The organism is uncultured Streptococcus sp. (genome assembly GCF_963536705.1).
In the GTDB taxonomy this organism is placed as follows: Bacteria; Bacillota; Bacilli; order Lactobacillales; family Streptococcaceae; genus Streptococcus.
The window spans coordinates 172,804-214,115 of sequence record NZ_CAUTAP010000002.1 but is presented as its reverse complement, the minus strand read 5'-3'; the positions used below and the strand labels follow the sequence as shown (position 1 = coordinate 214,115).

At 44.3% G+C, this 41,312-nt stretch carries 49 protein-coding genes and 1 tRNA gene (1 of these 50 running past the window's edge); 5 read left to right on the top strand and 45 right to left on the bottom strand.

Annotated elements, in window-relative coordinates; all coding sequences use genetic code 11:
• From RWX26_RS02390 to RWX26_RS02300, 19 genes are all read right to left on the bottom strand, one after another.
• Window positions 1-508 (bottom strand): C69 family dipeptidase (locus RWX26_RS02390; protein WP_314578812.1); only part of this gene is annotated, 508 nt, incomplete at its 3' end.
• A 124-nt stretch (window positions 509-632) separates the two neighbouring features.
• Window positions 633-1,454, bottom strand: coding sequence for a PrsW family glutamic-type intramembrane protease (locus RWX26_RS02385; protein WP_314578810.1), 822 nt, complete (start codon window positions 1,452-1,454; stop codon window positions 633-635).
• The gene (locus RWX26_RS02380) at window positions 1,447-3,111 is read right to left on the bottom strand and encodes a C69 family dipeptidase (protein ID WP_314578807.1); all 1,665 of its coding nucleotides are present in this window, start codon (window positions 3,109-3,111) and stop codon (window positions 1,447-1,449) included. The genes RWX26_RS02385 and RWX26_RS02380 overlap by 8 nt, the downstream gene beginning before the upstream one ends.
• Window positions 3,112-3,513: 402 nt before the next feature.
• Window positions 3,514-5,529: a M13-type metalloendopeptidase gene (locus tag RWX26_RS02375; protein ID WP_002894885.1), complete on the bottom strand. Its 2,016-nt coding sequence runs from the start codon at window positions 5,527-5,529 to the stop codon at window positions 3,514-3,516.
• A gap of 477 nt (window positions 5,530-6,006) precedes the next feature.
• The gene (gene tehB / locus RWX26_RS02370; RefSeq protein ID WP_032914096.1) at window positions 6,007-6,870 is read right to left on the bottom strand and encodes an SAM-dependent methyltransferase TehB; all 864 of its coding nucleotides are present in this window, start codon (window positions 6,868-6,870) and stop codon (window positions 6,007-6,009) included.
• A 194-nt stretch (window positions 6,871-7,064) separates the two neighbouring features.
• Window positions 7,065-7,532 carry an SsrA-binding protein SmpB gene (gene smpB / locus RWX26_RS02365; RefSeq protein ID WP_002894882.1) on the bottom strand — a complete coding sequence of 156 codons (468 nt, stop codon included), beginning with the start codon at window positions 7,530-7,532 and terminating at the stop codon, window positions 7,065-7,067.
• Window positions 7,495-9,843 carry a ribonuclease R gene (rnr, locus tag RWX26_RS02360; protein ID WP_314578802.1) on the bottom strand — a complete coding sequence of 783 codons (2,349 nt, stop codon included), beginning with the start codon at window positions 9,841-9,843 and terminating at the stop codon, window positions 7,495-7,497. The genes smpB and rnr overlap by 38 nt, the downstream gene beginning before the upstream one ends.
• Before the next feature lie 89 nt (window positions 9,844-9,932).
• Window positions 9,933-10,166, bottom strand: a complete 234-nt coding sequence (secG, locus tag RWX26_RS02355; RefSeq protein ID WP_002894878.1) for a preprotein translocase subunit SecG — start codon at window positions 10,164-10,166, stop codon at window positions 9,933-9,935.
• Between the two features lie 42 nt (window positions 10,167-10,208).
• Window positions 10,209-10,358, bottom strand: coding sequence for a 50S ribosomal protein L33 (gene rpmG / locus RWX26_RS02350; RefSeq protein WP_072074309.1), 150 nt, complete (start codon window positions 10,356-10,358; stop codon window positions 10,209-10,211).
• Window positions 10,358-11,560: a multidrug efflux MFS transporter gene (locus tag RWX26_RS02345; protein WP_314578832.1), complete on the bottom strand. Its 1,203-nt coding sequence runs from the start codon at window positions 11,558-11,560 to the stop codon at window positions 10,358-10,360. The genes rpmG and RWX26_RS02345 overlap by 1 nt, the downstream gene beginning before the upstream one ends.
• A gap of 3 nt (window positions 11,561-11,563) precedes the next feature.
• Entirely contained in the window at window positions 11,564-12,160 is a 597-nt protein-coding gene (coaE, locus tag RWX26_RS02340; protein WP_268701796.1) for a dephospho-CoA kinase, read from the bottom strand.
• Window positions 12,161-12,165: 5 nt separating this feature from the next.
• Complete coding sequence (gene mutM / locus RWX26_RS02335) at window positions 12,166-12,990, bottom strand: DNA-formamidopyrimidine glycosylase (protein WP_314578795.1); 825 nt, start codon at window positions 12,988-12,990, stop codon at window positions 12,166-12,168.
• A gap of 27 nt (window positions 12,991-13,017) precedes the next feature.
• Entirely contained in the window at window positions 13,018-13,488 is a 471-nt protein-coding gene (locus RWX26_RS02330; RefSeq protein ID WP_314578794.1) for an NUDIX domain-containing protein, read from the bottom strand.
• A 1-nt stretch (window position 13,489) separates the two neighbouring features.
• Complete coding sequence (locus tag RWX26_RS02325) at window positions 13,490-14,272, bottom strand: alpha/beta fold hydrolase (protein ID WP_314578792.1); 783 nt, start codon at window positions 14,270-14,272, stop codon at window positions 13,490-13,492.
• Window positions 14,273-14,296: 24 nt separating this feature from the next.
• The gene (gene era / locus RWX26_RS02320; RefSeq protein ID WP_061411024.1) at window positions 14,297-15,196 is read right to left on the bottom strand and encodes a GTPase Era; all 900 of its coding nucleotides are present in this window, start codon (window positions 15,194-15,196) and stop codon (window positions 14,297-14,299) included.
• A gap of 66 nt (window positions 15,197-15,262) precedes the next feature.
• A complete protein-coding gene (locus RWX26_RS02315; RefSeq protein ID WP_002894866.1) occupies window positions 15,263-15,661 on the bottom strand; it encodes a diacylglycerol kinase family protein in 399 nt (132 codons plus the stop codon).
• Window positions 15,642-16,139: an rRNA maturation RNase YbeY gene (ybeY, locus tag RWX26_RS02310; protein ID WP_223337118.1), complete on the bottom strand. Its 498-nt coding sequence runs from the start codon at window positions 16,137-16,139 to the stop codon at window positions 15,642-15,644. Before ybeY ends, RWX26_RS02315 begins: the two co-directional genes overlap by 20 nt.
• A 328-nt stretch (window positions 16,140-16,467) precedes the next feature.
• Window positions 16,468-16,540, bottom strand: a tRNA-Thr gene (locus tag RWX26_RS02305).
• 48 nt (window positions 16,541-16,588) lie between these two features.
• Window positions 16,589-17,158, bottom strand: a complete 570-nt coding sequence (locus RWX26_RS02300) for a GNAT family N-acetyltransferase (protein ID WP_314578781.1) — start codon at window positions 17,156-17,158, stop codon at window positions 16,589-16,591.
• 130 nt (window positions 17,159-17,288) lie between these two features.
• Between RWX26_RS02300 and ald the strand changes: the two genes are divergently transcribed.
• Window positions 17,289-18,401 (top strand): alanine dehydrogenase, encoded by a 1,113-nt coding sequence (gene ald / locus RWX26_RS02295; RefSeq protein ID WP_314578780.1) that lies wholly within the window; start codon window positions 17,289-17,291, stop codon window positions 18,399-18,401.
• A gap of 94 nt (window positions 18,402-18,495) precedes the next feature.
• Here the strand turns inward: ald and RWX26_RS02290 are convergent, their stop codons facing one another.
• The 10 genes from RWX26_RS02290 to rplK form a co-directional block, all read right to left on the bottom strand.
• Window positions 18,496-19,053 (bottom strand): DUF6036 family nucleotidyltransferase, encoded by a 558-nt coding sequence (locus tag RWX26_RS02290; RefSeq protein WP_314578778.1) that lies wholly within the window; start codon window positions 19,051-19,053, stop codon window positions 18,496-18,498.
• Window positions 19,046-19,330: a hypothetical protein gene (locus RWX26_RS02285; protein ID WP_314578775.1), complete on the bottom strand. Its 285-nt coding sequence runs from the start codon at window positions 19,328-19,330 to the stop codon at window positions 19,046-19,048. Before RWX26_RS02285 ends, RWX26_RS02290 begins: the two co-directional genes overlap by 8 nt.
• 98 nt (window positions 19,331-19,428) lie before the next feature.
• Window positions 19,429-20,427 carry a PhoH family protein gene (locus RWX26_RS02280; protein ID WP_314578772.1) on the bottom strand — a complete coding sequence of 333 codons (999 nt, stop codon included), beginning with the start codon at window positions 20,425-20,427 and terminating at the stop codon, window positions 19,429-19,431.
• A gap of 89 nt (window positions 20,428-20,516) precedes the next feature.
• A complete protein-coding gene (locus tag RWX26_RS02275) occupies window positions 20,517-20,732 on the bottom strand; it encodes a YozE family protein (protein WP_314578769.1) in 216 nt (71 codons plus the stop codon).
• 68 nt (window positions 20,733-20,800) lie between these two features.
• Window positions 20,801-21,655, bottom strand: a complete 855-nt coding sequence (gene cvfB, locus RWX26_RS02270; RefSeq protein WP_314578767.1) for an RNA-binding virulence regulatory protein CvfB — start codon at window positions 21,653-21,655, stop codon at window positions 20,801-20,803.
• Window positions 21,656-21,759: 104 nt separating this feature from the next.
• On the bottom strand, window positions 21,760-22,317 hold the full coding sequence (gene frr / locus RWX26_RS02265; protein ID WP_314578764.1) for a ribosome recycling factor: 558 nt from the start codon (window positions 22,315-22,317) through the stop codon (window positions 21,760-21,762).
• 19 nt (window positions 22,318-22,336) lie between these two features.
• A complete protein-coding gene (gene pyrH, locus RWX26_RS02260; protein WP_314578762.1) occupies window positions 22,337-23,062 on the bottom strand; it encodes a UMP kinase in 726 nt (241 codons plus the stop codon).
• 188 nt (window positions 23,063-23,250) lie between these two features.
• The gene (locus RWX26_RS02255) at window positions 23,251-24,702 is read right to left on the bottom strand and encodes an amino acid permease (RefSeq protein WP_314578757.1); all 1,452 of its coding nucleotides are present in this window, start codon (window positions 24,700-24,702) and stop codon (window positions 23,251-23,253) included.
• 129 nt (window positions 24,703-24,831) lie between these two features.
• Complete coding sequence (rplA, locus tag RWX26_RS02250; protein WP_002894855.1) at window positions 24,832-25,521, bottom strand: 50S ribosomal protein L1; 690 nt, start codon at window positions 25,519-25,521, stop codon at window positions 24,832-24,834.
• Window positions 25,522-25,617: 96 nt separating this feature from the next.
• The gene (gene rplK / locus RWX26_RS02245; protein WP_001085808.1) at window positions 25,618-26,043 is read right to left on the bottom strand and encodes a 50S ribosomal protein L11; all 426 of its coding nucleotides are present in this window, start codon (window positions 26,041-26,043) and stop codon (window positions 25,618-25,620) included.
• 151 nt (window positions 26,044-26,194) lie between these two features.
• Here rplK and RWX26_RS02240 point away from each other — a divergent pair, with 151 nt between their 5' ends.
• Window positions 26,195-26,542 (top strand): DUF3397 domain-containing protein, encoded by a 348-nt coding sequence (locus tag RWX26_RS02240; protein ID WP_002897148.1) that lies wholly within the window; start codon window positions 26,195-26,197, stop codon window positions 26,540-26,542.
• A gap of 110 nt (window positions 26,543-26,652) precedes the next feature.
• On the opposite strand, the gene RWX26_RS02235 is transcribed toward RWX26_RS02240, so the two are convergent.
• From RWX26_RS02235 to RWX26_RS02225, 3 genes are all read right to left on the bottom strand, one after another.
• Window positions 26,653-27,039, bottom strand: coding sequence for a VOC family protein (locus RWX26_RS02235; RefSeq protein ID WP_125351183.1), 387 nt, complete (start codon window positions 27,037-27,039; stop codon window positions 26,653-26,655).
• A 109-nt stretch (window positions 27,040-27,148) separates the two neighbouring features.
• Window positions 27,149-29,449 (bottom strand): DNA translocase FtsK, encoded by a 2,301-nt coding sequence (locus RWX26_RS02230; protein WP_314578750.1) that lies wholly within the window; start codon window positions 29,447-29,449, stop codon window positions 27,149-27,151.
• A 131-nt stretch (window positions 29,450-29,580) separates the two neighbouring features.
• Window positions 29,581-29,763 (bottom strand): PspC domain-containing protein, encoded by a 183-nt coding sequence (locus RWX26_RS02225; protein ID WP_002897145.1) that lies wholly within the window; start codon window positions 29,761-29,763, stop codon window positions 29,581-29,583.
• A 223-nt stretch (window positions 29,764-29,986) separates the two neighbouring features.
• On the opposite strand from RWX26_RS02225, the gene RWX26_RS02220 reads away from it, so the two are divergent.
• From RWX26_RS02220 to RWX26_RS02210, 3 genes are read left to right on the top strand one after another with little or no spacing between them, the layout of a single operon-like run.
• Complete coding sequence (locus tag RWX26_RS02220; protein WP_314578829.1) at window positions 29,987-30,406, top strand: NUDIX domain-containing protein; 420 nt, start codon at window positions 29,987-29,989, stop codon at window positions 30,404-30,406.
• Between the two features lie 54 nt (window positions 30,407-30,460).
• Entirely contained in the window at window positions 30,461-31,279 is an 819-nt protein-coding gene (locus RWX26_RS02215) for a peptidylprolyl isomerase (protein WP_168955753.1), read from the top strand.
• Window positions 31,280-31,316: 37 nt separating this feature from the next.
• Window positions 31,317-31,553 carry a zinc-ribbon domain-containing protein gene (locus RWX26_RS02210; RefSeq protein WP_314578746.1) on the top strand — a complete coding sequence of 79 codons (237 nt, stop codon included), beginning with the start codon at window positions 31,317-31,319 and terminating at the stop codon, window positions 31,551-31,553.
• Window positions 31,554-31,606: 53 nt separating this feature from the next.
• Here RWX26_RS02210 and RWX26_RS02205 read toward each other — a convergent pair whose 3' ends face one another.
• The 13 genes from RWX26_RS02205 to RWX26_RS02145 all read right to left on the bottom strand — a co-directional run.
• Entirely contained in the window at window positions 31,607-33,148 is a 1,542-nt protein-coding gene (locus RWX26_RS02205) for an ABC-F family ATP-binding cassette domain-containing protein (protein WP_314578743.1), read from the bottom strand.
• Window positions 33,149-33,259: 111 nt separating this feature from the next.
• Entirely contained in the window at window positions 33,260-33,568 is a 309-nt protein-coding gene (locus RWX26_RS02200) for a DUF898 family protein (protein WP_002918611.1), read from the bottom strand.
• 13 nt (window positions 33,569-33,581) lie between these two features.
• Window positions 33,582-34,274, bottom strand: coding sequence for a 5'-methylthioadenosine/adenosylhomocysteine nucleosidase (locus RWX26_RS02195; RefSeq protein WP_268689056.1), 693 nt, complete (start codon window positions 34,272-34,274; stop codon window positions 33,582-33,584).
• A 76-nt stretch (window positions 34,275-34,350) separates the two neighbouring features.
• A complete protein-coding gene (macP, locus tag RWX26_RS02190) occupies window positions 34,351-34,767 on the bottom strand; it encodes a cell wall synthase accessory phosphoprotein MacP (RefSeq protein ID WP_268689057.1) in 417 nt (138 codons plus the stop codon).
• A 12-nt stretch (window positions 34,768-34,779) separates the two neighbouring features.
• Window positions 34,780-35,331 carry an NUDIX hydrolase gene (locus tag RWX26_RS02185; RefSeq protein ID WP_002894822.1) on the bottom strand — a complete coding sequence of 184 codons (552 nt, stop codon included), beginning with the start codon at window positions 35,329-35,331 and terminating at the stop codon, window positions 34,780-34,782.
• A gap of 8 nt (window positions 35,332-35,339) precedes the next feature.
• Window positions 35,340-36,719, bottom strand: a complete 1,380-nt coding sequence (gene glmU / locus RWX26_RS02180) for a bifunctional UDP-N-acetylglucosamine diphosphorylase/glucosamine-1-phosphate N-acetyltransferase GlmU (protein ID WP_314578737.1) — start codon at window positions 36,717-36,719, stop codon at window positions 35,340-35,342.
• Between the two features lie 127 nt (window positions 36,720-36,846).
• Entirely contained in the window at window positions 36,847-37,641 is a 795-nt protein-coding gene (locus RWX26_RS02175) for a hypothetical protein (protein ID WP_314578735.1), read from the bottom strand.
• Window positions 37,642-37,950: 309 nt separating this feature from the next.
• Window positions 37,951-38,649 (bottom strand): 3-oxoacyl-ACP reductase, encoded by a 699-nt coding sequence (locus RWX26_RS02170; protein WP_314578732.1) that lies wholly within the window; start codon window positions 38,647-38,649, stop codon window positions 37,951-37,953.
• Window positions 38,642-38,878, bottom strand: a complete 237-nt coding sequence (locus RWX26_RS02165; RefSeq protein WP_002899859.1) for a DUF2829 domain-containing protein — start codon at window positions 38,876-38,878, stop codon at window positions 38,642-38,644. Before RWX26_RS02165 ends, RWX26_RS02170 begins: the two co-directional genes overlap by 8 nt.
• Window positions 38,879-39,008: 130 nt before the next feature.
• Entirely contained in the window at window positions 39,009-39,467 is a 459-nt protein-coding gene (locus RWX26_RS02160) for a GNAT family N-acetyltransferase (protein ID WP_314578728.1), read from the bottom strand.
• Window positions 39,468-39,482: 15 nt separating this feature from the next.
• Complete coding sequence (locus tag RWX26_RS02155) at window positions 39,483-39,908, bottom strand: GNAT family N-acetyltransferase (protein ID WP_314578726.1); 426 nt, start codon at window positions 39,906-39,908, stop codon at window positions 39,483-39,485.
• Between the two features lie 63 nt (window positions 39,909-39,971).
• The gene (locus tag RWX26_RS02150; protein WP_314578725.1) at window positions 39,972-40,982 is read right to left on the bottom strand and encodes a S41 family peptidase; all 1,011 of its coding nucleotides are present in this window, start codon (window positions 40,980-40,982) and stop codon (window positions 39,972-39,974) included.
• Window positions 40,983-41,053: 71 nt separating this feature from the next.
• A protein-coding gene (locus RWX26_RS02145; RefSeq protein WP_314578723.1) for a hypothetical protein crosses the window boundary here: on the bottom strand, window positions 41,054-41,312 show its 3' portion. 11 nt of this gene lie beyond the right edge of the window; the window shows 259 of its 270 coding nt (coding positions 12-270); its start codon lies off the right edge, out of view — the gene reads right to left on this strand; the stop codon is at window positions 41,054-41,056.

The window sequence follows — 41,312 nt, the reverse complement described above, 5'->3', positions numbered from 1 at the left end:
TAAATTCCCAGATGACAAGTATGCAGTCTTTCCTAATACTTTCTTCTTGGGCAGTCTGAACATGAGGCAGAACGACAGTTGTCAGGATAGACTCAGCCAAGCCATTTGCTACATAAGGATCCACCTTTTGAATGGCATCATTGGCCTTTGCAGAAACAGTCGCAGAAATGGAAACACCGTACTCATTGAAGCCAACCTCGTCAAAAATACCTTGGGATGGGGTCACATCTGAGACCGAAGTATACTTGTAACTCTCTGCCGGCAGGGTCCATTCAAAGTTGTTGGTTTCATCGACCAGCTTGGCACCACTCGCATTGGTCTTTCTCGGATGAACCAGAAAGACCTTATTGTGATTGGGCTCCAAGTCCTCTGTCCGACCGTAAAGCGTTGTGCCGTCTGCCGTCAGGTCTTTCCCGACAATAAATCCTGTGCAGGCTTCGACCACTTGGAAAGGAAAGAGAAAAATGGTCGAAAGAGCTAACAAGGAACGAAACAATATTTTTTTCATAAAAATATCTCCTTTGTTTTTTTGTAAAAAATTACAAAATGAAATACTATATTCAGTATAGCCTTTTACTTCAGGTTTTGCAAGCGATTTCAAGCTCTTCTTTTATATATTCCCTGAAAATTATTTAAATTTCTAAATCTGTCTTTTTCTCCTTCAAAACAAGTCGGTAAACTTCTATAAAGGTAGCAACAAGAAAGGCAAATAAGAAACCAACAACGATGTTAATCCGATGCTCTGTTTCGAAGAAAGGAGAGTTCCAAATAAAGTGATTGGCAACTGTTGACACGACGCACCAGAGACCGAAGCGACGGTATTTCTTGTAAGTTGTTGAGAAGAGAAGATAAACCCCAACGGTCACCACTGCTGTATAGAGCGTATGTGAAGCCAATCCGCCAGCAATTCTTCCAACTGCTTCTAAGGAACCACTATTTTGTCCTCCGAAAGTCACTCTGGATACATATGCAATATCCTCTATGACTTGAAAGCCAAAGCCCGAACTTAGCCCAGCGATTAAGACTGACTGAATATCCTTGCGCCCCAAAATGTAGAGAGCGGCAAAGGCTGTCAGAGACTTGAAAAATTCCTCTGCAAAAGGAGCTGTCAGTGCATTGGTCCAAGCATTGAAAACAGCAGGATCCTTGATAAAGTTAGAGTTAATAATATCAATCAAGCTATTGCCCGCAAAACTGAGCCAGCCAGAGATAAAGGCACCTCCAAAGAGGGCTGTTCCTAGCACAATCGTCTCAACCGATAACTTCTTGGCAAGTTTTTTAATCAAGAAATAGAAAGGCAGGAAAAAGGCAGCTAAAACAGCTAAGTTCAGAACCAAGTCGCGGCCAGCTTCTAAGGTGACATCCTTCTCTGCCATGCTCCCAAGCTCAAACTGCAAACCGATACCAGCTAGGACTAAGTAGATATAGAGAGCAATTCTTCTTGTTTTATTCATGACTGTCTGCTCCTTTTCTATTTTTTCCTTTGACAAGATAAATCGCTACTCCAATGACAGTCAGCACAAAGATACCTCCTGCAATAGCAATATCGTAGTCAAAATCTTCCAGACGAATTGTCTCCTCTGTGTCAGAGTCCTCTAACTCCTCAATCTCTTCTAAAGCACTTGTACCGTATTCAGCCACAACCTTATCTTCAGCAATCTTCTGGATTTCCTTGAGGCGCTTAAAGACTGAATCCGCTCGCTCCATAGAATCTTTTGTCGCTTTCAGACTAGCTTGTTCTGGCTGTTCAGACAGACTAATCTGCTCGCTGTCATGAGCAGGCTGTTCCTCCATCCATTGGCTTTCCATACGCTCAATTTCACTGCGAATAGAGCCATCTTCAAATAGTTCTGGATATTTTGCAACCAAATCATTGATGCGGCTAACAGTCCAATACCAGGAATTCTCATTATAGGCTGTACTCATTTCTTGATAAGGCTGAGCAGTATTGCTGATATTACCATAGTAAGGAAGGTATGGCGCATTGCGCGGACTTCCCATAGCTAGCCAGAGAATCCCTCCTCCAGTAGAGGCAGGTAAATTCTCCTTGAGCTGGAAAATATGGGCCTCCATGACATTTGGATTGGAAATAGGATATTTATAAACCGGGTCTGCTTTGGTTTTATCTGGAATCCCTTTTCCGTCTAGCTCCATCTGATCTTGCGGTTTGAAGTCTGTTCCTTCCAAACGATTGCGCTGCAAGTTCATCGCATCACGCAGACTAAGCTTGTCGCTGGTTGAGTGCATGAGTTCAAAGTATTCATCATCATATTGCACATCTGCATTGGGATCCAGCGCCTTGATACCAGACCAAACCCGAGAGCGGTCAGCCTCTGCCAGCGGCGGATTATAAGATTGGGCTACATGGAAGCTGCCATTGATTTCCTTATAGGTGCCAGCATCCTGGGCTATTTTTTCCAGATCAGCTGATAAGATGGTGTTTTCAGTATCATTTTTATCTACACTGCCTAGGAAAAATGTATTGGGAAAAACAGCGTATTTGTCATCCGGAAACTTGATAGCAGCGTATTGGTGGCCAGAAAGGATTTCCATATACCATACACCCGTCTTGTCAGCAATCGTCACGATATTACCTTCGGCTGCACCTTTTTCCCTAACAATTTTAGCTAATAGCTCCACTCCTTCTTTGGCTGTTTTCACATGAGGTAGGACCACAGAAGTTAAAGCAGATTCAGCGATACCGTCCTTAACATAAGGATCTACTTTTTGAATATCATCATTGGCACTGGCTGAGACTGTCGCAGAGATAGAAACGCCTTCCTCATTAAAACCGGCCTCATCAAAAACGCCCTGCTCTGGTGTCACATCCGGTACCGCCGTATACTTGTAGCTAACAGCCGGCAAATCAAAGCTAAAGCCGTTGGTTTCATCTACAAATTTATCACCAGCCTTGTTATACTTGCGCTCCCGCACCACAAAATTCTTGTTGTGATTGGGCTCTAGGTCCTCTGTTCGACCATAGAGAGTCGAACCATCCGTCGTCAAATCCTTCCCGATAATAAAGCCGGTACAGGCTGAGACAGCCTGAAAAGGAAAGAGTGTAAGAAGCATCAAGGCTGAAATAGCCCAACTGAAAAATTTCTTTTTCATCAGTTTCTCCTTTGTATATTAATTGATAAAATATTTATCGCATATTTAGTATACTATTCTCTTACTACGGTTGCAAGCGTTTCCAAAACCTCTTCTGCTAGCTAAAATGAATAAATTCCCCTAGGAAAAAATTACTCTAGCTGTATACCTAGCAGCCCCTCCAAGCCTGTTGTATAAATTTCCATAGATGTATATCAAGCTGTATAAAAATTTTTTTGTAAAAGAAAAAAGCCAGATAAAATCTGACTTTAAAGACACGTGGCTGCGGAGGCACAACCCACAGCCGCGCAGGTGTCGCAGGAAAGAATGGAGAAGAGAAAAAGAACAAACTTCTCTCCTATTACCAAACTGGTTGTGCTTCATAGATTAGATTATTTTATCGTCTTCTCTAGACAAGCAATCTTACCATACGCTGACCCGCTTATCTGGAGCCAGATACATGGCATCACCTTCTTTGATTTCTGGATAGGTTTCATAGAAGGCCTCTACATTTTTGAGTTGCTGGTTGACCCGCAGCTCGGACGGAGCATGGACATCTACCTTCAGGAGAAGTTGGTTAAATTGCAGACTGGCCTTGCTTCTCCAGATATTGGCATAGTTTTCAAAGTAATTCTTCAAGTCTGCATCTGGATATTTCTTTTTCACAACTTCGAGAGTAGCTGAAAGCCCACCTGCATCGGCTACATTTTCTGTTACCGTAAGCTTGCCGTTGACCTTGCCGCCGTAGATTTCAATACCATCCCACTGCTTAGTAACAGCTTCAATTTTCTTGTCAAAAGCTTTCTTATCTGCTTCTGTCCACCAATTGTTCAAATTCCCCTCTTCATCAAAGTTTGCACCGTTTGAGTCAAAGGCGTGAGTAATCTCGTGACCAATAACCATACCGATACCGCCATAGTTCTTTTCCATCTCTTGCTTAACATCAAAGAATGGATTCTGCAGGATTGCGGCTGGAAAGTTGATACTGTTATTTTCCTGTGAGTAGTAAGCGTTGATATCATAGGAAGGCATCACCCACTCGTCCTTGTCTACTGGCTCAGAGAAGTGCTCAACATCATATTGATGTTTTGCTTGACTCAAAGCAATTGCATTCTCAAAGAAGGATTTTTTATCGTCTACTTTCAAGGCCTTAGTCGCTTCGCGAACTTTTTCAGGATAGCCGATATAGAGTTTCATAGTATCCAGCTTCTTGACTGCCTTCTGTTTGGTTTCTTCTGATAGCCATTCGTTTTTCAGCATACGTTCCCGATAGACTTCCTTGATATCCTTGACCATTTGGGTCACTTCTTGCTTGGCTTCCTCACCAAAATATTTGCGACCATAGTAAAGACTAAAGACATCTGAAAAAGTTCCTGTTGTCAGATTGTATGCTGCATCTTCTTTTGAAGTTGCTTCCTTAGTACCTTGCAAGGATTTTTGGTACTCTGCAAAAATCAGCCGATAGTCATCGGTTAGAAAACTAGATGCTGATGCTGCCTGCTTCACAAGCATCCAAGATTTGAGCTTGCCAAAGTTCTTGTCATTAACTACCTTGGCAAAATTTTCATAATACTTAGGGTTAGGTACATTGACATCACCAGATTCCTGGCCTAGATAGGCATTGATAATATCGTGAAACTTAAAGGTATCAGAGTAGGCATTGATGTCTTCTGCCGTCTTAGGATGGTGAAGATTTTTAATTTCCGAAGTTTCTTCATTGCTTTGGGCATATTTGGCCAGTTCTCCATCAAATTCTAAGGCTTCTTTGACAATCTTTTCGCTGTTTTTTTCACTGTAGCCCAGCTTTTGCATGGCTTCTTTGAATGCTTTTTCCAGCGGATCCATCATCCTTTTCTTAGCACCTTCATCTTCATAGTAGCTCTTATCCGGCAGCATAAGACTTGGACTGGACAGATTCACTTGTTTCTGATTGGTATTTTCTAGGTTAGAACTAATTTCAAGGGTAAACGGCAGTGCTAGACCACGCTTTTCCCAGTCAACAGCCTTACTGGCTAGGTCCTTCAAATCGGACAAGTCTTCAATTTCCTTGAGATAGGGCTTGAGAGGGGCTAGGCCATCCTTTTCCCGCTGCTTGAAGTCAGTCGCTTGCTGATAGTATTTGATAAACTCAGGCATGCCTTCAATCGTTGACTCTTCTTTACCAGAGACTAGATTTTTGACATCCGCCTTCATCTTATCCTTGACCTGCTCGTTCAGTTCATAAAACACACCGTTAGACGGCTGGTCGCTAGGGATCTCTGCCTTTTCCAGCCATTTCTTATTGATGGCCTGATAGTAATTGGTCCTCACTGTGGCATTCTTATCGATCGGTGTCTCCTGAGGGACAAAGGTCTTATAAGCCCAGTAGCCACCGGCAGCCAAGATTAGGCCGGTCACAGTCAACGTAGAAGTTAGAATAATTTTCGTTCTTTTCTTCATGAGTTCCTCCTTTTATCTTAAGTAAAATATAATTGACTTTTTTATTTTACTCATTTACTTTAACATATTCTTTTTTCCTCGTCAACAGAAAACTGAAGGTCTGGAAAAAATTGCCGCAAGAGGAGAGAATAAGGTCGTTCAGTCTGCTTTTAAAAGTGATCTGCTCTAGACTCACACTTAAAGAAAAACTAAAGTTTCTATCAGCTGTCCTGTTGCTTCCAGCTCTTTTCTCTCCTCCTTACACTTTCTAGTATAGCCTCCAAACTTCAGATATTTCTCAAGAAATTCTAAAATATTTCTAAAGTTTTTTACTAAAATAAAAAGACTGAGACAAAAATATCTCAGTCTAGCTTTATTATGTTCAAAAAATATTGTGGCTGAGACAATTTAAATTGCCTCCCAGACATTTTAAACCTGAACCTCAAAATAAGTGAGCAAAGCTAAATTTTAAAAAATCAACTTCTGTCCCACTGTCTTCTACTGAACCTTTTTAGCTAGCATAGTCGCAAAGCGCAGCTGAATTCGATTGCCATTTTCATCACGTCGGTGGAGGTGACCAGGATTTTCATTGTACTTAACCAGCTCCCAATCCTTGTAATACTCGGCAAGCTCGCCTTCCTTAAAAGTAAAAGGAAAGGGAACAGAGCATGGGAAGTCTTCTGTATCCATAGCACAGACGATGAGATTATAGCCGCCAAGCGCTGTGTGCTCTTGCATATTTCGGATAATATCTGGAATCCGCTCCGCCTGCAGGAACATAAGGACAACAGTGGAAACGATCAAATCATAAGTCTGGGTCAAACTAGCTGAGTTGATATCGTAGCTACCCACTGGCAGATCTAAATCCTCCTGCTCCACAATGCTCCGTAAGATCTCCAGTGCCAGCTCATTCTGATCTACAGCCGTCACTTCAAAGCCCTGCTTGGCTAGAAAGAGAGCATTGCGACCTTGACCACAGCCTAGGTCTAACGCCCGCCCTGGCCGGACTGTCTGCATAGCTTCCAAAACCTCTGAGTGCACTGGATTACTGCCGTATTTCTTTGGGAAATAATCCTCAGGCCGACAGTAAAACTCCAAATACCACTCTAGGTCATCAGTCAGGGCTTCAACCCGATGCCAAGCTTGGGGTTGGGCAAAAGGATTGTCCTGACCAGCCTCAAAGATGTGCTCAGCCAGCTCCTCACCCTCCTCTGACATCTCAACAAACTTAAGGCGTCCCTTGAGAACAGTGATTTTACCCCAAGTTCCCTCTTTGGTATTGTGCTTTCTCTTTACCGCCTCTGGCATGGTCTCAGCCGTCCACAGCGGCATGCGTTTATAAGCTAGCAATTCTTCTGTCATAAAAAATCCTTTCTCTAAAAGCAAAGCTACGAATAATCTAACTGTCTTTATCATACTCGAAAAGCACAGACTTTACAAGTGGAAAAGTGGTCAGAAGTTTTCTGTTTAGTAAATTTGACAATAAACAATTTAAGATAACTACTGTAGATGAGAATCACTAATATAAAACTAAAAAAGACCGGTCACCCGATCTTTCATCTTGTATTAAAGTTCTTCATTTGTCTTGCAATGTCGCGGTTTTGCTCGCGGCGTTTGATGGACTCGCGCTTGTCATAGTCGTGTTTCCCTTTGGCTAAGCCCAGTAGCAGCTTGGCATAGCCGTCCTTGAGATAGACCTTGAGCGGCACCAGCGTCATCCCAGTTCCCTTGGTCTCCTGCTCCAGCTTTTGGATCTGCTTCTTATGCAGCAGCAGCTTTCTGCGACGCTCAGGCTCTTGATTCCAGATATTGCCCTCTTCATAAGGCGCGATATGCACATTGCTGAGCCAGGCCTCACCGTTCTTGATCTGGGCAAAGCCATCTTTGAGATTGATACGGGCTGCGCGGACGCTTTTGATTTCCGTCCCCGTCAGCACCATGCCAGCCTCTATGGTGTCTACGATGGTGTAGTCGTGTCTGGCCTTTTTATTTTGCGCGACGACCTTTCCTTCTCCCTTTGCCATGCTTGGCTCCTTTCTTGACTAGTTCCTTGTAAAATGCCTTCTGGCTCTTACCTTTCTTGGACTTCTTATCTTTCTTATCTCTATAGCCTTTTTCTTTGGAAGGATGGCTGCGCTTGTCATCCTCACGGCGTCTCTTTCTGCCCGACTTACCTCTGCCAGTCTTACTGGTCTTTTCTACCAGGTCAAATTCACTGGGCAGGTATTCAAAGTCAATCTCTCCCGTAGCCTTATCCGCTCGAACCAGCTTGATGCGAATCTGCTGACCGACCTTGAAGATCACGCCGGACTTTTCTGCTTGTAGGGTCATCGTCCGCTCATTGTAGCTGTAAAACTCTGGCAGGTTGGTGACATGAATCAAGCCTTCGACCGTATTAGGCAACTCGACAAAGAGTCCAAACTTAACCACGCTTGAGACAACACCGTCAAACTCTTCCCCAACGAATTCTTCCATGTACTCAGCCTTCTTCATGGCTTCGACTTCACGCTCGGCCTCAATAGCCCGACGCTCCCGGCTGGAAGACTGACTGGCAATCTCTGGAATCACTTGCTCAAAATGCTCTGCTATTTCTTTAGACTTGCCATAATCCCGCACCATCCGATGAACCAGAAGGTCCGGATAGCGGCGAATCGGACTGGTGAAATGCGTATAAAACTCCGCTGCCAGACCGTAGTGGCCGTGATTGTGCTCGGAGTAGCGAGCCTGCTGCATGGAGCGCAGAAGCATCATGGATAGGACATCCTCATAAGGCTGGTCTTTGACCGCCTCCATAATATCCTGCAGAGCCTGCTGACTCATAGAGCTAGCCGTCCCGTATATCCGAATCCCAAAGCTAGAGGCGTAGTCGATAAACTTCTGCACCTTCTCCGCCTTTGGCTCCTCGTGGATCCGATAGATGAAGGGCAGATTTAACTTAGCAAAATGCTCAGCTACCGTCTCATTCGCCACCAGCATAAAGGATTCAATCATACGCTCAGCAATTCCCCGCTGACGCAGGACAATATCCACTGGCCGACCTTCCTTGTTGACCATGATTTTGGCTTCATTGGTGTCAAAGTTAAGCGCACCGCGTTTAAAGCGCATACTTTCCAGAATCTCATGCAGCTGGACCATACTGTCAATGCTAGGTACAATAGCCTTGAACTGCCCAGCTTTTTCCTGATTTCCAGCAATGATGTCGTTGACATCACTGTAGGTCATGCGAAAGGTCGTCTTGATGACAGTCTGGGTGATGGCATGCTTGACCACGCGCCCCTTAGCATCTATCTCCATGATAGCCGACTGGGTCAGCCGGTCCACATTTGGATTGAGGGAGCAGATTCCATTTGACAGGCGCTCCGGAAGCATAGGTACCACGCGGTCGGTCACATAGACAGAAGTCGCTCGATTGAGGGCTTCCTTGTCCAGCTCAGAGCCTTCTTTGACATAGTAGGACACATCTGCGATATGGACGCCTAGTTCAAAGTTGCCATTTTTCAGACGCTTGATATGGACAGCATCGTCCAAGTCTTTGGCATCCGCTCCATCGATGGTGAAGGTAATCTCTTCGCGCAGATCCAAACGTCCTGCCAAATCACTCTCTGTCGGTGCATCCGGAACTCGCTCGGCCTCTTCCAAGACCTTTTCTGGAAATTCGGAGACAATATCCATCGACTCCAGCACTTCTAATACATCAATACCTGGATCGTTGACATGACCGACCACATCGACCAGACTAGCCACAAAGAAATCGTGTTTCTTGGTCGGATATTTGTCAATAGCGACCTTGAGCACCTCTGTACCATCCAGAACCATAGCTGGTTTTTTGACATAAATAGGCTGGCTTATTTTCTGATTTTTCGAGCGGATATAACCCGCATACTTGGGCTTTTCCTCATCCAGAACCAGCTGACCAACCGCTGACGTCAGGCTGTGCTCCAAAATATCGATAATCTTAGCCTCAGCTGATGTTCCCTTGATACGGTCTGCCACCTTGGTAATGACTACTTCCACCGTATCACCATCAATGGCATGATTGACATCATTACGGCCGACAAAGAGGTCATCCTCTTCCTCATTCAAGGTAACAAAGCCAAATCCATTCTTGTGGGCATGAAAAACACCCTTGAGCGTCAGACGCTCCTGCTTTTTCTTCTCATAAAGCTCAATCCGCCCCTTGTCATCAAAATGAATCTGATGCTTTCTTTCCATCTGAGAAATGGTCTTGACCAAGCTACTAAAGTCCTTGGAAGATTCTTTCCCCAAAGCAGCCGCCAGCTCATCCACGCTGGCCTGCTGCCTTTCTTTTAAATATTCAATGATTTCTGATTTCATATTCCTCTTCTCTTGATGAGTTCTTTCTTCATCTCTTTTAAATCTCTTTAAAACTTAAAAAATAGGCCAAGACGAAGTCAGAGCCCATTTTATTTACTAGATAATACTGCTAATACCAATGCAATCAGTAGCCAGAAGAAAATCATGATTCCCGTCATACGCTGCATCACAGCTTCAAAACCGCGTGCCTTAGGACGTTCGAACAAGTCGTTGGCACTGGCATCAAAGACGTTGCTGGACTGATTTTTGGTTGGCTGCATAAAAATTGCAATGACAATAATAGCTGATAAAATGACTAAAATGGTTAATAATAGGTTGTACATAAATAAAAACTCCTTAAAATCCTATCTATTTTATCATAAAATCTACTTGGATTCAAGATGTAAAGTAACTTTTCTTTCCTTAGGACAATACTTTAAGACCTCAATTTTTTCCGGATGCGTTTTAGTATTTTTGCTGGTCAGATAGTTCTGACTGCCGCAGCTGGAACATTTTAAATTTATTTTAACGCGCACTAGATATCCTTCTTTTTAAATAAATTTCGAAAACTAAAGAGATTGGTCAGCATACTGACGGCAACTAGCCCTGCTGTTGCATAAAAGACTGAATGATAACCATAGGCTGCCGCAATGACCGATCCAGACATAGGACCGACCACCCCACCCAGATAAAAGAAAATCTGATTATAACTGAAAATCCTAGAGATTCCAAACTTGGGTGTTATCTTACTTAGCAGAGCATTGACACCTGGTATCAGCGCCCCTGTTCCTAGGCCAAATAAAAAGCGATAAAAGCCTAGCTGCATAGGGGAGCCAGCATTGGCACAGAGCAGATAAATCAGGATTGAATAGAACTGTGCCAGCACCAGAAGCCGGTGATTGCCTATACGGTCTCCTAACCGTCCCAGAATACTGGAGCTCATCATGCTGGAAAGTCCCATGCTAGAAACGATGAGACCCGAAACAAAGATCAGATTGTCCTTTTGCCCCAACTCTCTGACATAGAGGGAAAGGATGGGGCTGATGGATTGAGCTGCAAACTGGATAACAAAGCTGGTCAGAAAGAGATTCATCAGCATCTTAGGATACCTGAGTTGACGCAGCAATTCCCTATAGCCTACCTCTTCTTGTCGGGTCACTGGCACAAAATCCTCCCGAATCAAATAAAAGGTCATCAAGGCTGCCACTATAAAAAAGCCGCCAATCAGGAGAAAGACATTGCGGATACCGAACATCTCCGCAATCAGACCGCCAATAAACGGCCCCATAAGATTACCCGCAACGACACCGGTCGAGAGAGTTCCCAGAGCATAACCCGTTTTTTCCTTGGGAGCCTGACTGGCAATCAGAGCTGTGCTGTTGGGAACATAACCAGCAAAAACCCCATTTAGAAAGCGTAGGAGCAAGAGCCAGAAAATATTGGGCACAAAGGCAATACCGCCCATAGTGAAAACCATGGCAATAGCCGCACGTACCATCATAGGCTTGCGGCCATATCGATCAGCCAGACTTCCCCAAACAGGAGAGAGCAGGGCCGCTGAGATTGCCGAGAGAGAAATCCCTAGCCCAGCGTAATACTCCACCTCATGACCTCTGGCACCCAGCTGCTCCACAAAAAGTGGCATAAAAGGCGTCACCAGAGAAATGCTGGCACCTGTCAGGAAGTTCCCAAACCAAGCGACTTTCAGGTTATGTTTCCAATTTACTTGTGTCGTAATAAATCATCTTCTTTCTAATTTCTGCAAAGCATCACGAATCTGCTGTCGAGTTTCCTCAAGCGAGCCATTATTATCAATCAGCACATCCGCCCTCTTTCGTTTTTCTCGTAAAGATAGCTGAGCTGCTATGCGTTTCTCTGCTTCTTCCTGACTGAGAGCATTTCGAGTCATAAGACGACTGAGCTGAGTTTCCACCGTCACATCCACCAGCCAGATTTGGTCAAACCAGTCCTCATATTGTAGCTCAAACAGCAAGGGAAGATCCATAAAAAAGATGTCTTCCGTCTCTGCGAGCAAATCTCGCCGGCCAGTCAGTTCCTCGCGGATAATCTGATTTTGTATTTGACTGGATTGCTCCAAGAGTTGAGGATTCCCAAAAATCATAGCTCCCAGCTTAGGCCGGTCCAAGCGCCCATCTTCCTGTAAGATAGCTGAGCCAAAAGCGGATAAAAGAGCTTGATAAAGCCGTCCGTCAGGCTCCTGCAGCTCATGCACTACCTGATCCGCATCAATGACTTGGTAGCCCTGCTGCCTTAAAAACTCTGTCACAGTTGACTTACCCGAGGCAATGCCGCCAGTGATACCAATAATTCTTACCATGACAGCTACCTCGCTTTCTGGCAGTGAGGACAGAGATGTGTACCGCGTCCGCTCAGCTTAATTTTCTCAATCGGGCTGCCGCATCTAGCACAGGGGTGACCAGTCTTTCCATAAACCTGCAGAAAATCCTGCATCGTGCCATCTTCACCCAAAGCATTGCGATAGGTCCGAATGGTCGATCCCCTTTTCTCAATCCCAAGCTGCAAAACTTCTATAATCTGCTTACGCAGCCGCTTCACTTCAGCAGGCTTCAGACTAGCTGATGGCCTGGCCGGATGAATCCGTGCCCGCCAAAGGGCCTCATCTACATAGATATTGCCTAGACCAACGACCAAGGTCTGCTCCAGCAAATAGGGTTTTATAGGCTTCTTAGAACGACCCAAAGCTGCTGCAAAAGGCGCCAAAAGAAAGTCCGCCTCTGTCGGCTCAGGACCAAGCTTTCTGGCAGCAAAATAAGACTCCAGCTGATCCTTTCTCAATAGCTCCATGGTCCCAAACTTACGAACATCCTCATAAACAAGCGTCCCACCATCCGTCATCTCGAAAAAGATATGGGCATGCTTGCGCTCAGGCACCGCATCAAGATAAAAAAGATACTTGCCTTCCATTCGTAGATGGGAAATCAGCACTCCACCCGTCAGGTAAAAAAGCAAATACTTGCCCCGACGGCCAATCTTTTCAATGGTCTGACCTGGCAAGTCGTGGATAAAACTATCCACTCCCGTGCCAATCATCTTAGCATAGCGGACCTGCACCTGTCCAATTGTCTTGCCAACTACCAGACGCTCCAAACCCCGTCGAACCGTTTCCACTTCAGGTAATTCAGGCATAAAGCTCCTTTCTTATTCTTTCACATCTCAAAGCCCCATAGCAAAGCTGTCCGAAAAATACTCATCCATCATCAGGCGATGTTTATCCGATACATTTTCCAGCTCTGCTATTTCTTCTTTAGAAAAAAAGCCTAAACGCAGTGTTTCCTCATTATGAAAATTGGAAATATCAACATTCTTCAGTGCCTGAAATTCATACAGAAAGACAACCGTCTGCACTTTGTCACCATTAGGATAAGATTCATCAAAATTAGTGTAGACATTCAGCAAGCGCTTGGCTTCAACAGCAATGCCTGTCTCTTCGTGAAATTCGCGCACGGCTGCTTGCAAAGAAGTCTCCCCGAGCTCCATAGCTCCACCAGGAATCGCCCATGTTTTCTTATCACCTCGCAACTGCAGAAGCACACGACCTTCCTCGTCTGCCAGAAGCCCACCGGCAAAATTCAAGATAACCTTATCATGCCCCACCTTGGAGCGAATATAGGAAATATAGTCCATATCAAAATCCTTTCAATTTCTCTGGGAAGGCAGCGTTTTGAAAGAAATAACCTAGCAACTGAATATGCGTATCCACATCACTAAAATGCCAAGCATGCCCCTTGTCAGGGTAATAGGCGCATTCAGACCTAGCATTTTTCTGTGCCAACCTGCGGTGCCAGTCATGAATAGTTTCAGCTTCTTTTCCACCTGAAACAAAGAAGGCAGGATTATCAAACTGCAAGTCAAGTCTCAGCAGATTTGCCTGTGACATCGCACGGCGACATGAGCGCCGTTCAGCTCTTTGGAAATCTGCAACAAAGCACTGAACATCTTGGACAGGTGCTCCGTCCTCTTGCATCATTTTTGTCAGGAGATTGGCTACAAATTTAGTATTTTTCAAGAAAGACATCAGATAGACTATGGCAATAATCTTGCGATAGCCCTTAATTGGCTGAGGGCTTGCCCCATCCACAATGACTCTATCTATAAGGCTAGAATGTTTTTCCAACAACTTAAGAATGAGTGAACCGCCTAATGAAAGCCCAACCAAGTGCGGCTTGCCATGTGCTTTGCTTTTAATGACAGCCACAATCATTTCCACGACATCATCAAAGTTTGTCCACTCAATATTATGACTGGCTCCGTGACCAGGTAAATCCACAAGAATGCAATGAAAATCTTGCTCAAGCGCAGCAACATGGTGCCGCCACATCTGACTGCTAGAGCCTGAAACATGCAAAAAGATAATACTTTTTGGATTTTGCTGCCCTCTTTCTTCAATGAATAATGATGGCATCTCCATCACCTCACTTACTGGCTTAGAACCTCAATATTCCTTCTTATTATAGCCAAAGTCCGCCAAGTCCAGCTTCTTGTCACGCCAGTTTTTCTTGACCTTGACCCAGGTCTCTAGGAAGACCTTGTCCCCGAGCATGAGCTCAATATCTCGCCGAGCCATGGAGCCGATTTTCTTCAGCATGGAGCCGCCTTTGCCGATGACAATGCCTTTTTGGCTGTCACGTTCCACCATGATTGTTGCTCGGATATGGACCTTGTCCGTCTCCTCGTCTCGCTTCATGCTATCAACAACCACCGCGACTGAGTGGGGAATTTCCTCCCGTGTCAGCATCAACACCTTCTCCCGAATCATCTCAGACACCAGAAAACGCTCCGGATGGTCGGTAATCTGGTCTTCTGGGAAATACTGGAAGCCTTCCTCCAGATTTTCACTGAGGATGTCAATCAGATGGGACACATTATTGCCTTGCAGGGCTGAAATCGGCACGATTTCTTTGAAATCCATCTGCTGACGAAAATCATCAATTTGCGCTAAAAGCTGATCCGGATGGACTTTATCAATCTTATTAACCACCAAAATAACTGGCACCTTAGCCGCTTTCAGGCGTTCGATAATCATGTCATCGCCCTTGCCACGCGGCTCGTCAGCCGGCACCATGAAGAGGACGGTATCCACCTCACGCAGGGTGCTGTAAGCTGCTTCCACCATAAAATCGCCTAGAGCCGTCTTAGGCTTATGGATTCCCGGCGTATCGATAAAGACAATCTGCTCCTTATCCGTCGTGTAAATTCCCATAATTTTATTGCGTGTGGTCTGAGCCTTATCGCTCATGATGGCAATCTTTTGCCCCATAACATGATTCAAAAAGGTTGATTTCCCAACATTGGGGCGTCCTAAAATAGCTACAAAACCTGATTTAAAAGTCATTATTTTACCTCTTTTATTTCCATTAAAACAGCAGAAAATCGGCAGTCTCCCCCGATTTTCAAGTCTTTAAAAAATCCAATCCCAAATCTTGGGAACAAAAATAATCAGTCCCGTCACAACTGCAAAGCCAGACACGACCAGAACAGCTCCCGCTGCCATATCCTTGGCATTCTTAGCCCGCATAGAAAAGTGGTAATCACTGGCCAGATCTACGACATTTTCAATGGCAGAATTGACAATCTCAAAGGCAATGACCAGAAAAATGCTCAAAAAGAGAAAGAGCCATTCTATCGCGGACAAGTCAAAAATCAGTCCCGCAACTATCACCGCCAGAGCCGAAAGTACATGCTTGCGCAGATTGCGCTCCTCTTTAAAGGCTGTAAAAATACCAGTTAAAGCAAATTCCAGACTCGAGACCACATCTCGATTTTTCCATTTGCGTTTGTTATTTCCTTGTGAGTCCATAAGCAGTTAAAATTTCTTCCTGTAAACCAAACATTTCTGCTTCTTCTTCCGGCGTATAGTGATCATAGCCGTTGATATGCAGAAAACCATGCACTGCCAAAAAGCCCATCTCTCGCTCAAAGCTGTGGCCATATTCTTCAGCCTGTTCACGCGCCTTGTCCACTGAAATGAACAGCTCACCGATATAGGCGTCAAAATCCTCCAACATCTCAGCTAGCTCAGGATGGTCCAGCAAATCCTCCTCGTCAACAGCGATGTCCAGCTCAGACTTATACTCCAAGCTGATCACATCCGTCGGCCGATCCGTATCTCTATATTCCAAGTTGAGTTCATGACTGCGCTCATTGCTGACAAAAGTCACAGCCATTTCCTTATTTTCCTTGCCCGTTTTCTGGGCCGCAAACTCCAAAATTTCCTGGGTCTGTTTAAGAATCTCTTCCGAAACCTGACCCGTTTCATCTACCATTTCGATATACATATCTTACCCGCTTTGCTAGTATTACCTTATTATATCATATTTTGACTCACTTTAGGGAGCCGAGGGCAGGGTTTTGGACAATAGCAGAGCAGATTTGTCAACCTCTCACCGCAAAGACAAAAGCAGCTCTTTTTTTTTATTTAATCTCTTCCCGAAACTTTGCGTTTCACTACCTGCTATCATTGACAAAAACATCACGTTTAAATCAATGAAAGTAAATAAATTGTTTTATTTTATAGTTTTAATATTCTTCTATAAACTTTTTGGGCGAAATTTGGTCGGATATAACGAAAACCCTTGTAAATCAAGGGTTTTTAATCTTATATAATGCTAATTGCCGGGATCGAACCGGCGACCTCATCCTTACCATGGATGCGCTCTGCCAACTGAGCTAAATCAGCGTACCTAACTAATATATCATGTAGATAGGTGCTTGTCAATATCCTTTCTCATTTTTTTGCAAAATAATCTTCCCTAGTCAGATAGTAATGCACACGCGTCACAACGCGGCCTTTCTCATGCTTATTTAGTGATGCGTAAGGCTCTTCGTGGGAATATTTCATACCAGACTTGACCATAACCCTGCCAGATGCTGGATTATCCACATCATGCAGCGCTACAAGTTTGTTCATTCTGATTTCCTCAAAAGCTAGCTTGATTACTGCGCGATTGGCCTCTGTCGTATATCCCAGATTCCAGTATTTTTTATTGATTACGTAGCCGATAGCCGCCGTTTTCAAGTCCAGCCTGATCTTATGCAGGTCAATAGTCCCGATGAATTTGCCACTTTCTTTCACTTCTATTCCCCAGCGCCCCAGAGGATTGGCCAGATAAAAGAGAGCGATATTATTGCGTGTTTCTTCCAGGCTTTTGTTTGTCTCAAAAGTATAGCGAGTATTTTCCTCATCTGAAGCGTACTCAAACATTGCCGGGGCATCCTCCAAGGTCACCGGACGCAGAATCAACCGCTCAGTTTCCAGTCTGGTATGACGAGCCAGATTGACATAGATATTTTCCATCAGAGCCTCCTATTTTTTCTTAACAGAATAGCACAATTCACTAATGAAAGCAAACCACTCTGATTTTTTCTTGATTTTTGAAGCGTTTTCATATACAATAAAAACATCTTAAAAAAGGAGCATATTTTTTATGTTAATCGGTATTCCAAAAGAAATCAAAAATAATGAAAATCGTGTAGCTTTGACACCTGCTGGTGTTCACAGTTTAGTTGGTAAAGGCCATGAAGTTCTGATTGAGACGAATGCAGGACTTGGTTCTGGCTTTGCAGATGCAGACTACGAGAAACAAGGTGCAAAAATCGTCCCTACTGCTGCAGAAGCTTGGGCGGCTGAACTTGTAGTAAAAGTTAAAGAGCCTTTAGAAGCTGAATATGGCTATCTTCGTGATGACCTCTTGCTCTTTACCTATCTGCACATGGCTGCCGCTCCTGAGCTAGCTGATGCTATGACGAGTGCCAAGACGACTGGTCTAGCCTATGAAACCGTACGCGATCAAGATGGACAATTGCCACTCTTGGTACCAATGAGTGAGGTCGCTGGACGGATGGCCGTTCAAATCGGGGCACACTTCTTGACTAAACAAGAAGGAGGATCTGGTGTCTTATTAGGTGGTGTACCAGGTGTTCCTAAGGGGAAAGTAACCATCATCGGTGGTGGTGTCGTAGGAACTCATGCCGCTCGTATCGCTCTTGGACTGGGTGCTCAGGTAACTATTCTGGATATCAGTGCTAAGCGTCTGTCTGTCCTAGAAGATGTCTTTGGCCATCAAATCCAGACCCTCATGTCTAATCCTTTCAATATCGAAGCTAGCGTCCGAGAGGCTGATGTTGTTATCGGTGCTGTCCTCATTCCTGGAGCTAAAGCTCCAAAATTGGTGACAGATGATATGGTTAAACAAATGCGTCCAGGATCTGTCATTGTAGACGTAGCTGTTGACCAAGGCGGTGTCATTGAAACAGCAGACCGTGTAACGACTCACACCGAGCCTGTCTATGAAAAACACGGTGTCCTCCACTATGCAGTTGCAAATATCCCTGGTGCTGTAGCCCGCACTTCTACCATTGCCCTGACCAATGTCACCCTTCCTTATATTGAAGCCTTGGCAGGAAGAGGCTTCAAACAAGCCATTACAGATGACCAAGGACTGCGCCAAGGTGTAACGACTTACCAAGGTCATATCACCAGTCAACCAGTTGCAGAGGGCCTCAACAAGGACTACACATCTATTGACGAACTCGTTTAGTTGAAAATTTCGACTTTTCAAATCAATCTCACAAAAAAGAGCAGAAATAAATCTGCTCTTTTCGTATGCTATTAGATAAAAATCAAAGCTTTCTTTAGTAATACCTCTTTAGCTTTTCTTGATTTTCTTTGAAAAATTCCTCTAGCCATTCCATACCATAGGCATGACTAAAACCTTCTAAAAGAACAGAAAAATCAATCGTATCAAAACCCAACTTTCTCAGGTCCTCAAAGGTTTTGAATGGGGAATGAAAATCTTTGTATTTGATAATAGCTCCTATGTCTTTCAAATCCTGCTCTCTAATGCTAATCATTTTCATCCCTAAAACATATTCAATCGGAACCATTAAAACCGTTAAATGACTAAAAGTATATAAGGTCTCACATAAGTCAACCGCAGGTTGCTTGTTCATACTCGCTACATTATTATTGAGCCAAAGTTCATCATAAGTATTGAGGTTAAATCGTTGTCCTACTCTCGCAATAATCTCATTGATTTTTTGGTTTTCTTGGTAAAATGCATCTACATCTTGCGTTGCTCGCAAGCCATGATGTTCCAATACATAGCCCCCAACACAGATAATAGTTAAAGTAAGGTTGGCTCGAGCCAATTCTTGATTTAAGGCTTCAAAAACTGGTTTCATTTTATCCATGCTTATATCTCTCCATCAGCTCTTGAACATTTGTTAACTTAGCAGGTTTGTTTAAAGAAACTACATACTCATGCGTTGGAGTGTGTTCTTGTAGAGCATATTTCAGACTAACCTTTTGAAAATCCGTCAACTCTTTTGAAGTCAGCAAACGTTCCACATCTTTGTCAGTCAAATAAGAACTATCTTCAAAAATAACCTTTCTAAGGTAACGAAACCAATGACTGGCGTTAAACCTTGATTGCCTAGAAGCATTAATCATATAATCATACCAATCCATCTTCTACCTCTTTTTAAAATTTTATCTTTCCAGATAATAAATTTTAATCATTTTATAAGCCTTAAAAATTCTATATCATGACTGACGTAAACTGATATCTAGTTCTCTGATTTCATTTCTTCTGGCTCAGTTGTAGTCTCTTTAACAGGAGCTGGTTCATAAGCCCGGATAATTTCCGCTACCACTGGATGACGAACGACATCCTTAGCTGAGAAATGCACAAAGTCAATCTGAGAGATATTTTTCAATTTCTCTTGAGCATCAATGAGTCCGGACTTAACATTGCGAGGCAGGTCAACCTGACTGATGTCTCCATTGACAATCATCTTGGACTGGAAGCCCAGCCTCGTCAGAAACATTTTCATCTGCATGATGGTGGTGTTCTGAGCTTCGTCCAGAATCACAAAGGCATCATCCAGCGTCCGCCCTCGCATATAGGCTAAGGGTGCAATCTCAATGATTTCTCGCTCCATGAGGCGAGTCGTCTGGTCCTTGCCCAAAATCTGATACAAGGCATCATAGACCGGACGCAGATATGGATCAACCTTTTCCTTAAGGTCACCAGGCAGAAAGCCCAAACTCTCACCAGCTTCCACTGCCGGCCGCGTCAAGATGATTCGCTTGACCTGCCCACGCTTGAGTGCTGTCACGGCCAAGGTCACCGCCAGAAAGGTCTTCCCTGTTCCAGCTGGCCCGATACCAAAGACAATATCATGATTTTTAACACTATCCACATAGATTTTTTGACCAAGTGTCTTGACGCGAATCGGCTTGCCATAGTTGTCCTTGATGATTTCTTCTTCGTAAAGAGCTACAAACTTATCAATTTCATCATTTTTGACCATGGTAATGGCTGTCACAACATCGGGTGTGCCGATGGTCATGCCACGATTGACCAAAACCAACAGAGCCTGAATGACCTGTCGAGTCTCCTCGCAGGCAGCCTCCGTACCTAAAATCTGCACAATCTCGGTTCGGGCATGAATAGTTACCTTCAATTCCTGCTCCATCAGGCGCAGATGGCGTTCATTAGAGCCAAAGAGATGAAAGGCATCATCTGGATGGCCCAGTTTCAATTCTACTGAATGTTCCTGCAAACAAAGAACCTCTCTATTTTAATTTATTGAATGAATTATCTTTATTATATCAAAGCAAGCAGAAAATGACTATCCCTAGCCACTATCACTTAATGGGCTTGATATTCTTCCCAAATAGCATCGAACTCCCCCAAGTTAAAGGAAAAATTTGCATGCTCCTCCAGAAAACGACTGACCTCGTCAAAATCACCCGTATGCTTGGGAAAGGCCGTATCCTGAAAAGCTAAATCCGCCAAAATAGCCTTGGGCTCCTTGCTCTTAGGATTGCGCTCTGTCATCAGCCAGCTGTAAAAAGATTTTCTCATAGGTTCCTTTCATTTCTTTAAGACAGTATCCTTCCAAGCATCAGCTCTAGATACGTAATTCTTTTTCCTCACACCAACTCCGTTCCAGTCGGGTCCTGCTTGATTTTACCAGCTTTCATCAACCCACCCAGAGCTTTTTTAAACTGGCCTTTGGAAATACCAAAAGTAGTCTTGATATCGTCTGGTGAAGATTTATCATTCAAGGTCATGAAGCCACCATTGCTCTCCAGATAGGTCAGAATCATCTGGGCATCGTTTTCCAACATTTCAAAGGAACGAGGCTTGAGGGAGAGATTAAGCGTGCGGTCTACTTCACGGAAGCCAATCACCCGTGCGTCCAAGACCTGTCCCAGACGAGGCTCTGCATAGCGCTCACTCGGATGGATAAAGCCCAGCATATTATTCTCCGGCAGGTAGACAAAGGTGCCAGAAAGCTTGAGCCGATAAACGATGGCTGGCCAGTTTTGGTTCTGCATGTTATTGTAGGCAGGACGAGCCAGACGCTGGAAATCCTCTTGATAAGCCAGTTGTCCCCAGATACGATCTTTTTTGTCAACATCCAGACGGATATAGAGGCGGTCGCCTTTCTTAGGCCAGAGTTCCTTGATTTCTGGCAAGATGTCTAGTGACACGACAATTTGCTTGTCCGGCAGACCAGTATTGACAAAGACGCCTAGATCCTTGCGGACCTCCGTTACTGTTCCCCAGCCAAATTGGTCTTGGGTCGCTGTAACTTCGAGAGTTGTCAAACGAAGCTTCTGCTTCATATCGCTGTAGGCAAAGCCTTTGACAGACTGACCTAGCTCATGCGCTCCCTCTTCCTTAGAAAGAGCGTAAACCTGACCATCCTTTTGAACAAAGTAAAAGCGATCATTTTCATCCGTGATGATACCCACGATGAAGCTGGCAAGATTTGTATTCATATAGACCTATTTTCTACCTTGCTTCTTCAAACTGGGCAAGGATTTTTGATGTTAAAACAACTCAGTCAGCCAAAGCCAACTGAGTTTTGATTCTGATAAAAATGTTAAACTTCTAAAAGTTCTTTTTCTTTGTTTGCTGTCATCTCATCGATATGTTTGACAGCATCGTCCGTTACTTTTTGAATATCCTTTTCCAAGGTCTTCAATTCGTCTTCAGTGATTTCTTTGGATTTTTCCTGCTTCTTAGCTTCGTCCATAGCATCGCGGCGGATGTTACGGATAGCAACTTTAGCATTTTCACCGACCTTTTTCACTTCTTTAGCTAAGTCACGGCGAGTTTCCTCTGTCAGAGCTGGGATGACCAGACGAATCACAGAGCCATCGCTGGCTGGAGTAATTCCAAGGTCAGAAGCATTAAGCGCACGCTCAATATCCTTGATAGAAGACTTGTCAAAAGGTGTCACCAAAAGAACACGCGCTTCTGGAATCGTAATAGAAGCGATTTGGTTGAGCGGAGTTTCTACTCCATAGTACTCCACATGAATGCGGTCCAAAAGGCTGGCATTGGCGCGGCCTGCACGGATGCTGCCAAATTCACGAGCCAGACTTTGGTGCGAGTGGGTCATTCTTTCTTTTGCTTTTTCTACAATTGCATTTGCCATGAGTTTCTAATCTCCGTTCTTATAAATTATTTGATACTGTTGTTCCGATTTGCTCACCGATAACAACGCGTTTGATATTGCCTGGCTCATTCATATTAAAGACAACCAAGTCAATGTCATTGTCCATAGACAGGGTCGAAGCCGTTGAGTCCATGATCCGCAGTCCCTTGCTGATGACATCTCGGTGGGTCAGCTCATCAAACTTAACAGCGGTCTTGTCTTTCTTAGGATCGGCATTATAGACACCGTCCACGCCATTTTTAGCCATGAGAATCGCATCTGCTTCAATCTCAGCTGAGCGCAAGGCAGCGGTTGTATCGGTTGAAAAATAAGGAGAACCAATACCTGCACCGAAAATGACGATACGGCCTTTTTCCAGATGACGAAGGGCCCGACCACGGATGTAAGGTTCAGCAACCTGCTGCATAGCAATCGCTGTCTGCACGCGCGTATCTACACCTACCTGCTGCAGCGAATCCGCCATTACCAGCGCATTCATGACAGTGCCCAACATACCAGTATAGTCGGCCTGCACACGGTCCATGCCCGCTTCTGCTGCCGGCTCACCCCGCCAAAGGTTTCCACCTCCGATAACCAGAGCAATTTGAACTCCCAAATCATGAACTTCTTTGATTTCTTCCGCCATCTTCTGAACGGTTTGAATATCAATACCAATGCCTTTTTCACCGGCAAGAGCTTCACCCGACAACTTAATCAAAATACGCTTATACTTAGGTTCTACCATTTTTTTACTCCTTATTTTATCTGTACTATTTTACCACATTTTGTGATTTTTATATAGTTAAATCACTGAAATTTTTCTTTTTTCCTTTTAGTAAAATAGCAGAGCAGGCAAGCTCATTTCACAGAAAAACCAGCCCCATCATCAGATAGGACTGGGAATGAATACCTCAATCTTCTTTTACAGTCTACTCACTGCTTGAGCGACTGTTTCTTTTCTCGTTTAGCTAAGAGCGGCAGGATGACACCCAGACTGATCAAGACGATTGGTGTCAGGATATTTGTCAAGAGAGAGAATTGCCAGCCTGCTGGGTCTTTGGCAAAGTCCACTTTCGGAACCATCCCTAAAATGCAGGCAAAGGCTGTAAAGAGGAAGCACCAAGCTCCGATGGCAAAGCCAACTTTTGGATTTTTTGTAAACTTGTACTCGGCATCCTTGTACTTTTTCCAGGCCTTGTTCAACATCATATAAGCCAGGAATACCCAGAGATACCGCATGGGCATAACGATGGAGTTGAGATTGGTCATCCATTTGACCAGGCCGTCAATTTCTTTGATTCCAAAGATAGGCAGAATAATCAAGAAGCTAACCAAAATCCCCGTCAAGATGTAACCGTTAATGAGGACACCTTTTGATGTTCTCTTGCGCAACCAACTTGGAACAAACTCCTCATCAGCATTATTGAGCATGATTTGCAGAGGCGCATCAATAGAGAAAGCCAGTGCAGCAATCTGTCCAACCATGTTGGTCAGGGCATAGATGACTACTAGTACATTGCCCACTCCCCAGTAGTTGCCCAGCTTTTGGAAGGCTTGGTAAGCGCCGTTTCGCATCAGGTCTTCAGGAATATTGCTGCCATCAAAAAGCATACCCATAGCCAAAGAGCCTAGGATAGCAGAGGCCCCAACCATGACAGCCATGACAATCATCCCCTTTGGAAATTCCTTGGCTGGATTGCGGGTTTGGTTAACATAAGGCGAGATTTTCTCAGCCCCACCGACCGCAAAGACTAAGAGGGAGATAGTCGTGAAATAAGAAAAATCAAAGTTGGGAATATAGGTGCTGAGCTTATCCATATTGGCCGTCGCAAACTGCATATCAGGTTTGATAAAAGGAGCACCGACCGCTAAGAGGACGAAGAGGAAAGACATAATCAGCATGGCACTTCCTGCCAAGCCCCCAATCACCTTGAGCGTGGATAGCCCCTTGGTAGACAAGTAGAGAAAGGCACCGAAAATCAGCAAACTAAGAATAACAATCCAGTGAATATCAAGACTGCTTAAAAAATCGCCATTCCCCTGAAGAGCCCAGCCCAGCGGAATCAAAACTCCCTGCGGCTTCTGAGCCAGATAGGGAATATGCACCACCCAGTAAGTCCAGGCCGCAAAATAAGCCAGCCGCTTGGTAGAGGTTTTTTCCACCCAGTCACTGACACCGCCTCCGCTCTCCTTAAAAGTCGAGCCTAGTTGCCCCACGATGAGGGCATAGGGAATAAAGTAAATAGCAAGGATAAGAATCCAAGAAACAATTACCGAAATGCCCTGCTGGGAATAGTTATTAACCACATTTCCCAGACCCCAGACCATATTAAAAGCAATCAGAGATACCATCAGCCAGGTTAGCTGGTTCTGATCTTTTTTCATGACACCGTCTCCTTTTATTATAAAATAAATTGATTCGATATTATTATAACATGTTTCTATGAGTTTGTAATCGCTATCAGCATTTTTATTTCAAAAAAAGAACTACCTGAAGGCAGTTCAATTTAATTCTTAAAGTGAGTTTACGTCAACCTTGATACCAACACCTTGTGTAGTAGTGATAGTCAGGTTGGTTACGTAAGTACCTTTAGCAGTAGCTGGTTTTGCTTTTTGAATTGTGTCGTTGAAAGCTTTGAAGTTTTCAACCAACTTGTCAGCTTCAAATGAAACTTTACCAATGATAGCTTGTACGTTACCTGCACGGTCTGCACGGTAAGTAATCTTACCACCTTTAGACTCTTCAACTGCTTTTGCAACGTCCATTGTTACAGTACCAGTCTTAGGGTTTGGCATCAAGTTACGAGGTCCAAGGACACGTCCAAGGCGACCTACAAGTGCCATCATGTCAGGTGTAGCGATTACTACGTCAAAGTCCAACCAACCGTCGTTGATTTTTGCAACGAGGTCATCTTCACCAACGAAGTCTGCACCAGCAGCTTTTGCTTCTTCAGCTTTAGCACCACGTGCGAAAACAAGAACGCGTGAAGTTTTACCAGTTCCGTTTGGCAATACCATTGCGCCACGGATTTGTTGGTCAGCTTTTTTAACGTCGATGTTCAAGTTGTAAGCAACTTCTACAGTTGCATCGAATTTTGCAAAGTTAGTTTCTTTTGCAAGTGCTACAGCTTCTTCTACGCTGTATGCTTTTGTGCTGTCGATTTTTTCAAGAGCAGCACGAAGTTGTTTGCTTTTTTTAGCCATTTTCTATTCTCCTTGTAAGTGGTTCAATCGATTTTCATCTCCCACGTCACTTCTCGAAATGATGAAGTCTTGCGGGTTATATAGGGAAGTTATTGATTAGTCAACAACAGTGAATCCCATAGAACGAGCAGTACCTTCGATCATACGCATTGCAGACTCAATGTTTGCAGCGTTCAAATCTGGCATCTTAGTTTCTGCAATTTCTTGTACTTGTGCACGAGTAACTGTAGCAACTTTAGTTTTGTTAGGTGTACCTGATCCTTTTTCAACACCTGCAGCTTTTTTCAAAAGAACAGCAGCTGGTGGTGTCTTTGTTACGAAAGTAAATGATTTGTCTTCATATACTGAGATAACAACTGGGATAATCATACCAGCTTGATCAGCTGTACGAGCGTTGAACTCTTTCGTGAATCCCATGATGTTGATACCGGCTTGACCAAGCGCAGGACCAACTGGTGGAGCTGGAGTAGCTTTACCAGCAGGGATTTGCAATTTTACAAGTTTTTCGACTTTTTTAGCCATTTTTAAATCCTCCTTTGTGGTTTTGGCGGTAAATAAAGATTTTTACCTCCCACAAGTATGCTTTTCGCATACCTTTCTATTATACACTAAACTTTGTTAAATGCAAGGAATTTTATCTTCTTTTTTGAATTTTTTGTGGTAAAATAATCTTATGACACTATTAAAGATTGCTTCGATTTTATTTATCTTTTTAACTTTGATTTTAACCACTATTACAGTGCGAGTTTTTCAATTAAGAAAATACGGTTTAAACTTTGCTGACTTGGCTTTTCCGCTTTTTGTTGTGGAATTTTATATCATTTCAGACAAGGCCTACTATCATAGCTTGCTGCCTCAGCTGACCCTAGCTCTATCAGTTCTCGCTATCGCCATCACCATCTATTTTCTAAAGAAAAAACGGAGCTTCTACTATCCTAAGTTCTTTAAGTTCTTCTGGCGGGCTGGTTTTCTTCTGACTTTCTTCATGTACCTAGCCATGGTCATCGGACTCTTTTTGTAATAATGTAAAACAAGACCCATCGGTTATCAGATAGCCGATGGGGTTTTCATATGTGAGATTTACAAGTCCTTCTTTTGCCGTGAAAAAAGGTCCTTCCGATGCTCCTAGTCTTATTCGTGAATCTCTAAAGGCAGTCCATCCGGATCAAAGAAGAAAGCCATCTTACGGCCGTCAAAGTCATCATAACGCAGCTCGGTATGAGGAATCTCCAAACGGTCAAATTCCTCTAGCGTTTCTTCGACATTTGTCACTCGGAAGGCCAGATGCCGCAAACCAGTATGTTCTGGAGAAGGAAAGGCTGGCCGCTTGGGAGCTTCTTCCTTGATGAAAATTTCTAGAGTCAGATTTCCCTTGCGTACGTTAAAGAGAATGTCCTGCTTGTCTGGCCGATGGTGCTCATCCAGCTGCTCAAAGCCTAGCTTGTCCACATAAAACTCCCTAGTTTTGGCATAATCATGACCAATAATCGCAATATGGTGAATGGTGTCTAGTTTCATACCTTCTTTTCCTTTCCTTGGAATAAGTAGAGAAAATCTGCCGGCTGACTGCTGGCAGATTTGTTTTTATCAAATGATTATCTTGCTAACAAACTAGTGAAAATAAAGATTAATTGGTCTGCAGGACCTTTCTCGGCTTGGTTCCCTCGGCTGGTCCGATAACGCCTGCTGCTTCAAGTTCTTCCATAAGACGAGTGGCCCGATTAAAGCCGACAGAGAGTCGCCGCTGAATCATAGATGCGCTGGCTTTCTGAGTCTCGATAACCAAGGCCTTGGCTTCTTCAAAGAGAGGATCACCTTCATCGTCGCCCCCGCCAGTATCCAAATCACTTTCAGATACTTCACCAGGATCAAAGCTATCATCATAATCAGCTTCAGCTTGGTTCTTGACAAAGGCTACGATTCGCTCCACATCTTCATCTGAGATAAAGGAACCCTGCAGACGAACCGGATGGTTTTCATCAATAGGCTTAAAGAGCATATCGCCACGACCCAAGAGCTTTTCCGCACCATTCTCATCCAGAATGGTCCGACTGTCTGTCCCGCTGGACACAGCAAAGGCAATCCGAGAGGGCACATTGGCCTTGATCAGACCGGAGATAACATCTACAGATGGTCGCTGGGTAGCCAGAATCATGTGAATCCCAGCCGCACGCGCTTTTTGTCCCAGACGAATAATGGCGTCTTCCACTTCCTTGCTGGCCACCATCATAAGGTCAGCCAACTCATCCACGATGACGACGATTAAAGGCAGGGGAACCTGCTTGTACTCTGATTGAGCATTGTACTCGGCTACTTTAGCATTGTAGCCGGCAATGTTACGGGCACCGACCTTGGAGAAGAGTTCATAGCGGTTTTCCATCTCGTCTACAACCTTCTGGAGGGCTCGGCTAGCCTTACGTGGATTGGTCACGACTGGGATAAGCAAGTGAGGAATGTCATTATAAACGGATAGCTCCACCATCTTAGGATCCACCATCATAAACTTGACTTCATCCGGTCTGGCTTTCATGAGAATGCTGGCAATAATACCGTTGACAGCCACAGATTTACCAGAGCCAGTAGAGCCAGCCACCAAGAGGTGGGGCATTTTAGCCAAGTCAAAGGAGCGGACAGAGCCGTTAACGGCTTTACCGAGTGGGATTTCTAGGAGCTTGCTGGCATCCGTCTTTGACTGGTCCCAGAGTTCTCGGAAGGTCACGGTCGCAACTTCAGAATTGGGCACTTCAATCCCGACAAGAGATTTCCCAGGAATCGGCGCTTCAATCCGTACATCCTTGGCAGCTAGGGCAAGAGCCAAGTCATCAGCCAGATTGGAAATCCGATTGACCCGAACACCAACAGCTGGCTTGACCTCGTACTTAGTGACGGAAGGTCCGATTTCAGCCCTCTCAACAGCAGCCTTTATCCCAAAACTAGCAAAGGTCTCTTCCAAAATTTTGATATTATCTCGAACAATGCGCTTTTCTTTGGACTGGTTTTTAGGCTTGTCGGGCGCAAAGAGGTTGATGGTCGGCAGCTTGTAGTCCAGACTTTCCTTGGCAGTAAAGTCCACTTCAACGTCTACATCTGTCTCGTCCGTCTCTTCTTCGCGACCAAAGTCCAGAGGCTCGTGAGGGTCATACTCTCCCACTTCCTCATAGTCTGCCTCGTCAAAGTCCACAGCTGTTTCTGACAAGTCCTCGTCATCTAAAATCTCTCCTGTTTCAGGATCGACATCAGCTTCTTCTTGCTCTACTTCAATGGCTTGCATAGCTGCCTGTGCAGCTTTCTCTTCCTGCTCCAAGAAACGAAGCTGCCTCTTTTCTTCCTGCTTCTCTCTCCAATTTTGAAAGGCTGCCATAGCCTTTTCTGAAATGTCATAGATAGACCACGGGCTCATAAGCAGACCGCCCAAAAGAATGAGCAGCAGGCCGAAGAAATAAGAACCGATATTTGAAAAAAGGAAAGAGATAGGCGCGTATAAGAGAGAACCCAGGAGACCGCCTCCCGCAAAGGAGCTGACCTTAAAGGCCGTCAGATCAGTCAAGACCCTGCCTAGAGTTGTGGATAAGACAGCTGCCCCTTCTAGCTTCAACACACTGACGAAATAAGCTTGGAAAATTAACTCCAATCCCAAAAAGAGGCTGATAAATCCTGAAACCGTCCCTTCGTGCTTGTGCAGCCACTTGAAAAAAAAGAGATAGCCAAAGCTGGCCAGAATAGCCAGATAGGCTAAGCTTCCCATCAAGAGGCGAATCATATTATAAATGGTGACCCCAAAGGCGCCTAGCTTAATTGCTGCAAACAAAAGAATAAGAGCCAGCACAAAGGTGGCAATCATTCTCTTTATTGCTTTTTGTCTTTCTAATTCAGCTTTTGTCGGCCGACGAGTTGTCCTGCCTTTTTTCGTGTTTTTCTTAGTTGCCATAACCCTTATTATACCATATTTGAGCCTTAGATGAGAAATCTTTTATCTAAGTCAGAAGCAAAAAAAACTTATTTATCCACGCAAAAAGAACTGGGCTAGCCAGTTCTCATTTCACTATCACAAAATTCTTATTAAGCCTCTGGCATAACCGCCCAGGCAATCAAGTAAGCCAAGACACCTGTACCTGCTGCACAGCAAAAAACAATACAAAGAATACGAACCAAGGTTGGATCTAAATCAAAGTAGTTTGCGATACCAGCACATACACCAGCGATTTTTTTGTTGTTGACATCTCTTGTCAGTCTTTTCTCCATGGAAAACACTCCTTATTATTTTTACACTGTTTATTTTACCATAACATCTCTCAATGCACAAGTTCGCCTGCTATTGAACCCTCTCTTCAGATAAAATTTAATTACATCAAGATAAATTTGTTCACTCTACCATACTTTTAACAAGTCCCAGAAAAACTTTTGTTCTTGTGGTAGAATAGAGAGAAATTCTAATTAACAGTAAAAACATATCAGGAGGAAGATGATGCGAGCCGGAGTCATTCTTTTCAATCCCCAAACCAAGCAAATATTGCTCATCCACCGCTGGAAAAATGGAGAAGAGTATTTTGTGATACCGGGCGGCGGAGCCGAGTCAGGTGAGACTGCAGTCAAAGCAGCTCAGCGAGAAATTCAGGAAGAGCTGGGTTGGAGCTTGTCTGAAAAGCAGCTGCAGCCAGCCTTTACTTTCAGAAATGGCCAACGCTTAGAAATCTATTTTCATGCCGCTATCAGCCATACATCAGCCCCAGTGATTCAGGGCGAGGAAGCCCTTCGCAGTCATGCCCAGAATCTCTATCAGCCTGAATGGCTAGATATAGAAGCAATTCGCAACCTAAACTTACGGCCAGCAGGACTTAAAAATATGCTTCTGGATTGTCTGACACAGGAGGGTTTGAAAAACTAGCTTAATTGTAGTAAAATATCAGTAGTTTACAATCTAATATGAGAAAGGTCTTATATGAAAAAAATTCTTCTTATTAGCCTCTTATCAGGACTTGTCTTGGCTGGCTGCTCTGGTAAAGGTAAGAAAGAGGAGACTACTAGCTCCTCCAACTCATCCAGCAGTTCTTCGCTAGTGAGCTCTAGCTCTGACCCAGAGGAAACCAGCAAACTCCGTGAGCAATTCAAGGATGCCATGACCAACGAAAATGCCAATTTTCCGCAGCTATCTACAGAAGTTGCTGAAGATGAAGCGGAAGTCAAGTTGATAACGACTGAAGGCGATATCCGCATCAAGCTCTTTCCAAAACAAGCCCCACTGGCCGTTGAAAACTTCCTAACTCATGCCAAGGAAGGCTACTATGATGGCGTTTTATTCCACCGTGTAATCAATGAATTCATGATTCAGACCGGAGATCCTAAAGGCAACGGCACTGGAGGCGAGTCTATCTGGAAGGGAAAAGATAAGTCTAAAGACTCTGGAAACGGCTTTAAAAATGAGTATTCTCCATATCTCTATAATATTCGTGGCGCCCTATCCATGGCCAATGCAGGCCCTGATACCAATGGCAGTCAGTTCTTCATTAATCAAAGCAAGAAAGACTTGTCTAGCCAAATGTCTACGGATTCTTTCCCAGCTAAGATCATCGAAGCCTATAAAAACGGTGGAAATCCTACTTTAGATGGCGGTGCTTATACCGTATTTGGCCAAGTGTTGGAAGGTATGGATGTGGTGGACAAAATCGCTGCCGCAGAAACAGACGATAATGACAAGCCTAAAAAAGATATCAAGATTGAAAAAATCGAGATTATCAAGGACTATGACTTCAGCAAATAAGAGCTGACCGCCCAACCAATAAAGGAGGGAAATCAATATGATTATATGGGGATATAAAGGTTATCAGAAAAACTTAGGACAGACCCAAAGCAATATCGAGTGTGCCAACTGCCACAACGTCGCACCTTGGGACATTATTGAAACCCGCCGAAAGTTTACACTCTATTGGATTCCTACCTTTCCTTACGGTAGAAAACATTACCTCACCTGCCCTGTCTGCCAGCACGGCAAGCAGATTGAAAAGCAGGAAATCGAGCAGTTTTTGACTTATTAGCAACAGAAAGAGACGATTCTCAATGAACCGTCTCTTTTCTTTTTTTAATTTTATCAAGTCAAGTGGTTAAAATCCCAGATCTGGTCCATCCAGCCTTCATAGAAATCAGGCTCGTGACAGACCATAAGGATGCTGCCCTTGTATTCTTTCAGAGCTCGTTTGAGCTCTTCCTTGGCATCGACATCCAGGTGATTGGTCGGCTCGTCCAGCACCAGAACATTATTTTCTCGGTTCATGAGGAGGCAAAGACGGACCTTGGCCTGCTCTCCACCTGAAAGGACCTGGATCTGGCTCTCGATGTGCTTGGAAGTCAGACCACATCTGGCCAGAGCTGCTCGGACTTCCGCTTGATTAAGGGCCGGAAAGGCGTTCCAGACTGCTTCCAGCGGTGTCTGACGATTGCCGCCCTCGACTTCCTGCTCGAAATAGCCAAGCTCCAGATAGTCCCCACGCTCGACCTGACCTGCGATAGGCGGGATAATCCCCAACAAACTCTTGAGCAGGGTTGTTTTTCCAATCCCATTCGCTCCGATGATTGCTACCTTCTGATTGCGCTCAAAGGTCAGGTTAAGGGGCTGGGTTAGCGGTCGGTCGTAGCCAATCTGCAAATCCTTGGCTTGGAAGATAAAGCGGCCAGGTGTTCGGGCAGGCTTGAAGTCAAATGAAGGCTTAGGCTTCTCACTCTGCAGCTCAATAATGTCCATCTTATCCAGCTTTTTCTGACGTGACATAGCCATATTACGGGTCGCCACGCGGGCTTTGTTGCGAGCCACAAAGTCCTTGAGGTCCGCAATTTCCTTCTGCTGGCGCTCGTAGGCCGCTTCCAGCTGAGATTTTTTCATCTCATAGACCTCTAAAAACTGGTAATAATCCCCAGAATAGCGGGTCAACTGTTGATTTTCCACATGGTAGACGATATTGATCACATCATTCAGGAAAGGAATATCATGCGAGATCAGAACAAAGGCATTTTCATAGTTTTGGAGATAGCGCTTGAGCCAGTCAATGTGCTCAGCATCCAGATAGTTGGTTGGCTCGTCCAAGAGCAGGATATCCGGTTTTTCCAGAAGCAGCTTAGCTAAGAGAACCTTAGTCCGCTGCCCACCAGATAGCTCCGTCACATCACTCTCCATACCGTAGTCCATGACACCTAGTGCCCGTGCAACCTCATCAATCTTGGCATCTAGTGTATAGAAATCTCGGCTCTCCAAGCGGTCCTGCAGCTCGCCCACTTCTTCCATCAGAGCATCAACGTCCGCTCCTTCCTCAGCCATGCTCATATAGATTTCATTGATGCGGGCCTCAGTTTTGAAAAGCTCGTCAAAAGCTGTGCGCAAGACATCGCGGACAGACTGGCCTTGCTCCAACACAGCATGCTGATCCAGATAGCCAGCAGTTACATATTTGGACCACTCAACCTTACCCTCGTCTGGTAGCATTTTCCCTGTCACAATGCTCATAAAGGTTGACTTACCTTCACCATTAGCACCAACCAAGCCAATATGCTCACCCTTGAGCAGACGGAAGGATACATCCTCAAAAATAGCCCGGTCACCAAAACCGTGGCTGAGATTTTTTACTTCTAAAATACTCATCTTTTCTCCTCTATCATTGATTGCAGTTCCTTGATTATACCATCAAAAGGGATTTTTTGGCAAGATAGAAGAAAAGGAAAAGCGAGCCACTTAAGTCTCGCCTGCTTGTTCTCAATTCGCATGATGCGTATGCTTGGTAATCCACTGGGTCAGTTTGATTTTCAGCCAAAAGCCATAAATACCACAGGTAACAATGGTCAATAGCCACCACTTAATCCAATTCCCAAAAAGCTGCATAGCGGTACCGTCAAAGTAAAGGCGGTGCCCGTCAATAACTGTATGTTTTATCTTCCAATTATACAGAATACACATGCCCCAAGGTGCACAAATTCCCAGCGTAAATACTGTAATCAAGGTAGCTAAAATCACATGACCGATGTAAGAAAAGAGACCACCATCAAAATAAGACTCTTTGTACATACTTTCTCCCCCTTTAAACCAACTCTTTCAGAAATTGAATCAGGGTCTCTGCAGAGCGTTTACCAGCTTCAAGAATGAATTCATCAAAAGTGACATTAGCATCATGACTTGCCGTATCGCTCATGGCGCGAATAACCATAAAGGGCAGACCAATCGAATGTGTAGCTTGAGCAATAGCTGCTCCTTCCATTTCGACAGCCAAAACATCTGGAAAATATTGCTTAATGCGGTCAATCTTGTCTTGACCAGCAACAAAGCTGTCACCTGTCGCAATCAAGCCTACTCTGGCCTTCTGATGGGTCTTGTCTAAAATTTTCTTCATTTCAGATACCAGATAGCGACTCGCTTCAAAATAGAGTGGCTGCCGTGCCATCTGACCGTAGTCATAGCCAAAGGCCGTTACGTCCACATCATGGTAGACCAGACGATCTGCGACCACCACATCGCCGATAGCTAGGCCTTCTGCCACTGCTCCAGCTGAGCCTGTGTTAAGCACAGCTGTAACCTTAAAGTCATTGACCAAAACAGCCACACTCATAGCGGACATAACCTTGCCAATCCCGCTTTCGACCAACACCACTTCATGGTAGCCAATAGAGCCCGTATGATAGACATGGCCCAAACGTAGGTGCTTCTGCGGGTTTTCTAAATGCTCCAACAGAATCTTCAACTCCTCGGGCATGGCTGCGATAATTCCAATTTTCATATAATACCTCAAATCATCTGATGAAAAAGAAGCTTAGACAGGCTAGGCTTCCTTTCAAGTGCAATAGAGCAGTTTTTTAAGGCCACCAAATAATAGCTGCAATCAAACCAATCAGTAGGATAACTACCCAAAGGAGAATCTTATTGAGTTTGGCTTGAAAGAGGCTCCGCTTTTGGTTTTCAATCCGACGGCTCTTGGTCACGGTCGGGTCTACCTCAATGTGCAGAGTCTCATCCGTAAACTCCTCTTGGTTTTGAGCAGTCTGATAGCCAAAACGACTCTGCTGAGACCGAGCTTCTTCATAACCAAAGCGGTTTTGAGGGCTTTGATAGCCAAACTGAGTATCCTGTCGGCTAGACTGCTGCGAGCTAAAGGAGCTTCTGCTAGTTGAAAGAATCTTGGTTTCCTCGTCATCCATGAGAGGCGGCCCCGAAATATCCTCACCGCGGTTGGCCCGCTCAATGATTTCATCTGTTAATAAAGCTTTTCCCATTGATCTACGTTCCTATTTATTCAGATTTTTTTGTTCCCAGTACTGAAGGGCCATGATGGTCTTGGCATCACAAATGTCACCGTTTTGCAGCAACTGGTGTGCCTCCTCCAGACTGACTTCAAAAAGTTCCAATGTTTCATCCTCGTCTTGGGGACGAGGGTTTTCGACCTTTGTTAAATGGCTGGCGCTGTAGAGCTTGATTTTTTCATTGCAAAAACCGATTGCAGAGTAGAAATCATAGACCAACTCCAGTTGTCCTGTGTAGCCGGTCTCTTCTTCTAATTCTCGGAGGGCCGCCGCTTGGGGATCTGCATTCTCTCCTACCTCCAGCTTGCCAGCTGGAATCTCGTAAGAAGTCGCTTCAATCGCCTTGCGGTACTGCTTGACTAAAATCATCTTATTTTCCGGGGTGATAGCAATTACAGCCACCGCCCCATTATGAAAAATCAAATCCCGTTGGGCTTGACCCTTGCCCTCTGGCAGCTCTACCTGGTCCTGAACCACTTTAAAAATCGGTCCCTGATAAATCTCCGTCCGTTGGACGGTTTTTTCTTCAAATTCCATGATTAAACCTACTTATTTTGAGGGTGATGAGGAAGTCGCTTAGCATAATCTTCCTTGTTAATCTGACGGCCACGTCCCAGAGCAATGGCATCTGCTGGTACATCTTTCGTAATAGTAGAACCCGCACCGACCAGTGAGTTGTCACCCAGCTCCACTGGGGCAATAATGGTCGAGTTGGAACCAACAAAGACATTGTCGCCAATGACAGTCTTGTACTTCTTTTGACCGTCATAGTTGACCGTAATCGTACCCGCACCAAAGTTGACATTAGCACCGACTTCAGAATTTCCAATATAGGTCAAATGACCAGCCTTGGTATTTTCTCCGATTGACGATCCTTTAACTTCAACAAAGTTTCCGACATGAACATCCTTGGCCAGACTAGAACCTGGACGAATGTGAGCGTAAGGCCCGACCGTCACTCCATCTTCCACACTAGACTCCTCAATCATAGAATTGGTGATAACGGCCCGCTCTCCAATGATAGAGTCCACAATATAAGTACCATTGGTCAGGATAGTCTCTGCCCCAATCTTGGTCTGACCTTTCAGGGTCACATTTGCTTCAACTTGAACTTCTGGCGCAATTTCTACATCCACATCGATATAGGTCGCATGAGGATTGACAAAGCTGACACCATTGACCATATGCTGCTGGTTAATCCGACGGCGCATGACACCCTCAGCTGTAGCTAAAGCCACGCGGTCATTAACACCCAAGCTTTCATCAAAGTCTTTGAGCGTATAAGCGCCGACTTTATCACCATTTTCGCGGAAAATACCAATCACATCTGTGATATAGTATTCGCCTTGAGCATTATTGGTATTGATATTTTTGAGGGCTTCAAAGAGGCGAGCATTGTCAAAGACGTAAGTCCCCGTATTGATTTCCTTGATTTGCTGCTCAAAGTCAGAAGCATCCTTCTGCTCAACAATTTTCAAAACTTCGTCGTGCTGATTGCGAACGATACGGCCGTAGCCGAAAGGATTATCTGCTTCTGCCGTCAGGATAGTCGCAACATTCTTGTGGTTGATATGGAAGTCAATCAGGTTTTTCAGGCTTTCTCCTGTAATCAGGGGAGTGTCACCAGCAATAACCAGCGTCTGACCTATCAGATTTTCCAAAACAGGCTCTGCCATCATAACGGCATGGCCCGTTCCCAACTGCTCAGTCTGACGGACAAAGTCTGTCTGACCTGCCAAGACTTGCTCGACTAGCTCTGCCTTGTGGCCAACAACTGTCACGGTCTTCTCTGGATCAATAGCATTAACACTGCGAAAAACATGTTCTAGCATGGAAATCCCTGCAACCTTGTGCAGCACTTTTGGTAAATCTGACTTCATGCGAGTACCTTTACCCGCAGCCAAAATAATCGCGTAATTTGTCATCAATTATCTCTTTTCTGTAGGATATCACCTTTATTATATCACTAAAAGGTAATTTTTAAAAATTTAAAATCAAGTCATCCCCATAAAAATCTGCAACAAAAAAACTTTTGCACAAAAAAATCAGCCTTTAAACAGCTGATTTTGCTTCTTTTTCTTTGATTTTCTTTGGAAGTTGGACTTTTGCTTTGCCATAGTCCTTGAAAACAGCCCGCTGCTTGAAGTAAATCAATTCTCCATCTAAAGCTGTATCTTCGTCCAAATCCATGGTCATATCAATAGAGCGAATGGTCCGAGTCTTAGGGTCCACCACAAACGCAACCTGACACTTCTCAATATCTATGGTTGTATCATAATGCTCATCGTTATAAGCATAGTAGAAGGCATCGATAAGGTCATAGGCCAAATCACCTTCTGCTGTCACCGAAAACTCATAGCCCCCGTCCACTTTTTTCTTAGTCAGTTCTGACTCATTATCTACCATGACCTGCAGCAAAACCTTAAAGGAGGACATGCCCGAATAGCCATCAATATGTTTCCGTGACTCCGTGTCATCAATCGTCTCAAATCCATCCTTTTCTTCCAAGTACATCCGATCTTCGCTGAAATAATGGGTCAGTTCTTGATCATCATAGGTTTCGTAAAGCTTAGCTAAATAAGGTGAATCTGAAACAGTCAGCTGTTTAATCGTCTTGGCTTTTCTTTTTTTGTAGCCCTCTAGATAGGTTGACTCAGACAGCCGATCCATGTAAAAACTATCATGATCGAATTTTTTCAAGGATGCATCCACTACAGCAGACAGCTTAAAGCGGGATTCAAGAGCTTCTGCGATTCCTCCAGGCTTAAAGTAAGTATAGAGAAAGGTTCCGCCAATCAGTACAAAGCAGACACAGCCGTAAATGATAAAAAAATGAACCTTCTTCAAAATCAATCCTCCTAGAAGCCTTCTGTCGTTTTATAGCTTATATTATAAGCTTTTTTAGAGCTATTTTCAATCATTTTCAGAAACGGTCTTTGAAGACTGTAGCGTAAGAAATGCTAATTGGTTTTTCAAACTCTCAAAGTCATTGCCAAATGTATCTACAAGTCAAGTAGCTGTCCTGAAAATTCAGTTCTCCATTTTCCTTGGCATACAAACAGAAATCATCATCTAGCTCTTCTGATTTCACAGCCTGATTGATATCTTTTAAGTCATAGCTCTTGTTTTTCTTCATTACTTTCATGTTGCGACTGGTTACTTCAAACTCCAACCACCGTCGATTTTGATAATCTCACCCTGCATAGCAGCTGCCTTGCCACTGGCTAGAAAGAGACTAACATCAGCTACTTCCTGAGGATCCAGCCAGCGCTTGATAGGCGTTTCCTCAGCAACCCATTCAGCTAATCCGCCTGGCTCAAAATCTGCGGCAGTCATGGCTGTCTTGACTGCGCCTGGCGCAAGACCAAAGACTTGGATATTTTTATCCGCATAGTCCAAGGCTATCTGCTTGGTCAGGCCAGCCAGAGCATGCTTAGAGGCTGTATAGGCAGCACCGCCACCGCCAGCCAGAAAGCTAGCAATTGAGCACATATTAATGATGATACCAGACTTTTTCTCCAGCATTTTCTGCAAGTAAAAGCGAGTGATTTTCATAGTCGCTGTCAGATTAAGCGCAAAAATCTGCTCCCAGTCCTCATCGCTGGTCTCGTGCAGGGGACGATAATCGTCCAAGATACCTGCTGTATTACAGAGAATGTCCACCTCAGGAAAGCTAGTGAAGAGTGGTGTCAAATCACCTGTCAAATCCATCTTGACAAAACGAAGCTCATTGAGAAAGCCTGGATTTTCATCCTTGTCCACCCCATAAACCCGGTAGCCATTTTCCAAAAAGGTCAGAGCCTGAGCTCGGCCGATGCCAGAGCTAGCTCCCGTCACCAGCACCGTCTTAGTCATCTACTTCCACCCAATCTGTCGCGAGGACATCACAAGGAGTCGGACTCCACATGGAGAAGCCCTCCCCTTCTCCTGAAACATTGATGAGGAAATAAGGTGTCACTTCGAGAGCCACCCCATTCTGCTCAATCGTGTCAAAGAGCTGGACGTAGTTCTCTGCCCCACCCCAACCTGTACGCACATATTTTTTCTTGGCCTTAAGGCCAGGTAAAATTTCTTCAAATGTCATGGTTTTCTCCTTTTGCTTATTGATATTCATATACAAATTAGCTGATAATCGTCCGCAGTCATAAGTATATTTGACGACTTTTTCTTGACTGTCAATAATTTTATCTGACGCTTTGCAATAAAGTCTAAAATTAGACCTTCTTCTCCATCTCCACAAAGAGATGAATATCGCCATTGCTTTCCTGCGGGATGCGCCTCACCACTTCAAAGCCCATGTTGAGATAAAGCTGTTGGGCTCGGTGATTGAAATCAGCCACGGATAGACTTATGACTTCGGGCGCAAAATTTTCCATAATAAAGTCCAGAATTTCCTTCAAAAATACCGCGCCCTGACCTTTTCCGCAGTGCTCCGGCTTCATCCCCAAACCAAGCTCCAAAATTCGCTCTCCTTTCCGCTCTAAGCAGAAAAATCCATAGAGTTCCCCTTCTCTCAGGACTTGAAAATAACAATCCCCACGCGCTTCTGGGGAGACTATTTCTTCATAATCCTCCAGGTCATTTTTCATGTCATAAAAGTCATAAGGTACCTCATAATGCCAGTCCTTGGCAATTTCCAAAGCATGCTGCTGAGTTAGTGGTTCAATCATCATCTACTCCTCCTTTCTCTAAAATTCCCAATAAAATCGTTTCTGGTCTGCTTTTTCACTGCAACCAAGGCTGTGGTAAAATTCATGGGCTGATGAGCGGGAAATGCCTGAATTAATCCGAATTCCTGTGTATCCTACCGCTTTTGCCTCTTCACGCAAGGCTTGCATCAGCGCTCTGCCATGTCCTTGCCCTTGAAAATCCTGAGCGACGGCCAAAGCCAAGAGATTGAGCAAGGACGGGAAATAGAGACAGTCGTAGCTAGCAGCATGAGCGTAGCCTATGACCTGACCGTCTTCTTCAACTACCAAAATCAAATGCTGGTCATTCTCTAGCAGCCTCTTCAGTTGAGCCTCCGTCGCTTCCCTATCGAAGTCATAGCCCAGACACTCAGCATTAAGCCGCTGAATGGCTGCGGCGTCACTTAGTTTTATTCTACGAATCATTTGTCACCTCGTTCTTCTCTTTATTATAGCAGAAAAGCAGTCTCTTTGACTGCTTTCAATGAACTATTCTCCTAACTGTTCCCTCAACCAAGACTCCGCCTCTTCTAAAGGCTGTTCTGTTAGGACATCAGGCTGGATTGACTCATTCTCATAAAGCCTGCCCGTGCGATCTAGGATACTCGAGGTAGTCAAGAGCAAAACCGCTCCATCATACAGTTGATAATAATTATTTCCCGTAGTATAGCTTGCCGTTGGCTGACCAAATATTTTAACGTTTTCCAATCCCTTAAAAGCTAGAACAGTCATCTCTCCTGAGCTACCTGTACGTTCATTGGTAAGGATAGCTATTGGCACTTTCTTTGCTCTCTCATCAGTCTGCTCCAGACCAAGCTGCTGAAGAACATCTGATCGAGAAACCGTGCTCTTGCTTCCGTTTTTATAAACGAATTGGAAGAGGTCTTCATCAGGCAAAAGAGAGGACAGGCCCGCAATCATCGGATACATATTCCCGCCAGTATTGTCTCTCAAATCCACAAGAACCGCCTGATAGTCATCCTTTTTAAGAGCTGCTGACAGCTTGTTGGCATAAGCCTTCGCTGCCTGTGTATCACCAGTGAAAGCAGGAACTTTTAAATAGAGAATTCCCTCCCGATTCTGCACTTCAGGCTGATTTTTGCTTTCCGGACTATTTTCGGGATTATCCTGTGGACTTAAAAAATAAGAATGCTTCCCGCCAGCCTCTTTGGTTAATTCTTCCAAGACGGGATAGGTATCTTGATAAGTCTTGGCTGATTCAAGCTTCTCTAAGGCTTTCTTTTTCTCATTTTCCCAGTCTTTGCCCGTATAAAGACCGAAATCAAGCTTTTTTACAACCGAGCGAGCATAGTCCTGCGGACTTGGTGGAAAAAGAAAAATTCCATAGTCTGGACCAAAGTAGGCCAGAAAACCTATTAAAAGAGCAAGCAAAACCAGTACTGTTCCCAAGCAACCTAAAAGGACTTTTTTCATAATTGCACAACCTTTCTTGTGAGGATTCCTGAGCTGATTATAGCAAAATAGAGACACGTTTTCCATGTCTCTACCTTACATTTATTATCGTTAATCTTACATTTTTGTAAGATGATTTCATTTAAATCTACAGAAGCCTATTTCCATCTCTCACTCTTAGAGAATGCAATCATCAAACCAGACCCAGCCAGAACTGCCAGAATAACAAGACAGATATTTTTCAGTGGATAGAGCCAGTCTTTATTTTTCTCATGCCAAGTTGTCTTCCAAAGCCGAACATACTCAGCATGCATATCTTCGGGCTGGTTCAGCTGAATATTGATCACAATCGCCAGTAAAATTAGGGCGATAAAAGCAAGGGCAAAGAGCCAGATTTTCTTCTTTTGGCTTAGGTTA

Coding starts and splice junctions, on each gene's coding strand:
- RWX26_RS02385 (WP_314578810.1), bottom strand. CDS start 1,454: ATGAATAAAACAAGAAGAATTGCTCTCTATATCTACTTAGTCCTAGCT.
- RWX26_RS02380 (WP_314578807.1), bottom strand. CDS start 3,111: ATGAAAAAGAAATTTTTCAGTTGGGCTATTTCAGCCTTGATGCTTCTT.
- RWX26_RS02375 (WP_002894885.1), bottom strand. CDS start 5,529: ATGAAGAAAAGAACGAAAATTATTCTAACTTCTACGTTGACTGTGACC.
- tehB (WP_032914096.1), bottom strand. CDS start 6,870: ATGACAGAAGAATTGCTAGCTTATAAACGCATGCCGCTGTGGACGGCT.
- smpB (WP_002894882.1), bottom strand. CDS start 7,532: ATGGCAAAGGGAGAAGGAAAGGTCGTCGCGCAAAATAAAAAGGCCAGA.
- rnr (WP_314578802.1), bottom strand. CDS start 9,843: ATGAAATCAGAAATCATTGAATATTTAAAAGAAAGGCAGCAGGCCAGC.
- secG (WP_002894878.1), bottom strand. CDS start 10,166: ATGTACAACCTATTATTAACCATTTTAGTCATTTTATCAGCTATTATT.
- coaE (WP_268701796.1), bottom strand. CDS start 12,160: ATGGTAAGAATTATTGGTATCACTGGCGGCATTGCCTCGGGTAAGTCA.
- mutM (WP_314578795.1), bottom strand. CDS start 12,990: ATGCCTGAATTACCTGAAGTGGAAACGGTTCGACGGGGTTTGGAGCGT.
- RWX26_RS02330 (WP_314578794.1), bottom strand. CDS start 13,488: ATGGACTATATTTCCTATATTCGCTCCAAGGTGGGGCATGATAAGGTT.
- RWX26_RS02325 (WP_314578792.1), bottom strand. CDS start 14,272: ATGGAGATGCCATCATTATTCATTGAAGAAAGAGGGCAGCAAAATCCA.
- era (WP_061411024.1), bottom strand. CDS start 15,196: ATGACTTTTAAATCAGGTTTTGTAGCTATTTTAGGACGCCCCAATGTT.
- RWX26_RS02315 (WP_002894866.1), bottom strand. CDS start 15,661: ATGGACTCACAAGGAAATAACAAACGCAAATGGAAAAATCGAGATGTG.
- ybeY (WP_223337118.1), bottom strand. CDS start 16,139: ATGTATATCGAAATGGTAGATGAAACGGGTCAGGTTTCGGAAGAGATT.
- RWX26_RS02300 (WP_314578781.1), bottom strand. CDS start 17,158: ATGGAAAATATCTATGTCAATCTGGCTCGTCATACCAGACTGGAAACT.
- ald (WP_314578780.1), top strand. CDS start 17,289: ATGTTAATCGGTATTCCAAAAGAAATCAAAAATAATGAAAATCGTGTA.
- RWX26_RS02290 (WP_314578778.1), bottom strand. CDS start 19,053: ATGGATAAAATGAAACCAGTTTTTGAAGCCTTAAATCAAGAATTGGCT.
- RWX26_RS02285 (WP_314578775.1), bottom strand. CDS start 19,330: ATGGATTGGTATGATTATATGATTAATGCTTCTAGGCAATCAAGGTTT.
- RWX26_RS02275 (WP_314578769.1), bottom strand. CDS start 20,732: ATGAGAAAATCTTTTTACAGCTGGCTGATGACAGAGCGCAATCCTAAG.
- cvfB (WP_314578767.1), bottom strand. CDS start 21,655: ATGAATACAAATCTTGCCAGCTTCATCGTGGGTATCATCACGGATGAA.
- frr (WP_314578764.1), bottom strand. CDS start 22,317: ATGGCAAATGCAATTGTAGAAAAAGCAAAAGAAAGAATGACCCACTCG.
- pyrH (WP_314578762.1), bottom strand. CDS start 23,062: ATGGTAGAACCTAAGTATAAGCGTATTTTGATTAAGTTGTCGGGTGAA.
- RWX26_RS02255 (WP_314578757.1), bottom strand. CDS start 24,702: ATGAAAAAAGATCAGAACCAGCTAACCTGGCTGATGGTATCTCTGATT.
- rplA (WP_002894855.1), bottom strand. CDS start 25,521: ATGGCTAAAAAAAGCAAACAACTTCGTGCTGCTCTTGAAAAAATCGAC.
- rplK (WP_001085808.1), bottom strand. CDS start 26,043: ATGGCTAAAAAAGTCGAAAAACTTGTAAAATTGCAAATCCCTGCTGGT.
- RWX26_RS02240 (WP_002897148.1), top strand. CDS start 26,195: ATGACACTATTAAAGATTGCTTCGATTTTATTTATCTTTTTAACTTTG.
- RWX26_RS02235 (WP_125351183.1), bottom strand. CDS start 27,039: ATGAAACTAGACACCATTCACCATATTGCGATTATTGGTCATGATTAT.
- RWX26_RS02230 (WP_314578750.1), bottom strand. CDS start 29,449: ATGGCAACTAAGAAAAACACGAAAAAAGGCAGGACAACTCGTCGGCCG.
- RWX26_RS02225 (WP_002897145.1), bottom strand. CDS start 29,763: ATGGAGAAAAGACTGACAAGAGATGTCAACAACAAAAAAATCGCTGGT.
- RWX26_RS02220 (WP_314578829.1), top strand. CDS start 29,987: ATGCGAGCCGGAGTCATTCTTTTCAATCCCCAAACCAAGCAAATATTG.
- RWX26_RS02215 (WP_168955753.1), top strand. CDS start 30,461: ATGAAAAAAATTCTTCTTATTAGCCTCTTATCAGGACTTGTCTTGGCT.
- RWX26_RS02210 (WP_314578746.1), top strand. CDS start 31,317: ATGATTATATGGGGATATAAAGGTTATCAGAAAAACTTAGGACAGACC.
- RWX26_RS02205 (WP_314578743.1), bottom strand. CDS start 33,148: ATGAGTATTTTAGAAGTAAAAAATCTCAGCCACGGTTTTGGTGACCGG.
- RWX26_RS02200 (WP_002918611.1), bottom strand. CDS start 33,568: ATGTACAAAGAGTCTTATTTTGATGGTGGTCTCTTTTCTTACATCGGT.
- RWX26_RS02195 (WP_268689056.1), bottom strand. CDS start 34,274: ATGAAAATTGGAATTATCGCAGCCATGCCCGAGGAGTTGAAGATTCTG.
- macP (WP_268689057.1), bottom strand. CDS start 34,767: ATGGGAAAAGCTTTATTAACAGATGAAATCATTGAGCGGGCCAACCGC.
- RWX26_RS02185 (WP_002894822.1), bottom strand. CDS start 35,331: ATGGAATTTGAAGAAAAAACCGTCCAACGGACGGAGATTTATCAGGGA.
- glmU (WP_314578737.1), bottom strand. CDS start 36,719: ATGACAAATTACGCGATTATTTTGGCTGCGGGTAAAGGTACTCGCATG.
- RWX26_RS02170 (WP_314578732.1), bottom strand. CDS start 38,649: ATGACTAAGACGGTGCTGGTGACGGGAGCTAGCTCTGGCATCGGCCGA.
- RWX26_RS02165 (WP_002899859.1), bottom strand. CDS start 38,878: ATGACATTTGAAGAAATTTTACCTGGCCTTAAGGCCAAGAAAAAATAT.
- RWX26_RS02160 (WP_314578728.1), bottom strand. CDS start 39,467: ATGATGATTGAACCACTAACTCAGCAGCATGCTTTGGAAATTGCCAAG.
- RWX26_RS02155 (WP_314578726.1), bottom strand. CDS start 39,908: ATGATTCGTAGAATAAAACTAAGTGACGCCGCAGCCATTCAGCGGCTT.
- RWX26_RS02150 (WP_314578725.1), bottom strand. CDS start 40,982: ATGGAAAACGTGTCTCTATTTTGCTATAATCAGCTCAGGAATCCTCAC.